General features: G+C 56.2%; 53 protein-coding genes (2 of these 53 cut by a window edge). 17 read left to right on the top strand and 36 right to left on the bottom strand.

The window, feature by feature from the left end:
* The 25 genes from GGR27_RS01445 to GGR27_RS01325 all read right to left on the bottom strand — a co-directional run.
* Window positions 1-1,983: the 5' portion of a hypothetical protein gene (locus tag GGR27_RS01445; RefSeq protein ID WP_168035620.1), read on the bottom strand. It extends 300 nt beyond the left edge of the window; the window shows 1,983 of its 2,283 coding nt (coding positions 1-1,983); the start codon lies at window positions 1,981-1,983; its stop codon lies beyond the left edge, outside the window.
* A gap of 11 nt (window positions 1,984-1,994) precedes the next feature.
* Entirely contained in the window at window positions 1,995-3,047 is a 1,053-nt protein-coding gene (locus tag GGR27_RS01440) for a hypothetical protein (RefSeq protein WP_168035619.1), read from the bottom strand.
* A 3-nt stretch (window positions 3,048-3,050) separates the two neighbouring features.
* Window positions 3,051-3,401 carry a hypothetical protein gene (locus tag GGR27_RS01435; RefSeq protein ID WP_168035618.1) on the bottom strand — a complete coding sequence of 117 codons (351 nt, stop codon included), beginning with the start codon at window positions 3,399-3,401 and terminating at the stop codon, window positions 3,051-3,053.
* 77 nt (window positions 3,402-3,478) lie between these two features.
* A complete protein-coding gene (locus GGR27_RS01430; RefSeq protein ID WP_168035617.1) occupies window positions 3,479-3,877 on the bottom strand; it encodes a hypothetical protein in 399 nt (132 codons plus the stop codon).
* 41 nt (window positions 3,878-3,918) lie between these two features.
* Window positions 3,919-4,557: a PAS domain-containing protein gene (locus tag GGR27_RS01425; protein WP_168035616.1), complete on the bottom strand. Its 639-nt coding sequence runs from the start codon at window positions 4,555-4,557 to the stop codon at window positions 3,919-3,921.
* A gap of 222 nt (window positions 4,558-4,779) precedes the next feature.
* A complete protein-coding gene (locus tag GGR27_RS01420) occupies window positions 4,780-5,007 on the bottom strand; it encodes a hypothetical protein (RefSeq protein ID WP_168035615.1) in 228 nt (75 codons plus the stop codon).
* A gap of 23 nt (window positions 5,008-5,030) precedes the next feature.
* Window positions 5,031-5,528, bottom strand: coding sequence for a TIGR02594 family protein (locus tag GGR27_RS01415; RefSeq protein ID WP_168035614.1), 498 nt, complete (start codon window positions 5,526-5,528; stop codon window positions 5,031-5,033).
* A 1-nt stretch (window position 5,529) separates the two neighbouring features.
* Window positions 5,530-8,664, bottom strand: coding sequence for a collagen-like triple helix repeat-containing protein (locus tag GGR27_RS01410; RefSeq protein WP_168035613.1), 3,135 nt, complete (start codon window positions 8,662-8,664; stop codon window positions 5,530-5,532).
* A complete protein-coding gene (locus tag GGR27_RS01405; RefSeq protein ID WP_168035612.1) occupies window positions 8,648-11,503 on the bottom strand; it encodes a hypothetical protein in 2,856 nt (951 codons plus the stop codon). Before GGR27_RS01405 ends, GGR27_RS01410 begins: the two co-directional genes overlap by 17 nt.
* Window positions 11,503-14,067 carry a tape measure protein gene (locus tag GGR27_RS01400; protein ID WP_168035611.1) on the bottom strand — a complete coding sequence of 855 codons (2,565 nt, stop codon included), beginning with the start codon at window positions 14,065-14,067 and terminating at the stop codon, window positions 11,503-11,505. Before GGR27_RS01400 ends, GGR27_RS01405 begins: the two co-directional genes overlap by 1 nt.
* A 3-nt stretch (window positions 14,068-14,070) precedes the next feature.
* Window positions 14,071-14,376: a hypothetical protein gene (locus GGR27_RS01395; RefSeq protein WP_168035610.1), complete on the bottom strand. Its 306-nt coding sequence runs from the start codon at window positions 14,374-14,376 to the stop codon at window positions 14,071-14,073.
* Between the two features lie 8 nt (window positions 14,377-14,384).
* Entirely contained in the window at window positions 14,385-14,783 is a 399-nt protein-coding gene (locus tag GGR27_RS01390; protein ID WP_168035609.1) for a hypothetical protein, read from the bottom strand.
* Between the two features lie 61 nt (window positions 14,784-14,844).
* Window positions 14,845-15,282, bottom strand: coding sequence for a phage tail tube protein (locus GGR27_RS01385; RefSeq protein WP_168035608.1), 438 nt, complete (start codon window positions 15,280-15,282; stop codon window positions 14,845-14,847).
* Between the two features lie 13 nt (window positions 15,283-15,295).
* The gene (gene gp17, locus GGR27_RS01380) at window positions 15,296-15,682 is read right to left on the bottom strand and encodes a tail completion protein gp17 (protein ID WP_168035607.1); all 387 of its coding nucleotides are present in this window, start codon (window positions 15,680-15,682) and stop codon (window positions 15,296-15,298) included.
* Between the two features lie 2 nt (window positions 15,683-15,684).
* Complete coding sequence (locus GGR27_RS01375; protein WP_168035606.1) at window positions 15,685-16,170, bottom strand: hypothetical protein; 486 nt, start codon at window positions 16,168-16,170, stop codon at window positions 15,685-15,687.
* Complete coding sequence (locus tag GGR27_RS01370) at window positions 16,163-16,513, bottom strand: head-tail adaptor protein (RefSeq protein WP_168035605.1); 351 nt, start codon at window positions 16,511-16,513, stop codon at window positions 16,163-16,165. The genes GGR27_RS01375 and GGR27_RS01370 overlap by 8 nt, the downstream gene beginning before the upstream one ends.
* Window positions 16,501-17,013: a head-tail connector protein gene (locus GGR27_RS01365; RefSeq protein ID WP_168035604.1), complete on the bottom strand. Its 513-nt coding sequence runs from the start codon at window positions 17,011-17,013 to the stop codon at window positions 16,501-16,503. The genes GGR27_RS01370 and GGR27_RS01365 overlap by 13 nt, the downstream gene beginning before the upstream one ends.
* A 6-nt stretch (window positions 17,014-17,019) precedes the next feature.
* Window positions 17,020-17,460 carry a hypothetical protein gene (locus GGR27_RS01360; protein WP_168035603.1) on the bottom strand — a complete coding sequence of 147 codons (441 nt, stop codon included), beginning with the start codon at window positions 17,458-17,460 and terminating at the stop codon, window positions 17,020-17,022.
* Window positions 17,461-17,527: 67 nt separating this feature from the next.
* A complete protein-coding gene (locus GGR27_RS01355; RefSeq protein WP_168035602.1) occupies window positions 17,528-18,883 on the bottom strand; it encodes a phage major capsid protein in 1,356 nt (451 codons plus the stop codon).
* Between the two features lie 13 nt (window positions 18,884-18,896).
* Entirely contained in the window at window positions 18,897-19,499 is a 603-nt protein-coding gene (locus tag GGR27_RS01350) for an HK97 family phage prohead protease (protein ID WP_168035601.1), read from the bottom strand.
* On the bottom strand, window positions 19,492-20,760 hold the full coding sequence (locus tag GGR27_RS01345) for a phage portal protein (RefSeq protein WP_168035600.1): 1,269 nt from the start codon (window positions 20,758-20,760) through the stop codon (window positions 19,492-19,494). Before GGR27_RS01345 ends, GGR27_RS01350 begins: the two co-directional genes overlap by 8 nt.
* Window positions 20,761-20,830: 70 nt before the next feature.
* A complete protein-coding gene (locus GGR27_RS01340; RefSeq protein WP_168035599.1) occupies window positions 20,831-21,097 on the bottom strand; it encodes a hypothetical protein in 267 nt (88 codons plus the stop codon).
* Window positions 21,094-22,776, bottom strand: a complete 1,683-nt coding sequence (locus GGR27_RS01335; protein ID WP_168035598.1) for a terminase large subunit — start codon at window positions 22,774-22,776, stop codon at window positions 21,094-21,096. The genes GGR27_RS01340 and GGR27_RS01335 overlap by 4 nt, the downstream gene beginning before the upstream one ends.
* A complete protein-coding gene (locus GGR27_RS01330) occupies window positions 22,776-23,189 on the bottom strand; it encodes a P27 family phage terminase small subunit (RefSeq protein ID WP_168035597.1) in 414 nt (137 codons plus the stop codon). Before GGR27_RS01330 ends, GGR27_RS01335 begins: the two co-directional genes overlap by 1 nt.
* A gap of 697 nt (window positions 23,190-23,886) precedes the next feature.
* On the bottom strand, window positions 23,887-24,114 hold the full coding sequence (locus GGR27_RS01325; protein WP_168035596.1) for a hypothetical protein: 228 nt from the start codon (window positions 24,112-24,114) through the stop codon (window positions 23,887-23,889).
* A 119-nt stretch (window positions 24,115-24,233) separates the two neighbouring features.
* On the opposite strand from GGR27_RS01325, the gene GGR27_RS01320 reads away from it, so the two are divergent.
* The 5 genes from GGR27_RS01320 (at window position 24,234) to GGR27_RS01300 (ending at window position 30,586) form a co-directional block, all read left to right on the top strand.
* On the top strand, window positions 24,234-25,868 hold the full coding sequence (locus tag GGR27_RS01320) for an acyl-CoA carboxylase subunit beta (RefSeq protein ID WP_168035595.1): 1,635 nt from the start codon (window positions 24,234-24,236) through the stop codon (window positions 25,866-25,868).
* 236 nt (window positions 25,869-26,104) lie between these two features.
* Window positions 26,105-27,139 (top strand): uroporphyrinogen decarboxylase, encoded by a 1,035-nt coding sequence (hemE, locus tag GGR27_RS01315; protein WP_168035594.1) that lies wholly within the window; start codon window positions 26,105-26,107, stop codon window positions 27,137-27,139.
* A gap of 102 nt (window positions 27,140-27,241) precedes the next feature.
* Window positions 27,242-27,859 carry a GDSL-type esterase/lipase family protein gene (locus tag GGR27_RS01310; protein WP_168035593.1) on the top strand — a complete coding sequence of 206 codons (618 nt, stop codon included), beginning with the start codon at window positions 27,242-27,244 and terminating at the stop codon, window positions 27,857-27,859.
* A gap of 275 nt (window positions 27,860-28,134) precedes the next feature.
* Window positions 28,135-29,769, top strand: coding sequence for a CotH kinase family protein (locus tag GGR27_RS01305; RefSeq protein ID WP_168035592.1), 1,635 nt, complete (start codon window positions 28,135-28,137; stop codon window positions 29,767-29,769).
* A gap of 97 nt (window positions 29,770-29,866) precedes the next feature.
* Entirely contained in the window at window positions 29,867-30,586 is a 720-nt protein-coding gene (locus GGR27_RS01300) for a hypothetical protein (RefSeq protein ID WP_168035591.1), read from the top strand.
* On the opposite strand, the gene GGR27_RS01295 is transcribed toward GGR27_RS01300, so the two are convergent.
* Window positions 30,583-31,602, bottom strand: a complete 1,020-nt coding sequence (locus tag GGR27_RS01295; RefSeq protein ID WP_168035590.1) for a threonine aldolase family protein — start codon at window positions 31,600-31,602, stop codon at window positions 30,583-30,585. The two genes, GGR27_RS01300 and GGR27_RS01295, sit on opposite strands and share 4 nt — an antisense overlap.
* A 44-nt stretch (window positions 31,603-31,646) precedes the next feature.
* Window positions 31,647-32,222 carry a peptide-methionine (S)-S-oxide reductase MsrA gene (gene msrA / locus GGR27_RS01290; RefSeq protein WP_168035589.1) on the bottom strand — a complete coding sequence of 192 codons (576 nt, stop codon included), beginning with the start codon at window positions 32,220-32,222 and terminating at the stop codon, window positions 31,647-31,649.
* A 170-nt stretch (window positions 32,223-32,392) separates the two neighbouring features.
* Here msrA and GGR27_RS01285 point away from each other — a divergent pair, with 170 nt between their 5' ends.
* Window positions 32,393-33,571, top strand: a complete 1,179-nt coding sequence (locus GGR27_RS01285; RefSeq protein WP_168035588.1) for a geranylgeranyl reductase family protein — start codon at window positions 32,393-32,395, stop codon at window positions 33,569-33,571.
* Window positions 33,568-33,804 carry a 4Fe-4S binding protein gene (locus tag GGR27_RS01280; protein ID WP_168035587.1) on the top strand — a complete coding sequence of 79 codons (237 nt, stop codon included), beginning with the start codon at window positions 33,568-33,570 and terminating at the stop codon, window positions 33,802-33,804. Before GGR27_RS01285 ends, GGR27_RS01280 begins: the two co-directional genes overlap by 4 nt.
* Window positions 33,805-34,021: 217 nt before the next feature.
* Here the strand turns inward: GGR27_RS01280 and GGR27_RS01275 are convergent, their stop codons facing one another.
* The 5 genes from GGR27_RS01275 to ppk1 all read right to left on the bottom strand — a co-directional run bounded on the left by GGR27_RS01275 (window position 34,022) and on the right by ppk1 (window position 39,301).
* Entirely contained in the window at window positions 34,022-34,627 is a 606-nt protein-coding gene (locus GGR27_RS01275; protein ID WP_168035586.1) for a hypothetical protein, read from the bottom strand.
* Between the two features lie 50 nt (window positions 34,628-34,677).
* Complete coding sequence (locus tag GGR27_RS01270; RefSeq protein WP_168035585.1) at window positions 34,678-36,114, bottom strand: ABC transporter ATP-binding protein; 1,437 nt, start codon at window positions 36,112-36,114, stop codon at window positions 34,678-34,680.
* Between the two features lie 79 nt (window positions 36,115-36,193).
* Window positions 36,194-36,670, bottom strand: a complete 477-nt coding sequence (locus GGR27_RS01265) for a type I restriction enzyme HsdR N-terminal domain-containing protein (protein WP_168035584.1) — start codon at window positions 36,668-36,670, stop codon at window positions 36,194-36,196.
* Complete coding sequence (locus GGR27_RS01260; protein ID WP_454557396.1) at window positions 36,630-37,187, bottom strand: acyl carrier protein phosphodiesterase; 558 nt, start codon at window positions 37,185-37,187, stop codon at window positions 36,630-36,632. The genes GGR27_RS01265 and GGR27_RS01260 overlap by 41 nt, the downstream gene beginning before the upstream one ends.
* 32 nt (window positions 37,188-37,219) lie before the next feature.
* Window positions 37,220-39,301 (bottom strand): polyphosphate kinase 1, encoded by a 2,082-nt coding sequence (gene ppk1, locus GGR27_RS01255; RefSeq protein ID WP_168035582.1) that lies wholly within the window; start codon window positions 39,299-39,301, stop codon window positions 37,220-37,222.
* Between the two features lie 394 nt (window positions 39,302-39,695).
* Between ppk1 and GGR27_RS01250 the strand changes: the two genes are divergently transcribed.
* The 7 genes from GGR27_RS01250 to ilvN all read left to right on the top strand — a co-directional run bounded on the left by GGR27_RS01250 (window position 39,696) and on the right by ilvN (window position 49,877).
* Window positions 39,696-41,099 (top strand): hypothetical protein, encoded by a 1,404-nt coding sequence (locus GGR27_RS01250; RefSeq protein WP_168035581.1) that lies wholly within the window; start codon window positions 39,696-39,698, stop codon window positions 41,097-41,099.
* A gap of 185 nt (window positions 41,100-41,284) precedes the next feature.
* On the top strand, window positions 41,285-43,465 hold the full coding sequence (locus GGR27_RS01245) for a bifunctional alpha,alpha-trehalose-phosphate synthase (UDP-forming)/trehalose-phosphatase (RefSeq protein ID WP_168035580.1): 2,181 nt from the start codon (window positions 41,285-41,287) through the stop codon (window positions 43,463-43,465).
* Window positions 43,466-43,824: 359 nt separating this feature from the next.
* Window positions 43,825-44,160, top strand: coding sequence for a hypothetical protein (locus tag GGR27_RS01240; RefSeq protein WP_168035579.1), 336 nt, complete (start codon window positions 43,825-43,827; stop codon window positions 44,158-44,160).
* Between the two features lie 435 nt (window positions 44,161-44,595).
* Window positions 44,596-45,279, top strand: a complete 684-nt coding sequence (locus tag GGR27_RS01235) for a hypothetical protein (RefSeq protein WP_168035578.1) — start codon at window positions 44,596-44,598, stop codon at window positions 45,277-45,279.
* Between the two features lie 315 nt (window positions 45,280-45,594).
* On the top strand, window positions 45,595-47,277 hold the full coding sequence (gene ilvD / locus GGR27_RS01230) for a dihydroxy-acid dehydratase (protein ID WP_168035577.1): 1,683 nt from the start codon (window positions 45,595-45,597) through the stop codon (window positions 47,275-47,277).
* 40 nt (window positions 47,278-47,317) lie between these two features.
* The gene (gene ilvB, locus GGR27_RS01225) at window positions 47,318-49,066 is read left to right on the top strand and encodes a biosynthetic-type acetolactate synthase large subunit (RefSeq protein WP_168035576.1); all 1,749 of its coding nucleotides are present in this window, start codon (window positions 47,318-47,320) and stop codon (window positions 49,064-49,066) included.
* Window positions 49,067-49,337: 271 nt separating this feature from the next.
* A complete protein-coding gene (gene ilvN, locus GGR27_RS01220) occupies window positions 49,338-49,877 on the top strand; it encodes an acetolactate synthase small subunit (protein ID WP_168035575.1) in 540 nt (179 codons plus the stop codon).
* Between the two features lie 56 nt (window positions 49,878-49,933).
* Here the strand turns inward: ilvN and GGR27_RS01215 are convergent, their stop codons facing one another.
* A complete protein-coding gene (locus GGR27_RS01215; RefSeq protein WP_168035574.1) occupies window positions 49,934-50,587 on the bottom strand; it encodes a metal-dependent transcriptional regulator in 654 nt (217 codons plus the stop codon).
* 133 nt (window positions 50,588-50,720) lie between these two features.
* Here GGR27_RS01215 and GGR27_RS01210 point away from each other — a divergent pair, with 133 nt between their 5' ends.
* Complete coding sequence (locus tag GGR27_RS01210) at window positions 50,721-52,958, top strand: TonB-dependent receptor (RefSeq protein WP_168036365.1); 2,238 nt, start codon at window positions 50,721-50,723, stop codon at window positions 52,956-52,958.
* A gap of 197 nt (window positions 52,959-53,155) precedes the next feature.
* Here the strand turns inward: GGR27_RS01210 and fmt are convergent, their stop codons facing one another.
* The gene (fmt, locus tag GGR27_RS01205; RefSeq protein ID WP_245184357.1) at window positions 53,156-54,091 is read right to left on the bottom strand and encodes a methionyl-tRNA formyltransferase; all 936 of its coding nucleotides are present in this window, start codon (window positions 54,089-54,091) and stop codon (window positions 53,156-53,158) included.
* Window positions 54,092-54,120: 29 nt separating this feature from the next.
* On the opposite strand from fmt, the gene GGR27_RS01200 reads away from it, so the two are divergent.
* Window positions 54,121-54,966, top strand: a complete 846-nt coding sequence (locus tag GGR27_RS01200) for an alpha/beta hydrolase (RefSeq protein ID WP_168035573.1) — start codon at window positions 54,121-54,123, stop codon at window positions 54,964-54,966.
* Window positions 54,967-54,970: 4 nt separating this feature from the next.
* Here GGR27_RS01200 and xseA read toward each other — a convergent pair whose 3' ends face one another.
* Entirely contained in the window at window positions 54,971-56,212 is a 1,242-nt protein-coding gene (gene xseA, locus GGR27_RS01195) for an exodeoxyribonuclease VII large subunit (RefSeq protein ID WP_168035572.1), read from the bottom strand.
* 349 nt (window positions 56,213-56,561) lie between these two features.
* Here xseA and GGR27_RS01190 point away from each other — a divergent pair, with 349 nt between their 5' ends.
* Window positions 56,562-57,185, top strand: coding sequence for a PNPOx family protein (locus GGR27_RS01190; RefSeq protein WP_168035571.1), 624 nt, complete (start codon window positions 56,562-56,564; stop codon window positions 57,183-57,185).
* A gap of 255 nt (window positions 57,186-57,440) precedes the next feature.
* Here the strand turns inward: GGR27_RS01190 and GGR27_RS01185 are convergent, their stop codons facing one another.
* A protein-coding gene (locus tag GGR27_RS01185; RefSeq protein ID WP_168035570.1) for a GNAT family N-acetyltransferase crosses the window boundary here: on the bottom strand, window positions 57,441-57,671 show its 3' end. The gene runs 249 nt beyond the window's last position; 231 of the gene's 480 nt are visible here — the last part of the coding sequence; the start codon falls outside the window, past its right edge; its stop codon occupies window positions 57,441-57,443.

The following is a 57,671-nucleotide window of genomic DNA, read 5'->3' as shown; positions in this document are numbered from 1 at the left end:
GCCCACGAAACGGTCGGCCACGCCATTGAACGCGGCCGGATTATTATTCTGGAACGTGCCCCGCCGCGACGCACTGCTAATCCCGGGCGCACCAACCTCAAAACGCCCCTTTGCCGGCATTTCCTCCTCAAAACTGGATACGTATCCTAACGAGGCTTGAAATACCGGTACCGGATCGCCCTCACGGAAGCTGGCCAGGTGGTAATGGTCGTAGTCGTCTACTGAGCCGGTTGTGGGATTCTCCACCGACCCTTTGTCCGTTCTAAAAGTTACCCATTCCCCAGAAGCTGTTTTGTGACCGGTCGTGTTGCGTACGTTCGACATATCGAACACATCGCGATTGACGGCCGCAAAGGTGATTTCATCGCCATACACCGGCGCGTTGCGCGGTCCAGCGTAACCGGTCACTTCCTTGTAGCGGAGGTACTGCATGGTCACCCCGTTCTCCGTCTCCGTCTTCTTATACCGGATCTGACCGTCGGGGAAAACCCCGGTTGCACTCCATCCCTTGTTAATCTGCACGTCGGTAACGATGGGGCCCAACACGGGGTCCAATTCCATCAGCACGCCATTATCCGCGTCGCTGATCGGGCTACCGATACAGTAGGTCCGACCATTCGGGAAGGTGGCAACCGGGCCTAACCCATCATTGTAATACGCCGCCGGAATCTGGAGACCGTAATTTCTCGTCAATCGCCAAAAACCGGTGTCGTTACTTGGCGTTGGTTCCTTCGTCCAATCAACCTTGTATTCCTTATGATTCGAAAACACACGCGTCGGGTCGGCAAGATCAATTTCCGTTGAGTACGAAGCATTCAGCCAGTACAGCGAATCCACCACGGCACCTGCGGCATCGAACACCAGGTACCGGCGGTTCAACACGTCGCCCACGTGGTACCGCCCTTGCTCGTCGCGGACGACGTAGGTGCCACCGGCCCCCCGACTGCTGTTGTCGTAAAAGCCCATCTTGTTATCGTAGACGGTCGCGTCATCAATGTAGGATTCCGCCCGACCCAATGGTGCCCCTTCCGCCCCGTTCTCGTCGTAGGTAAACACTTGGTGGCCTGCGCGTCTTGCGTCCACGACGGCTAGGTAATCCGGCCCCACGTCGATCGCCATGGGGCGTTCGAACGCGAGGGGGCTATCGACGAAAGCGGAGAGGCTACCGTCCGCGTTGACGGTCGCCGACTTTAGCACGGTGCCAAATATGCCCCAGAGTTCGGTATCGGAGCGCATCGCCAATTTTCCGGGCGCGGGCGCGGTAATTTCGTGTAGTATCTCGCCCGTAATCTTGTGAAGCACGTGGATGCTATTGGCGTCCGCCCGCGCCACGTAAAGGTAGTTACCTTGAACCTGACCTGCTAGGCCGGTGATGTCCGGCACAACACCGTTAATGGTCGCGTCGTAAATATCACACGCCGCATAATTACGATTCAAATACGTCATTCTCTCGCCCTGAAACGGTAGGAAGTTATCGAAGCTGGTGACCTTGTCGACCGGTACGGCCTGGACGTATGACGGGCTATCGTCGAAGTACTTGTAACGCCCACCGGTGTAAAGCGTAACCCCATCTGACCACAGTGCATTCGTGCCTTGCTGTGCGCCAAAAGGAAAAATATTCATCCGATAATTCAGGCGAGACACGGCCGCCATGGCCACCGAACTGTGCGCCTCCGAATCACCAGAACAAAAGTAAGCGTTTCCATTTACGATGGTCGCGTCACGCCAGGGGTTGAGCTGCGTATGCACCCCTTTTCCGAAATAGGCGTGCGACGTATTTCCGATCGTTCCGACCCAATCAAAATATATATTACTAGCCTCTATCCGAACGGTATTGCCTGGGGCTACCCCGTCAGTCGGGAATTGATGTGTACCTGCCGGATAGGGCTCCGCGGCGAGTATTTCGCGCAGTAGCCGGCCGTTCGCGTCGTATTCGCCCGCGCTGACGTTCTTAGCTTCGCTAAGCGTGAAGGTATTGTCCATGGGAGGGGTAATTAATTAGGGAAGATGGCGTCGAGCTCACGCCAGTAGGTGTGCTGCTGGTGCGGGGTGCCGCCCGCGTCGACCACCATGAAAATCACGTCGCTTTCGCTGTCGGAGGTATCGTAGGCGGCCATAGCATCAAGGTCGGCGACCACCACGCGCTGGGGAACGTTAGCCGCCAACACCTTACCGGTGAAAATCGCGTTACCGGTTTCGTCCAGGCTGAGCACCGAAATATCGCCCTTACCGTCCACGCGCACGTTAAAGCTGATGGTGGCGCGGCCCGACGAGAAGTTGGTGAAGTGAATGGTCTTACCGGATCGGTACACGGCCACGCTACCCGATTCGCCAAAGGTCATGTAGTTACCCACACCACCGACGCGCACCCGGTCGGATTCAACGTTCTTCCATCCGGTGAGGCCGTCACTGTTTTCTCCCTTCACCGCTCCCATCGCCTTGTTCGGGTCGCCGAAGTAAACCGGTTCGCCCGCCTTTGCGCCGACGAAGTACAGCGCCTCCGATCCGTTCTGCCCATTGGGATCCGGGCGCACGTTGATTTCCCCGTGCAGTAGGGGGTCGGATGCCGGGAGCCGGATGCGCTTTGCGGTGATGGAACCGTCATCGGGGTCGTAGAAGCTCAGGTCGGCGGGCTCGCCACCCCCGGCACCCGAACTTGCGCCGGGTTGACCTGCTGGAATTATAATGCGCAGGGCGACGTCAGGCCCATCACTGATGTCTTCAACGGTAGCCTGGCTACCCGGGGCACCGGTGATTACTTCGGCGATCGTCACGGCCGGGGAATAGCCGTCGGTTGCGGGTTCAGGGTCAGCACCGTCATTCCCGGCGGGGATGACGAATCGCAACGCGACGTCCGGTCCGCTGTCGGTGTCCTCGACGAGGGCGTCGCTCCCAGGCGCTCCAGTGACGACTTCGGCGATAGTGACTACGGGCGACCGTCCGTCTTCGGCCGTGCCAACGATGGGCGGAGAATCGACCAAATCGGCCGCATCATAAAACCGGATACCGCCTTCAATCTTTGAGTAAGCAATAGTTATATCTGACATGATTTACGTAGTTATATCGGGGTTAAGTTCAATGGTTCCTGTGATGAATGTCTGGGTTATGCCAGTTGCTTTGTGCATGGCTTCCCAGTCGAAAGCGGCCGTTCCTGACCTCCAGTTGTTAGTTGGCGTGATCAGGATAAAGACCCCGGGCCCACGCGAGGGAAGCGGTATAATTCCGTCCCCCAGCGTCAAGTCCGCGTACCGCGAAAAACCCATCCCGGCCGGTTTGAATTGACAGCGGAGGCTGTATTCCGAAAAATCCATCCCTTCCCCGTCGATTAGTATTTCGAAAAGCCCCGAAACGAGGATGTCGCCACGGGTAATGGGGTCGATGGTAATTTGTCCGGGAAGCATAGGTGAAGTCTTTTACTACCAGTACCCGCCCCCGGACGAATCCAGAGGCGGGCGAAAACTGATACTACTTAGGTCATCTAGGCAGCGACGGGCAGCGCGATCTTCTCTCCCCGGCTCAGGCCGATTAGATCAATGGCGAACTTGCGGTTGGTATTGGCGACGTGCAGGACGTACTTCACCAATACTTCGGCTTGCTCCTTATCGTCGGGCAAGAAGTCGGTGGCCAGCACGTGGTCGGTCAGTTCGTCGAACTCCTTTCCCTTCAGGTCGCCAAATTCGGGTAAAGAAGCGGAGACGATGGAAAAGCTGGTGAACACGGCCATGGCGAACCCGGATCCGAAGCCCGTCCATTCGCCGGTGCTGATTTCTCCGTCGCCGTTTTTGTCGATCGTCGCGGCGGAATACACCTGGCCTCCCAGGATGGTGATAAATTGCTTGGCGTTCTCTACGCCGTGCGCTTGAATTTCGGTACTCATGATAAAAGGGTTGTAGGTGCCGGGAACGCGCCCGGCGGCGCTTATTCTTCTAGTTTTTCTTCGCGGTAAGGGTAAGCCGTGCCATCCATCCCACGGTAACGTCCATCGTCGTCGATGAGTCCCACGTAAAAGGATCGCCAAAACACTTTCCACTTCCCCCTACGCCCGCGGTCTTCGATGGAGAACCCACTATCTGATTGTACCGGCTTGCCCCGGGCTTCACGCACTTGGCGAATTATTTCTTCGGCGTGTTCGACTACATCTTCTGGCATTCCCATCTCACGAAACGTCTTGTCGTAAGCATCCCTGGGGTTAACGCCTTGCGTCTGTAGCGCCAGGCGGCTAAAAGCTGGATTAAAAGTTTCCATCTGGTCATCCTCGTCGAGTTCCCACAACGCCAAGGGGTTATTTCGATCAGCGCGGCGGGTCATTCGCAGCGTGGATTCTAGATCGAGCACCTTGCGTTCGAGTTCGATGATGAGGCGGCGCATTTCGCGGTTATCATCCCGCAAATCAAGCAGAATCCCTCCTTGGATGGACCCTTCGTACTGGGCTTCCTTGAAATTTTGTTCGCGGTATATTTTGTAAGTACCATTCAGTATTGGCATCAATGCTATAATGATGGCAACCAACGCGCCCGCCCATGGGCCGTAGCGACCCGCAGTTTCTTTAATGCTCATTTCGGAGAATATTTTGCCACACAAGTGATGTTTCAGGAATTTCTTTTTCTCTCTTATCTTTCCGCTTAGGCTCAGGGCACCACCTTAGCCAGTAGCCACCATCCAAATTGTTAGTGTCTCGCACCCATTTCAGTGGTGCTAACTCCCACACGCACGTATCACGCTGTTCCTGGGCGCGGACGCAGGTGCAGAGGAGGAAGGTAAAGAGCAGGGCTAGGTACTTCATGGCTTAGGGTGGGTTTTGTAGTAGGCGACTTTTTTAGCCTCAATCCCTTCCAGTTCAAGCTCCAGTCGTGACTGACTAATTTTACCATCCGCGTGGCGGCGCTTATGACGAAGCTTCCGGTTGGCCATACGCTGCTCGAAGGAAGGAAGCCAGTCAGCGATCAGGCCCAGGATGGGGACGACCTCACTGAGGTATTGGAATATTTTAGTTGGCGGGATTTTCATGCGTAGGGTGCTTTATTTCGGGTTTATGCGATTGCATCGCTAATTAAATTCCCGTCGTCGTCCGTCCGCCGGAGCCGCCGGCCACCCAGGAAAGGCATTTTATAATCTGATACGGTGATCGCGCTACCTTGATTACCACCAAAAACGGTAATGTGCGTACCGTGGTCGGCGAGAAAGAACCCAACGTGCCCCTTCCATCCGCCCCGGTCGAAAACCACGATGTCGCCCACCCGTAATTCTTCGCGCGGGATTACGACGCCCACCTTCAGCCACCCCCGCGCTAGCCCCGGGTGCTCGGTTGCCAAGGTATTTTCCATACATACGGAAAGTGCCATCGCGTTCACGAAGCACGAACACCAGGCGATGGTGCTGTCGTCTTTCCAATTCGGAAAGCCGCCCTTATTAATTATATCAAGGATTGCCGCGTTACTTTTTGGGCCGCGCACTTCACGGTTACCCGCGTAGGAAAGGGCGTGGGTTAGCAGAGATCTTTGAGCCGGTAAAAGGTGGTAGTGATTCATTTTAATTAATTTTCTTTACGACTACCGTACTTCGGTTTCGAAGGATGGCTCCCGTTTCCGACTTAAATTGAAATTCTACTGATCCTCCGTCCGCAGTAATTTCAAAAATGGTTGGTATTATTTTAAATGTGGGCGCAATCCCACTTTGACCTTCGCGGTAATCCAGCCCGAATGATGTATTAGCCAATTGAACCGCCAGCTCATTAACCATAACTAGGCTGCTGGCATCATCATAATTCGTGGCGTTTATCCTAGCTTGCATCTCGCTAGTATGAAGTATTGTAAACGTGGCCTTGTACAAACCGACAGGCAACCCCGATACGGATAGTCCAGTGGTCCAGTCTGCACTTGATTCGAATAGATCACTCGTAAGCCGGTCAACAAAAGAGGCTCCCCCGCTAGTTGGCGGAGAGGGGGCGTTTTGTACGTATCCCACCGTCCCGTCCGGCTGGTAGACTGCATACGAAGGGCTTGCCGGGCGGTCGGAAAGCAGGTCTACGCCATCATTTACCCCACCGCCATTGCCAACGTACATCTCCCCACTTTCACGCTGAGATAGCGTAGCTCTTTTCCCGTCCGGCGTCCTGATTTCTACTCCATTCGGACGAATAAAAGTAGTGCCCGAAAATGAGCTGACGTCGATTTGGCCCGATACCTTGTTGGCGTCATCCGGGTCTACGTCCATAGTCATTTTAATGGCCGATTCTCCCGCGGGCGATTCGAGCGAAAATATTTTCTCTAGCCCGAAATCCCCGTAGGCCAGCCCCCCACCGGTAGACGTTATTTGTATCGCAGCAGGTAGCACGCCCGAACCGGAATAAATACCGTTACCGTCGGCCGGGGCATCGCTACCATCCTCGCCATCTTGACCCGGAGGGCCTTGATTTCCCGCGCCCGAAGTTTCCCCAACCGACCACTGCCCGGAGCCATCTATGTTTGACGTCCAAGAGGAACCGTCAGTAGTAGGCAGGTCGGACGGCATATCCATGAACCCCTCCCGATTAGGTAGTCGGTAGGTAAGTCCTCCAGTGCTGGAACTAAAGCTCCAGCCCGTGATGCCGATGCTAGGCCTTTTGTAGCCCATGAAAGATGTATTCACTACCATCTCTCCGTACTGATCTATGGCTTGAATTGCGACGCCTTCACCCCCCCCTGCTGAATTTAAGTATTGCGCAAACTCAATTTTGTCATTACCTGACGGTGGTTTCAACCCTTGAGTAATGGCTCTCCATCCGTCGCTAAATGTAGTATTCAGTAAGAACGCTCCCCCGTCCTCTGTGACAAAATCAGTTCCAGTTGGAACTGTGTTAGAACCACCTGAAAAAATACCGTTACCGTCGTTCTTCGCGTCAGTGTATGCGTTGGCGCGTTGCTCGGCCAAGAGGATACTATCTCGTAAATCTTCGTCATCGTACTGCGGCAGGGCATCAGCATAATCCTTAGCGCGTTGCTCAACCAGAATGATACTATCCCTTATGTTCGCGTCATCGTAGCCAGGTAGTGCATCCGCGTACGCGTTCGCGCGTTGCTCGGCGGCGGTAATGTCGTCGGTCAGTTCGTCACGCAGAGGGTCGGTGTTGGCGGCGGGTAGGGACACGTCCGCCGCATTTACCCCGGGTGGAAGATCGCTTACCCAAGAAAGGCCAAAATCAACAACGGAGGCAAGCGGCTTGATGGGGTGCCGAAATTCACTAACGTAAGCCCTGGCGTACTGAGCAAGGTTAGATCGATAATAGATCACCGCCCGGCCGCCCTCGACCGCCATCGCATATTCTTGGCCTCGGTATTCCTCATAGATTCCTACCGCGCTGGTGTTTCTCCATCCAGAAGAGCGGGGCGTACCGGTGATGGTCACGCGGTCGCTACTTCCGAACGATATGTTGTACAGGTTGGTCACATCAATGGTCATGGGTGCGCCGTCTGGTGATCCAATATCAACACGCAACCAATCCGAATCGCTAAGATTTCCCGCGTACGTTAATTTGCTGATCGGCACGGCGAATGGGGCTGCGTTTCGAACCAATCCGGGGGCGGAATCAACCGTCGAGCAAATAAAATTTAGAATTTTGTCCGCACGAGCGATTAGACCTATATTTTTAACAAGGTACCTAGAGAACAGCATCCGTCCGTCCTTTAAATAAACAACAGGGTGGTTGTTTTCGGAGGTGGCAATATATTCCACCTTTGCATTGTCACTACCCTCAGTAATGACAGTAAACTCTCTCCATTCGACTCCGCTGTAATTTCCAGCGATTGTGTATCTCTGAAAATCATTAGTACCACTTCGGAATTGTAATTTTTCAATCTCAAACGAGATGAAATTGCCGGGGTAATTTTCAATCTCAATTCGTAGCCAGGAATCATTAGAAGTTTTCCCAGTATAGTTTTCCGTTTGCGTTGGTAGCTGAAGAGTAGACTTTCCGCCATCGGTACTGATTCCACCATCACCCACCGTGAATGGAATATTTAGTATTTCATCCCATTCCACTGGTCCGCCATTGCCCGTTCCCGGCTCCCCAGCTTCACCCCGGTCCCCTTTGGGACCAGCAACGCCAGGGTCGCCTTTCTGCCCGTCTGCTCCTGCCGGAATGACTACGCGAAGGGATACGTCCGGCCCGCCGTCCAAATCTTCGAATACCGCCGGCGTGCCAGGGGCACCAGTCACTACTTCGGCGATACTGATCTGGGGGGAGTAGCCATCCGCACCGCCACCCTGGTGGTTGCCACCACGGGGTAGCATAATTGTGTACCGGTAGCCATCCGACCCGGCGAACAAGTAGGTGGTATCGGTCTGCTTTGAGATCGAGTAGGTCGTGTTTTCGTCGGTCGTCCGGTAGCCATTATTGGCGACCATGGCGTCCACTTCCGTCTCCGTCAGGGTGCGGCCCGCTACGACCTCAACCCACCGCAAGGCGCTGATAAACTCATACTTCTTGTCTTCATCGGCCACGTGCGTAACCAGCCCCACGTACGTGCGCAAGGTTGCCGTATCGGCGAGCGTAGCGATGGCCTGGCGGTCATCGAGGGGCTTGTCGATGTCGGGCGCAAAGTTGAGCTGTACGCCAATTTGCGCGGTCGCGGGTGCCAGGGAAAGTAAGGCGAGGACCAGCCCCGTAAGTCTAATAGCGAAATTCATACGTCGTATTGTTGATCGTGGTGGTGTTGCGCAGGCGAAACACCTTATAGTTTTGTGTCCAATTGTTCGGCAGGTCGACGGACGTCACCGCCACCGTCGTCACCTCGAATCCGGCGGTCACGTCGAAGCCGTTACCGTCGATGATTTGTAGCGATTTGTTCGCCGCCCAGGTGGTGGGGTAAGCGTAGTAGATGTGACCCGACCCAGTAAGTTTTTGCGACAAGTCGCCCTGATTTACGATAGCCTTGGTGAGGGCCGTGTAGACGGAGGTGCCCGCGGTCAGAATAGCATCAGTCACGCCCACAAAGACTGGGTACACCCCGCGTATACTTTGCGAATTCGAGCTAACCGTTTCGGTCGGTTCGTCACCTTCCGAGTAATCCAGCCGCGCGCGGAAACTGTAATCCGCCGCCCCGTTAGCACCGCCGCCCTGGCCTGGCTCAAACTGAAAAGCGTAGGTAGGGCTAGCATTATTTTGCCAGCTAAACACCTCCGAACCGTTAGCCTCCAGCCGCCCGGCACCAAGCGTAGCCGCGCCGGGGTTGTTGGTGGAAACGTTGATGCTGAGGGTGTTTACCGTCCCCCATTCGTAGAGCGTAGTCGAGGGAGATTTTGTGAGGCGCACGGTGGGCGGCGTGAAGTAGAACCACGCAAAGCCGGTAACGATGTCGCCAACCTTTGGCATGCGTAGGATCGGCTTAGTGGAGTCCCAACCGTCACTACCGCCGCCACCCCCCGACTGCTGCAAGTACCTCAGCGTAACGGCGTCCGCCGGGTCAACGGGGTCACCCAGCCGGGACAAGGGAGCCCCACTAGCGTCCCAGGCATTAATCGCCGGGTTGAAGGGAAGCCCGGAGCTAGACGAAGATTGCCCGCCACCCCCGTCATTACCCCCAGCGTCACCCCCGCCTTTAGGCGGTGCGAAATCCTTAGATTCAGGTGGTGCCGACTTCGGCCCCTCCCCGTTCGTTTTGTGGGGAGGCAGGACGATTTCGCTGGTATTGCCCGGGTTCGGGTTCCAGGCGAACGATACTTCTACCCACGACCCACGCACGGCACCGGTCAACAGGTTGTGGGACAGGTCCACCGGCACGTACTTGCGGATGTTGCGCACGTCGCGGGGGTCACCCTGCACGGTCAGCACCAGTTGGTTAGCCGAATACTTACCGGTGAAGATCGTGCCGGTGATCTCTTCGTTGGTCTGGCTGCGCAGGCCCATGATCATCTTGGCGAGCACCGCTCCGTGGGAAAAGGATTCGCCCCCGTCCGTCGTCCAGTAGGCGCGCCACCCGCTCGTTTTCTTGGTCAGGCGGCCCTGTAAGATTTTTAGGGTGCCGAAGGTGTTTTCACCAGGTCCGTCACCGAAGTTTACCTCGAAATCTTCCTCGCCGGAGTTCAGGTCGTAGGCCTGGTTGCTCTCCGCGTACACGATAGCGTTGGTTTCCCGATCAGCGTTACCCGCCGGAATGTCCGCGATACGTAGGTCCGTGAAGGAAACGTTGGTGCTCACGTTGCTTTGCTGCCCCGCCTGGTAAGTCGACCCCGAGCCAAAGGAAACCACCAGCGTCCCGCCGTCTGGCACCGGGGGCGTGTAGAAGTTGATGCGTCCGCTGGCCTGAATGGTCAGACTGGGCGGGGGGTTCGATACTACTGATTGGTACGACCCAGTTTCCTGCCGCCACTCTGCCGCCCCCAGACTTACCCCGCCCGCATTAGGCGTAGCGTCGCGGTGCAAGTACCAATTGAATTGGCCCTCAACCTCGACGATGACGGTAGTATTGACAATCCGGTCCAACGCCGCCGTACTCAGTCCGCGAACATTATTTTTCATGTTCACGCGGGCGCGGATGTGCAGCGTGCCCCCGCCGCCAAAACCCTCGATCCTGGCTACGTTACGATCCACGTTCAATTCTTCCTGCGCAATGTCGGCCAGCGTAAAGTGCGTGTAAGTCACCTCCGCACGTCGAACGGGGGATTGCGAACGCACCTGCGCCCCCGCCGATACCGTTGCGTCATCGGTGTCCAGTATCTTACTGATAGCAAGTAAGCCGCCCTGATTCGACACCCCCAGGTAAGTACCGTCGATCGCGTAATGGTGGTAGAGCGTCCGCACGTTGGTCGCGTAACCCGAGTTCTCCGTAACCCACCACCGCCCATTCGCCTGCACCACCCGGGCACCGGTCACGCGCAGGAACTGCACCAGCGCATCGTAAGCGCTGGAGTTCTCTACCCTCCCCCGATCGTCGACGCTGCGCAGCGCCTTACTGTTTAGCTTCAGTTCACCGCTCAGGTTGAATTGGTCGCTGGGCGTCACCCCGTCCGGCACGAGTAAGCTATTGAAGCTCATGAACACGTCGTCCGGCCCGTAGTAGCCGGCCGGTAGCGGAATGTCGGTGAGGCAGCGCAGCAGGTGGTCCTTTAGCGGTTCCACGCCACCACCCAGGTAGTCCACCCCCTTAAGCCGTCCGATACCGTCGGTGGCCGCGATGGTGATTTCATACTTTTCCTCCCAAAGCGGGCGGGTCGACTGCCCGGGCAGCACGTAGCCCATCCACCACAGTTCCCCTTCGCGGAGCACGCGCAGGATGTAGGTGCCTTCGGGGTTCGACTGAGTCCTCAGTAGTTGCTCTTCGCGGTAGTTGCCCTTGTCCACCATCCACGACACCGTCAACTTGGAAGCGAAGATGTTGGAGGTGAGCGACTTCTTATCGAGCTTGTAGTCCAGGCGTACGGACGTGATCGGTGTTTTGATGAACGTGTCACCCGGCCCGCCCCGATCGAGAAACACGTCGTAGCCCACGTCGTCGTGGAAGAACCCGCCTTTGATTAGCGCGCCCATTACCCGTAAGATTGTGCGTAGCCGGGTTCGGCCTGGCGGATGACTGCAATAAGGTCTTCGCCACGCTGGACGAATTCACCGAAGACGCGCACGGCACTAGCCCCGCCGCCCATGTTGATCATTTGTTCCAACCGATCGAGCGGGACGACGGCCTCGGGGCCGGCCTCACCGATCAGGGCGAGCTGGGGGCCGGTGGTTACCCCACCCTTCGCCAGGGCGGGAATACCGATGGCGTTGATGGCGGAATTGAACAGCGCGGACGCACCGGCACCGGCGGCGGCGGCAATACCCACATTGAAGGGGAAGGGTACCTTGGTTAGCGCCTTACTCACCTGCGTGACGACGGCTAGTTTGATCTCGGCGGCGATCGCGTCGCGCACGGCGGAAACCACCGCGGCGCTGAACGCCTTAACCGCGCTCTGCCCTTTGTTCATGGCCTGCGTCACGCTATCGAACGCCGTGCCGGAAGCTTCTTTAAGCATTTGCATGGTGGCGGCAACCTGTGCCAGTGATTCGGCTAATTCCGTGTTCTTGGAAATGAACCCGTCCAACCTTTCGGTGAGTCCGATAACGATCTCGTCGGTGGGTAGGAACCCTTCCTCGTAAAGCGTTTGCAGGGCTGCTTTGGTCAGTTCGATGTTCTCCGCCATGCCGTTGAAGCCCTCGCCGAAGAACCTTACTTTTTCTTCCGACTCCGCCAGCCCGGCGTTCAGGTTGTCGGTGATCTCGGTGCGCAGCTCGGCCATGACCTGCTTGGTGCGCTCGTAGGGGTCCGTATCGATCACCGGAACGATGGCCAGGCCGGAAAGCGCCCGCGTCAGTAGTTCGGACTCCAACCGCGCGGAGTTAGCCAGCGTGAAGTATTCTCCCAGCGATTCGCGCGCTTCTTTGGGGATTTCGTACTGCTTGGCGTCGAGTGACTGCGCGGCGGGTAGGACGTTCCGCGATGGGTCGCCGCCCGACGAACCACCACTGGCGCCCCCGCCGCCACCCAGTATGTCCGCAGGAGAACTAATCGTCGAGCCCGGCGCATCGAGCGATTGATTGAATGTTTTACGAGCGGCTTCAGCAGCGTCCTTAGCTGGTTTCAGAAAGTTGGCCGGGTTAAATAAACTTTGTCCTAATTTTTCACCCGCCTTTCCAAAATCGCCATTCAAGACATCCGTCATTGCCCCTACCACTAGCGTGACGTGCTCGACCAAGCTAGTAAACAAAGACACGATGAAAGACACACCGCTCGCGAGACTCGCCATAACACCATCGAATACGCTACCAGCCTTTGAGAATATTTTGGATAAATCGGGAAATACTTTAGTGATTAGCTTACCCAAATTGTCACCAAGGCGCACGAACATCTCACCAAGCTTGGCTACTTGTCCCCGGAAGAACGCACTGCGGTCATAAGCAACTTTGAAACCGACAGCAATGGCACCAATTGCGAGCACTGCCAACCCAATCGGACTAGTTAAAGCCACGAATGCGTATTTCAAGCCTAGCATAGCTTTGTCCAAAGCACCGCCAACAGAAACAGCCTTATAGATTAAATCGCCCTTGAAAAACAAAGCCAAACTAAGCTTAGAGTATTTACCGAATGCCAACATACTACCCGCTACAGACGCAAGTGGCCCGCCCAAAAGCTTGAACCCCGTAACTAACAGTGGTAAGGACTTGGCTGCCGCACCCAAGCCAAACGACAGCGGCCCGACAGCAGCGGCCGCACCGGCCGCATAGATAATGAATTTCTGTGTGCCTGGATTTAATCCGGTAAAACCCATACTAACCTTAGTAATCACATCCGCCAACTTCCCCAAATTGACCTCCAAGTTCAACGCCTTAGCAATCGCCTCACCGAGCGGACGGATGCCCACCTGCACCGCGTTACCAAAGCTCTCGAACGACTTGGCCAGGCCACCCTGCACCCCTTGGAAATTCTTGTTGGATTCGATGGCCGTGGTAAGGCGGCTGGTAAAGTCCGTCATCGAAATACCCGTCGCCCGAATCCCCTCAGCGGTGGACGCGCCAAACTCCTGCTTGATGAGCGCACCGAGAGCCGGCATCCGGTCCAAGATGGTATTCAAGTCTTCCTGCTCGATCTTCCCCTTACCGATAATCTGCGTGAACTGCCTTAAGACCCCACCGACGTCGTCGATGGAAGAACCCGACACCGTAGCCGCAATACCAAGCTGCTTGATCGTCCGCTCGGCTTCCGCCGCCGCCAGGCCCGCCCCCACCAACCGCTGCTCACCGAGGGCGGCGGTTTTCAGGTCCAAGGTCGTGCGCGTATCGAGCACGATTCGGTTGAGGCGTTGGAAGGCTTCCTGCCCGCCTTTCGCCGATCCGGCGAGCGCGCCCAGGCCCTTTTCCAGCCGGTCGAAATCCGCAAACGTCTTGACGGCCGTAACGCCCAGCGCCACCAACGGCAGACTGACGCGGGCGGTCAGGCTACTACCGATGGATTCGGCTTTGAAGCCGAACCGCTTGAGCTTGCCCAACCCCTTGTCGAGGCCGGCGGCCAACCCCTTCAGGTTGACACCCAATCGAATATTTAGGTCGGCGGCTGCCATGGTTTACGGTTGAGGTTGGTTGCGGTTAGCGTATTCTAGCGCCGCCTGTGCGTCTAGTTTGGCGGCTACTTTGAGGCGTTGTTGGCGTTGTTCTTCGGTTTCGGGTGGCGGTTTCGCGGCTGCTTTGTCAACGGAGAGGGACAGCACGTCCGTCACGTCCAACTTTTTGTAGTGGGGCCGCATCGCCGCCCACATGATGTAGCGCGTTTGCTGCCAGCGATCCTGATCGTACGTCCGCCTGGCTTCGTAGGCCTCGATGAACTCCCAGGGGGTCAGGGCGTAGAAATCGGTGAGGGACAGGCTCAGCACCCCGAGCGCTACGCCTTGGTAGTCGATTTTTTGGCGGGTGCCTTCGCCTTGGCTTTTTTTTCCTTGCTCTCTTCCGGTGCTTTCCCGGCATCCGGCACGAGCGCCATCACCACGTCCGTGAACAGCCCCATGTATTCGTTGATGGCCCGTTCGACGTCCTCAATCTTCGGCGTGGGTCGCTCGTCCTTTTCCCAGCTCAGGCCCGCGCCGATCACGTTACGGATGAAGGGCTCGACGGCATCGGCCGGGAATTCGTTCTTGCTCAGCATCTGCATCATCGTGTCGAATTCCGAAAGATTCTTCAGACCGAACAGCGGAAGGGAGCGGCGAATAGCACCGAAGTCCAGGCGGACGGGGTATTGCTCGCCGTTGAATTTGATGGTGCCCTGTAGTGTAGTAAAACTCATAATCGTATCAGTTGAAAATTGGTATAGCCCCGCCCCGACGTGGTCGGGGCGGGGCGGTTGGTTACACGGTCACTACGCCGAAGACGGGCGCGCCGATGCCGGTACAGGATCCGGAGATGGTGCCGTTTTCCTCGACCGCGGCGGTCATGGAAAAGTCGGACATGATGACCTGGCCGGAGACGATGCTGTCGCCTTCCTGGTCGGTCGTGGCTTTCCAGTCGAAAGCGTCGTCCTGATCGAAGAGCGCGAAGATTTGCTGCATAGCATTGACGTTGCCGGTGCCCAGGTCTCCTTTCTCGCTCATGAAGCCCTCGAAAGAGAGCGTGTAGCTTTTCTTGCCGGATTCGCCGGAGCTGTAGCCGCCGGTGTTGTCCTTGTGGACGGTTTCGCGGATTTCCTTGGAGTAGGCCACCGTACAACTGTTGGCGCGGCCGATGACTAAACCGTTGAGGTAAAGCCGGAAATTGGTACCGTTGATGACGCCTTGCGTTTGTGGCATGATGTTTAGGGTTTTAGGTGCTTACGCGGGCGGTGCAGTCGACCACGTACTGAAATAGGTTCGATGGGGTGAGAAAAGGGGCGTCGGTGTTGTCACCGACCTTGGTTCTGATCCGTCCGCCCGGTGGCCCCACTACTTTCCAGTTGAGGGCAGACCGGACGGCCTTTTTCATGGATCGGATGTCGTTATAATTGTCGGCGTACAGATCGATCTGGAAACCCCAGCCGTCGGGGATGGGGCCGTCCTTGGTGGCGATCTCGTTTATCTCCAGTTCCTGCATGACCATGAAGGGCGGGCGCAAATTCTGATCGGCCACGACGGGGTAGATGCGGTCGCCCACCAATTCCGTGATGGTCTGGTCGGTAGCGAGCACGTCGTAGATGAGTGATTGAGCGTCCATGGTTAGCGGGTCGAAATTCCGTTTTGGCGGGCGCGGCGTTTAATAGATTTGCGCGTCCCTTTTTCTACGATGGAAATAATTTCCAGCTTCGAGCTGGCCAGGGCGGGGTCCATCACCACTGCCTTGAATTGCTTTGCGCCGCCGAACAGCATGTGGGCGTAATACCCGTCCGTCGGCTGCCCTACCCCACCGTACTCCGCGACCTTCTTTTTGGCGAAGCGCGGCCCCACGATGGCATCCACCAACCGGCGGATGGGGATGCGGCCGATACTCCGTCGAAGGTTACCGGGGTTGTAGACGATTCGGTCAGCACCCGAGCCGCGTTGGTGCTTGCGCGTGCCCTTCGGCACCCGCGACCGCGCCGCTTTGATGAGTGGCTTTGCGGCCCTGATCATCACCGCCCGGCGGTCTTTTCGCGAGTAGGTTTCGAAGGTCTTTTGCACCTTGTTCGTCCATATTTTCGCTTCCGCGTTCATGGACCTACTCATGCGTTTGCTCGCCGATGGCCAGGCATTCCAGTTTCAATAATTCAAGCCGGTCGCCCGTTGGCGAAACCGATAAGATGTCGTAGACGCGGCGATCAAAAACCACCCGGTCGGTCGTGGATAGCTCCCGGTTTTCGCGGCGGATCGTCAGCAGCAGCGTGGCGCGGGTGTAGACCCGGTCGCCTTTCTGTTTCTCGTCGCTACCGACGCTCCGGAACTCGGGGGCGGCGTAAACGCCGGTTTCCAAGTCGTTCCAGGTCTTTGTCGACCCACCTACCTGCCCGCGCGCGGTGGTCGGGCGTTGGATGGTGATGCGCGAGCGCATTTGCCCGATTAAGTCAGCCATCTGCGTTGCGTATTGAGGAGGTTATGGGCGGCGGTCGGCAGGTTGCGCACCATGTTGACCCGGTTCTCGTACATGTCGGCGATCAGCAGTTTCATGGCCGCTTTAATGGCGGGGCTCACTTCCTTGTAGGAAGCGGCCCCGGCCTCGTAGGTCACGATGGGCGCGGTCGCGGGTGCCAGGTTCAGGACGATGACCGTGCAGCTTAGCCGGTCGTCGGCGGTGTATTCCGTCGGGTCGAGCGTTCTGGTGCCCACTTTCACGCTGGTTACGGAGGTAATCCGGTCAGCGTGGAGAGTCAATTGCCTTTCCCCGGCCTCGAAGCGTTCGACGAGGGTTTGGTGGAGAAAGATTCGGTTCGTGTAGTGCTCGCAGTACGCCCGCGCCGCCATGATGAGCCCCTCGATGAGGGCATCTTCGGCGTCGTACCCCACCCGTAGCCAGTCCTTAGCCTCGTCGAGGCTGACCGGTTCTTGGTTGGGGGGGGAGGTGACTACGTGCATGGTCGGTTACTTAGCTTTGGCTTTCGCCGTCGCGGTAGTCTTTTTTGTGGTGGTCTTTTTGACCGGCTTTGCTGCTTTAGCGGCTTCCTCGGCACCTGCGGCCGCGCCCTCCACCAATTCCTCGGTGGTAGGCACCTCCTTAGTACGGTCAGGGACGGACGTAGCAATGACGGGCGGGACGGGGGCGGTGTTATTGGCCACCTTCGGCGCGGCGTCGGGTATATTGTCGATGGTTTCCACCACCTTCATCACTGCTTTTTCGGCCACTGCGACCTTGGCGTTGATGGCTTTTTCGGCCTTCTTACCGGTTAAGTCGGCGTTGTCGACGCCCAACCCTGATTTGATCAGTAGTTTGCCCTTTTCTTCGGACACTTCGACCACCGTATCGACGGCGGCGGAAATGTTGAAGGGCGGGCCGACGGCAGGGGCAATAAGTAGAACTTTCATGGTACGGGGTTGAGCTGGTTAGAACTTACCCGCGCCAGGAAAGCGCGGGTAAGTTGTTGGGTGTGGTTTAAGCCGCGGTGGCTTCGGTGTTGATGTCGATGACCGCGGAGAACGACTGGGGGCGGCGGACAACTACGTCTTTGTAGCTGTTGCTCACGATCCGGACCATTCCTTCGAGCGCCTTAGTAAAAGGATCAAGGATGACATCGCGGCCACCCCAGCCGCCGATGATGACTTCGCTAAAGTCACCGAAGATCATGGAGCTGAGCGTTTCGCCGGAGGTACCCTTCTCGCCCTTATTGGGAACCTGCGTGGAGAACTTGATGGGGTAGCCCATCAGGGTTCCGCCCTTAGCGCTTTCGAGCAGGTATCGGTCGGAACCCTGTGCGATAGTCGTAACCATCAGTTCCGCCATGACCTCGGGGTTGGTCAGGAAGGCGAGGTTATCCAGGCTCACGTCGGCAACGCCCATTGCCCGCAGCATGGCCACGATTTTCGGGCGGGTGATGACGGCACCATTAGCACCGAGTTGGACTAGATTGATGCCAGCGGTGTTTAGGATTCCCCGAGGAATACTTCCCACTCCGCTGCCAGTGAGGGCGGCTTTGTCGAGGGCGAGTTCGTCGGCCTTCAGCAAATCGCGACGCAGGAAGGCTTCGTAGTCGGCCGGGGTGTTGCTCTGAATCAGCAATTGTTTGCTGGCTTCGGTGTAGGCCGTCAGGCGCTTCGGGCTCATTTCGATCTTACCGAAGGTGGGCGTGGTCTCGTCAGCGGTTTCGATCTCACCTTTCCACTTGGAAATCATATGGCCGGTCACGCGGACCATTTCCAGGTTGGCGGTAAGCCCTTCGATGACTCGGGCCCCTAACTCGACGATACGCGGCTTGGGCCGGTTGCTGTCAATAAGGTCGGCACTTAGGTCGGTGGCCACAGTTACCCCGGCGCTGGCCTGATTACCGACGATGCTGGCACGCTTGGAAGCGGCCATGAAGGATGCGGGAACGGCAATACCTTCAATCTTACCACCAAATCCAGCGGCCTCACTGATCGCGGCGTCCCGCATCTCCTTTTCCAGGCCGTCGAGCTTTTCTTTGCGCAGCTCCATACCGAGACCACGAGTAAAGCTGAATTCACGCACGATTTTCTCCATTTCGCGTTCCTCGCTTTTGCTGGCTTCATTGCCACCAGCGATAGCGACGGGCTTGGTCTCCTTGGAGGCGTCGGCGGCGTCACGGGCTTCGACGAATTCGAGGCTGGTGGCGCGCTCGTCCAAATCCTCGATTTCCGCCTGCAGTGCTTTCGCCTGCTTGGATTCTTCGTCGGTGAAGGTGGACCGGCCTTCGTTGGCCAGCTTCACGTGAATGGCGCTGAGCTTTTGGCTACGGGTCTGGATTTCTTTGCGAAGTTCTTGACTTTTAGTCATGGCAAAAGGGTGTTTAGGTGGCCGCTTTCAGCAGCGTGTTTACGTAGGTGATGGACTGGCGGACCTCATCGGAGAATCCGGCAGGTGGAGTAGGTTTTTCTTCGCCCTTCGTGGGTTTGCTGCGCAGGGCGACGTCGGTGTTTGAGTTGGCCGGGTAGGTGACCGGGGAGACGTCGTAGACGATCTCGAATTCTTCTATGGTGCGCAAATCCATCTCCTCGGACTCTTCAGTCCACGTCTGTTTTTTGACGACGAAAGCGTAGGATGATTGCGAGATGTTACCGAGCCGGATATTTTCAAACAGGTCGTTACCGATGTTGGTATTTGGCATATCGAAGCCATACTTCAGACCTTTATCGTCGATGGTAAGGGTGAGCGTCTTGTTGATCGATCGCGCCAGAATGTTATCCGCGTTGTGGTTGAACAGGCACCGGACGTCGCTCAGGTCGGCGTTGTCGAAAGCGGTGCGGGCGATCACTTCGGTGTACCAACCCATATCGGTGGGGACGCCGAACAAGGCGGCGTAACCTTCCACGCGCCGGCTAGATTCGGCGGTGCGGAACTCGATTTCCAGCGACCGGACTTCCTGGTCGACGTTGTGCTTTTGTTTAGGCATCGGCAGGTTGCTTTTTGGTGGAATCTGACTTCACGTTACTGGCTAGGGACATACCGAATTTCTCACCACCTTCGTAGGGGTTCATGTTTTCCAGGGCGCGGATTTCGTTGGGGTTGATGGCGCGTGTCTGGAAGAGTTTGAGGTACAAGTCGGCGCGGGCGTTAGTGTCGCCACGGAGGAGACCATCGAGGTTGATCCGGACGAACATTTTGCCCTGATCCTTCCGGCTAAACAGCTTCGTGTTGAACTCCTTTTCAAGAATCTTGACGTAGACGCGAAGCGTGAATTGGACCAACACCCGGTTAAGTTCTTCCACGTTGGAAAACGTGGCGGCTTCCAGGTTACCGAGCATGATGGGGTGGACGCCGGTGATATTGGAGATATCGCCGATTGTCTGGAGGCGACTTTCGTTGAGGCGGCTTTCGTCCATGGTGCCACCGAGCCGTACGAACTTGAATCCGAATGGAAGCATGCCGACTTTACCGGCCTTGTCGCGGCCGGTGTTGTTTTTAGTCCAGGCACTCATCGCCTGCGCGGCTTGCTCTTTATTCATGGGTTGGTCCGGCACCAGTAGGCCGGAAACCTGCCCGCCGTTGTCGTAGACAACCCACGCCATTTTGATTTCCGCCAGGGCACGCTTCAAAGTATCCTGAAAGACGACGATAGGATCCTGACCAAAAATGCCATCCTTGCTTTTAAGCTTGAAGTGTAGCAGAGATTCGGCGGGAATGGGTTTGCGACCGTAAAAACGGTAGAAGTATTTACCGCGGACCTCGACAATGTCGGGGTGGCCGTCGGTGATGATCTCCAGTTCGTAAGGCTCTCCGGATCGGTAGTGGGGCAGCACGTAGCAATTCCCGTGCAGCATCAAATTACGGATGATGGCCGTGCGGAAGTCGAACGTGTTGTAAAGTGGGTGCGGCCGGCTAGACAGCAAGTGGTGGAGGGGGTTGTCGACGGCTTCATCCGTTTTCCCTTCCTTGCCGCGCTCGAAAACACCGATCGGCATGCTCGCAATCTGCGTGGCGACGATGTCGATAGCTCGATCGTAGGCGGGAATGGCCTGCGCGGTCTTTGCGGTCAAGACGGTATCGCCAATTCCCCACGACTGGAGGAACATTTCCCAGCTACTAGCGGGGGCCTTGCCCTCGATGGTGCGCTGATCCGAGCGGTAAGACGTGCTTTTACCGAACCAACCCTTCGCCCGCTGGAGTAATCCAGGGCGTCCCGAGCTGCGTATGGAGGAGAATTGAGCGGTCACTGGCACAAAAGACCAGTAAACCGGCCGGAAAACAGCGGGGCAGGCGTCCCTTATGTGCTTCCGGGAAGGTTTAGCGGACGTTTGAGCGCTTAATCCGCATAATTCGCTCTACGTAGCGCGTACGGCTCTTGCGGAAGTTGTCGTACTCCGAAAACCGATTTTGCCCGCACAACTCGATGAGCTTTGCCTCGATCATGTGGAAAGACTCCGCTGGGGAGTTATTACCGCATAGTTCGTAGTACTCCCGGTAATATTGATCCCCGGTAAGAAGGGTAATTGAGTAGGCTACGAGTTCTTTGACCGCGGCGCGTTGTTGTTTGTTGAGTGTTTTTGTCATTGCCAATTTATTCCGAAGTCTGGTGATTCTACTAGTTTGTAATTGAGGTATTCCCCGAATGCCATGGCCAGAGCGACGGCACCGTCGATCTTTTCGCGGCTCTTTCCCTTGTCGAATTTCACGTTGCCGTTTCCATCCGTGTAGGTGACGATGTTGCCGAACATCCACCGGAGGACGGGGTCGTTACGGTGGTCGAGTTCTCCTTTGAGGATCGCTTTGAGCATGTAGTGGATGGGCTCGCTGAATTTGCTGGCGCGTTGGGCAAATTCGCTCATCAGTATGCCCGATTCGTGCGCTTGGGTGGCGAGGTGGGCGGCGTTCCAGGGGTCGTAGGACATGCCCCGGAGGTTAAAATATTTACTGTCCGCGATGATTCCGGCTAGGATATGGTCGTAATCGGCTACGTTTCCGGGGGTGGTGGTGATCCACCCTTCCTCCGCCCAGTCCAAGTAAGGGACTAGGTCTTTGCGGCTCCGTTCCTGCGCGTTTTCTTCCGGTACGTAGTGGCGCATGAGCACCCGAAACCGATCGAAACCGGCCTGCGGGGGGAAGAGGTAAGCGGCGCAGGTGATGTCCCGGGTCTTCGCTAGATCCAAACCGCCGAAACACAGCAAGCCTTCGACGTCTTCGGGCTTCCAATCGCTGGCGCCGGACATGTAGTCTTTGTCCTTCACCCAGCGACTGGCTACCGATGTCCAAATGTTGAGGTTCTTCGTTTTGAAAGAGATTTCTTTGAGAGCACCTTCGGTTTGGGCTTTGCGGAATTCTGTTTGCAGGCCGGACATGGTGGGGGTGCGTCCTAGCCCGGGGTTTGCTTTTTCCCACAGGCTTTCGTCTTCCCAATCGTCGTCGTCGTCGAGGCAGAAAATGAGGGGTAGGATGTCGTCGTTTTCTACTGTGCCCTCCAGTATGTGGTCGCAACTCTTTTCGAATCGCCACAGGGGTCCGTTGATATTGAAGCCGCGCGTGGTGGTAATGAGTAACATGGGTTGCTCGCGCGATACCATTCCCGATTCCATGTTGTCGGGGATGGCGCTGTCCTTTGCTTCGTGGTACTCATCTACGATACAGAGGTGAGGGTTTACCCCATCCATGGTTTTCGCGTCGGCGGCCATGGGTTTGAACCAACTATCCGATTCGGTATTGATGATCGACCGGCGGACGGTACTATCGTAGACCTTCAGCGTTTGGTTAACCCATTCGCTTTCGCGGGCGGCGTAGGTCATCATCTTTTTGGCGGCGATCCAACTGAATTCGGCTTGGTCGTATTTATTGGCGGCGCTGTAACATTCCGCCCCTTCCTCATCATCGAAGAAAGTGAAGATGTTAGCGATGGCTGCGGCGAACTCGGTTTTACCATTTTTCTTCGAGACACACAAAATGGATTTTCGAAAGACGCGCAGGTCGTTCTTAACTTTCTTAAGAGCGAAAATCATGACGAGGAAGAATTCCTGCCAGTCCATCATCTCGAATATCTCGCCAGCGTAGGTACCCTTAGTGTGGCGGAACAAACCGACGATCTCGATCACCCGCTCCGCTTCGTCGAAGTCGAAATAGTATTCTTCTTTGTTGGCGAGTCGGACGCAACGCTCCACGCACAAGCGTTCCCGGCGGCCAGCTTTACGCTCACCGTCCAACACCTTCGTCATATACCGGGCCCAACCCGGCACGTCTGGCATCAACCGACTTTTCTAAGTCTTGCGAACTTGTCCATGGGCTTACCAAGGCTAGTAGCTTTCTCCCTACCCTTCTCTCGGAAGTGCCGATCGATACCGAGCATTTTGGCGTACTGGATTAGCCGGTCACTGGCGTCCTTGCGCATAATGACCTGAGGACGGCGGCGCTCCGATCCGTTTTTGTCGATCGTGGTGTAGCCCCTGTCATATAGAAATTCGTCGAAGCGCTTTACCTCAGACGCGGCTTTTGAGTAGGCAGCGATTGCCTCGGTGTCCACCTTGTTCAGGTCGCCGGCCTCCTTCAAATATTTCACGGTCTGGCGGAAGACCTTGGTGGCGTCGCTGTCCTCTTTCAGGTAGCTGGGGAGCGTGGGGGTGGAGGCGCGTTTTGCTTTTGGTTTTCGGGGGGTGGGCATCCGTTCACTTTTTTTGATAAAATTTGCCCTTGTAAAAGGGAGGGGCTGGGGCGGGTATCGTGGGGCGAGTGCCGTCAGGCTCGACCCCTCCCCCCGGTAGGGTCGAAGGCGAGGGGCGGAGGGCGCAAGTCTTGGAGTACTTGATCTCGATCGTAGGGAGCACACTTACCACTCTCCAGTACCCTACACTCGGGACGGTAGCCGATAGCTTCGCGCGCAGACTTACGACCGTGCACTTCCTTGGTGAGTGACATGAGGTTAGCATCGGCGAAGTGATCGCCACCCATGGCTATGCTTACGATGTGATCGGTATGGTCAGCGGGTACGTCCTCACCAAGCACCTTCAATGAGTACTCACAGAAAGGGTAACGCGCTCGGTAGTTAGCACTCACAGTCTTCCACCTGTTAGTCTTGTGTACGGCGCGGCCACTGGCAGTACCTGACTGCTTGGGGCGCTGGTACCTGTATCGCTTGGGGCGTGGGAGGTGTGGCATTAGGCGGCAGGGATTAGGTGCTCTACTGATTGGTAGAAGGCGGTGAAGGTTCTTAGGTGGGTGGTGGTTCTATCTTGGCTGTGTTCCGGGTACCACCATGAGGGTTAGTCGAGGCCCCGTCACTTCGTTGTGGCGGGGCTTTCTTCGTTTCATGGATGTGTTTCTATTCCTGCCAACCTGATCATCAATCGTTAGACACGACTTTAACCGATCAGCTCCGTGAGGTGCACGACGATGTTGATTGCCATCACCGCCGCCAGCGCTAAGCCGAGCAACCGCATCCAGGTCTTGTTTTCTTCCCGGAATTCGGTAGTGCGTGCCTTCGCCTCCGCATTACTAAATTTAATGGCACCCCGCGCAAATAGGTACAGGTAAACGCCGGCGGCAAACAGGACGATTTCGAGAATCAGGCCGATAGTGGAAGCACTCATAAGAAAACCCGTTTAGTAAATAAGCTAATTGCATAGTTAACCCGTAAGGAGCCTTTTAGCTCGCCACTAATGTCGTACTTTTCGGCCACAGCCCAATACCAACCAAAACCTAACCGACCATGACAAAAGAACAACAAGCCGCCGCGGAAAATGAAGACCACATGCTCCTGATGGTCTCCCGCCTAAAACACCGCCTGGAAAAAATCCACCTCGGTGGCGGCAAACGAGGCATCGTCAAACAACACGAAAAGGGGAAGATGACCGCCCGCGAACGCGTCGACGCCCTCATCGATGAGGAGACAGAATTCCTGGAATTCGGCGCTTTCGCCGGCTTCGACATGTACGAAGAGTACGGCGGCTGCCCGGCGGGTGGCGTCGTGACGGGCTACGGCCGCGTCCAGGGACGGTTGTGCGTAATCGTAGCTAACGACGCCACCGTCAAGGCCGGCGCGTGGTTCCCCATTACCGGCAGAAAAAACTTGCGCGCGCAAGAAATTGCGATGGAAAACCGCGTGCCGATCATTTATCTAGTGGACAGCGCCGGCGTCTTCCTCCCCCTTCAGGACCAAATCTTCCCGGACAAGGAACACTTCGGGCGCATTTTCCGTAACAACGCCCACATGAGCGCCATGGGCGTCCCCCAGATCGCGGCCGTAATGGGCAGTTGCGTCGCCGGCGGCGCTTACCTACCGATCATGTCGGACGAAAGCCTGATCGTGGAAGGAACCGGCAGCATCTTTCTGGCCGGACCTTACCTCGTCCGTGCGGCCATCGGCGAAAAGGTCGACGCCGAAGACCTCGGCGGCGCCAACATGCACTCGTCCCTGAGCGGCGTGATCGATTACAAATGCGTCGACGACACCGACTGCCTGCTCAAGATCCGTGACCTAGTCGGCCGCATGCCGGACGAGCCGGTGACGGCATTTAACCGGACCGCGGCGGAACCCGCCCCGGGTGGCGACAACGGAATCCTGCAGGTGCTGCCAGAAGACCGGGCCAAGCCTTACAAGGGGCGCGACCTCATCAACCGCATCGCGGACGGGGGGCAATTCACGGAGTTCAAGGAAGAGTACGGACAGACGCTACTGTGCGGCTACGCACGAATCGAAGGTTGGAGTGTTGGCATTATTGCCAATAACCGAGAAGTCGTCAAAAGTGGTAAAGGAGAGATGCAATTCGGCGGCGTAATCTACTCTGATTCAGCGGATAAAGCCGCTCGGTTTATCATGATTTGCAACCAGAAAAAGATCCCGCTGGTGTTTCTCCACGACGTGTCCGGCTTCATGGTTGGGAGCCGTTCCGAGCAAGGCGGCATCATTAAGGACGGGGCAAAAATGGTAAACGCGATGGCCAATAGCGTGGTCCCTAAGTTCAGCATCGTCTGCGGAAATAGTTACGGGGCCGGCAACTACGCCATGTGTGGCCGCGCCTACGACCCGCGCCTGATGCTTTCCTGGCCCACCGCGCGCCTGGCCGTCATGGGTGGTTCACAGGCGGCAAAAGTCTTGTTGCAAATTCAGGTAAGTAGTCAGAAGAAAAAGGGAGAAGTCGTTTCTCAGGCCGACGAAGATGAATTGCTCAAGAAAATTACCGAGCGCTACACCGACCAGGCTAGCCCCTACTACGCGGCGGCCCGGCTCTGGGTGGACGAGATCATCGATCCGCGCGCCACGCGCAGTTGGATTTCGGCCGGCATCGAAGCGGCTTCTTACGCACCGGTCGGCGAGTTTAAGATGGGTGTGCTGCAGACCTAGCCTCAGTAATGGGAAAGGTATAATTTTAAGCATGCTTTAGACTAACCGTGCCTTAGCAACTACCCACCGACGGCTCAGCCCGGTGGGTAGTTTCGTTTATGCGCGGTCGCGGGATGCCAAGAATTGGGGCAAAAGGAGCCAGATTAATTACCTACCTCCCGGCGTCGGATTGTAACAATTAGATCAATAAAGTATAACCGTTACGGACGGGCAAGTTCCCGTGCTACCTTCGCGGTGTGAATAAATACGACAACGACCTTTTCCTACGTGCCGCCCGTGGCGAATTGACCGAGCGCCCACCCGTCTGGCTAATGCGACAAGCCGGGCGCATCCTGCCGCAGTACCGCGCGCTGCGTGCCCAGCTCAGTGGCTTCATCGAACTGGTGACCACCCCCGATCTGGCCGCGGAAGTAACCGTCCAACCCGTCGACGAACTCGGCGTGGACGCGGCGATCATTTTCAGCGATATTTTGGTGATCCCCGAGGCACTGGGCCTTCCCTACAACATGATCGAGAAGGTCGGCCCCCGGTTTCCCGAGGTCATCAAGTCCATGGCCGACTTCAAAAAATTGCGGCCGGCCGACGCGGCACCGGAGCACCTGGGGTACGTGTACGACGCACTCGACGCGACCAAAAAATTGCTGAACAACCGTGTTCCGCTGATCGGTTTCGCCGGTGCCCCCTGGACGATCTTCGCCTACATGGTCGAAGGCGGCGGCTCGAAGACTTTCAGCAAAGCGCGGGCGATGCTCTACCGGGAGCCGGAATTAAGTCACCTGCTGATGGAGCGGATCGCGCTGGCAACGGCGGCTTACCTGAAGGGGAAAATTAGCCACGGTGCTGATTTAATTCAGTTATTCGATAGCTGGGCCGGTGTGCTCCCCCCCGCTCACTACGAGGCGTTTGCGTTGCGGTACCTCAAGCTGATTATTGATGAACTGGGCGACGCCGTCCCCATCACCGTGTTTGCCAAAGATGCTCGCCACGCCATTCCGTCGATCGGAAAGTTAGCCTGCAATGTCGTGCAACTCGACTGGATCGCGGACCCCGTTTTGGCGCGGTCGCAGGTGCAAGGAAAAGTACTGCAGGGCAATCTTGACCCGGTCCAACTCTACGCTCCCCTCCCGGAAGTAGAACGGGCGACCCTCGCCATGCTCGACAAGTTCGGCCCCCACCACATCGCTAACCTCGGCCACGGCGTCTATCCGGATACGCCCCTCGATGGCGTGAAAACTTTTGTCAACACGGTGAAGAATTACCGCTACGGTTGAGGTAAAATCAGACGGTTTTCATCTTTGGCAATTCAAACCAAGGCCACACGGCGTTGCGCGAGCAACACGCATTTTGCCGCCTAAATCAGTAGCCCCGAACCCATGCCCATCAATTACCTAGCACTCGGTGACAGTTACACGATTGGTACGGACGTCGCAACTACTGAATGCTGGCCACGACAACTGCTGAACCGGCTGACGAACGGGGGCATTCTGCCCACCGCGCCGGAGGATACCTCCCTTACCATCGTTGCGGAAAAGGGATGGACGACGGGTGATCTGCTGGCGGGTATTAAAGAAAGTGATCTACTCCCCGCCTACGACTTGGTCTCCGTACAAATTGGTGTGAACAACCAGTATGACGGACTGACTTTAGCCGACTTTAAAGTAGAATTTGCGGACATCCTGGGCAAAGCCCTGCAGCTTGCGGGTGGGGATGCAAGCAAGGTATTCGTTGTGTCGATTCCAGATTACGCGTTTACCCCGACGGGCGGGGGGCAACCATCCATTAGTGAGGCCGTGGGTGTCTTTAATGCTGCCGCCGCAGCCATTGCCACGCGAGCTGGAATTATTTTTTGTGACATCATCGTCATTTCCAGAGGTGGAATTCGTGAGCCAGCCCTGGTAGCTAGCGACGGTCTGCACCCCAGCGGACTTCAGTACCGCAGGTGGGTCGAGGAAGTACTGCTAAATCTTGTGTCAACACTGCTTAAAGGGTGATGGGTCTGTCAATACCGGAAGTGAATGGTAACCGACGCATATTGTATTGAGACGTTAATTCAGGCAGAAACGAAGGCGCGTAGCGGACGTATCGACCACTAAGAACGTTAGCTTATTCGAACGGAGATCCTACCGTCCAGGAAAAGATTGATGGCCGGACGTACGGATCTGACGGTCAACGTGGCCAGCGGTTCCACTGTCAGTTCCCGTTACGGTCGATTGAGACCGGTCCACCTAACGCCTAAATCGTGAAAATAAATCCACCTCATTTCGGCTTGCTATTATTGCTACTGCTCACCAGCGCGGTATGGGGTCAGGTGTACGTACCGGTAGCGGGCGAATACGGGGTAGACGACGAGCGCAAACTTATTCTCCTACGGGGCTCGGCCTCTGACTTACGCGGGGTAACGGAATTGAAACTGAACGACCAGCGCTTCATCATGCACGAGCCGGTGGACGCTAAGTCACCCAAGCACTCGTACAACGTGGCGCGCGGTGAAATAATTTACGCGCTACAGTTTACCGAATTGCCACTCTTTACCCTGACTACTAATGAGGCAATCGGTGACGAACCTAAAGTGGGCGTCCAGGTAACGTACAGCGATAACGACCAGACTTTCCGGGCGAGCGGCGGCGTCGAGTACCGCGGCGGTTTCAGCCTGGAGTTATCGAAAAAGTCGCTCGACCTGGAATTTAACGACGACGTGCAGTTCGGCGAGCTCCGGAATGATGACGACTGGATTCTCGATGCCCTGTACAATGAGCCCCTGCGCGTGAACGCCTTCGTAGGGCACAAACTTTGGCTCGAACAGCACCGCCTCGCTTACGCCAACCAGGAACCCCGCGCCCAGCCCGGGCCCGGCGTTGAACTGGTCGAAGTTTTCCTAAATAACACTTACGCAGGCCTGTACTTGCTGAGCGAACAGATTGATCGTAAACAACTGAGGCTGAAAAAAACGCGCGACGGCGTCATCCGCGGTGAACTTTACAAGGGGGAAGACGACCAACTGGGCACCGACTTCGGTGATAACCCTCCCCTACCCGATTACGCCAGCGAAAACTGGTCGGGCTACGAACTTAAACACCCCAAGGCTGACGAAATTATCGACTGGGGGAATCTCTACGCGTTCCACCAGTTCGTAACCGAGACGAGCGATGCGGAATTTACCGCCGGAATCGCGGAGCGTTTCGACCTGGACAACGCCGCGGATTTCTTACTCTTCATCAATTTACTCGGGATGGCGGATAACGCCAGCCGCAACCTCTTCACGGCTCGCTACGACCGGGACTCACCCTACTTTCACCTCCCGTGGGATCTCGACGGCAGCTTCGGCAACTCGCCCCGGGGCGACAGAATCGCCGCGACGGACTTCTGGTACGGCAACGCACTGTACCGGCGGCTCACCCAGTTGAACGCCGGTGGGTTCAACGACCTGCTCTGCGCTCGCTATGGTGAGCTGCGCAACTCAGGCGTGTACTCGGTAAAAAACATCGCCGGTAAGCTGACCACGGCAGTGGATCTGTTGATCCGCAGCGGTACCGCCGGGCGGGAAAAAATGGCCTGGCCAAAAACGGCAAGCGTCAACGTGGAAACCCTGGCCTACACCGAAGACTGGTTGGTAAAACGACTTGACTTTATGGACAATTTTGTGTGTGCGCTAGCGGCTAAAATCGACGGTAGTTCTACGAACAGTACACTGCAGGTCTTTCCTAACCCTTCCAACGGCATAATCGCCATCGAGCAGCAGGCCGGTGATATCTCTCCCGTATTTCAGGTATACGACCTCAAGGGTCAGCGCCTGTACAGTGGCCTGGCCGGGCTGCGTTCCACCATCGATTTATCGCACCTTCCGCCGGGGACATACTACGTAAAGATGGGAGAAAACGCCACCACCGTATTCATTCGGTGACCCGGGCGTGTTACGTTACTTTACTTTCGACTGGGGTCGACGGTACCGTGATCCGCAGTCCTTTCCGGATTGCCAAGCTAAGCCTACCTTAGCTGACATGACTACCCAGGAAAAAGCCGACATCCACGAACTTCTCTCCGCGTTCCGCATTGGGCCCGCCATCGAACGGCTTGCGCCCCACGTCACTTTGCTCCCGCGTCCGCGCCAAGAAAATTTGAGTCTGCAACTCGCCAAATTGCGGGGAAGGAACGAACACTTTAATAACGTCAGAAAAGCCGACCACACCCCCACGGACCGTCGTCGGGAAAACGACGATTTAGTGAAGGCTTTACAGCTGATCCTCAGCCAGTTCGAAATCAACGACAAGCCAAGGTCTTTAGCCGACATTATCGGTCGTGACCTGGACGATGATTTCCTCGAACGCGAAAAAGAGAAACAAGCCAGCCCGGACGCGACAACCAGCGACAAGGGGTTCCACGAAAAGGTTATTTACGTGGGTTCACCTAGTGTAAAGCAAGCGACCGTCACCGTAGGTAAATCCTACGGTGCGACGTACCACAAATGCACGCAGACACTGCGCCGATTCAACGTAGCCATCGAGCGTGGCGACCGCGACGGGGGGCAAATCGTGGGCGTAACCACGGGTAATTCTCAGGCGCGATTTGGAGAAAAGGTACTCGTGTGGGTCACCCCGAAACCCCTGGGAAAAACCGAAATCACCGTGGTCGTTGACAGTAACTTACGGGATACCGTGCTCGATATGGGCCGGCACCAACAGCTTCTCGACAAGCTTACCCACGCGATTCAGTACGACTAAGCGAGTTCTTCCAGAACCCTGATGGTGTAATCGATTTGCTCGTCCGAGACGTCGAGGTGGGTGGTCAGGCGAATCGTCTGGGGGCCGAACGGAATGCCGTGAATGCCTTTATCGGACAATTTATCAAGAAATACTTCCGCCGTCTGGGTACCCGCGAGGTGAAAAATACACAAGTTTGATTCTACCGGTTCGACCGCTGCGACGTAGGGCAACCGGGCCACCGTTTCGCCGAGCCGACGCGCCCGCGCGTTGTCGTCCTTCAGCCGATCGACGTGGTGCTCGAGCGCGTAGAGACCAGCGGCGGCCAGATACCCGGCCTGCCGCATCCCACCACCGATCGCCTTCCGGTAGCGACGTGCTTTTTGCAGTAAATCCTTTGGCCCCATCAGCAAGCTGCCAACGGGAGCGCCCAAACCTTTGCTGAGGCACAAACTCACGGTGTCGAACGCCGCCCCCCAGTCCGTTGCCCCGTCACCGGTTTCGACCAGCGCGTTGAACAGGCGTGCGCCGTCGAGGTGTACGGAGAGGCCAGCGGCGCGCGCCTCGGTAATGATTGCCTGCGCCTCGTGCAGTCGGTAGATGGAACCACCGCCCTTGTTGCAGGTATTCTCCAACACTACCAGTTTAGACACCGGGAGCCAATCCTGCCGCCCCTTCACGGCGGCACTTACCTGCCCCGGCTGAATCTTCCCCCGGTTGCCGCGTACCAGATTGACGCTGACGCCCGAAAGCAGGGCGTAGACGCCGGCCTCGTACTGGTAGATGTGGCTCTTTTCCTCACAGATCACCTCGTCGAGCGGCTGGGTATGGCACTTAATGGCCAGCTGGTTGGTCATCGTACCGGAGGGGCAGAAAAGCGCCGCCTCCATTCCGAAACGTTCGGCGGCCGTGGCTTCGAGGCGGTTGACGGTTGGGTCCTGTCGGAAAACGTCGTCGCCCACCTCGGCGGCAAACATGGCTTGCAGCATGCCGGCGGTTGGTTTAGTGACGGTGTCGGAGGTTAAATTAACGGTCATAAGTAAGCTAGGTGACGGGTCGGGAAGCGGAGTTTGTTCGGAGATTATTTACGAAGGTGAGTAAATTCTTTGCGGAACTTCCCCACCTTCGGTGCGATCACAAAGCTACAGTACGGGTTGCGTTCGCCGACCTTGCGGTAGTAGTTCTGGTGCCCCGCCTCGGCGGCGTAGAAGGTGGTGTGCGGTGCGAGCTCGGTGATCGCCCGCGCCCCGTACAGACCAGGGACGGTGTTCTCCATTACGTCCAGTGCCAACCTGCGTTGCTCGTCGGTGGTGTAAAATACGGCGCTACGGTACTGCGGGCCCCGGTCGTTTCCCTGCCGACCCGGGGTGGTGGGGTCGTGCGTGGCAAAAAAAACTTCGAGCACTTCCCGGGTGGTGATCACGCGCGGGTCGAACTCAACGAGGACCACCTCGGCGTGGTCGGTGGCTCCGGTACAGACATCTGCGTAGTTAGCGTCCAGCTTCGTACCACCCGCGTAGCCATTGACGATTCGCTTGACGCCCCGCAGCTCGGCAAAAACGGCTTCCACGCACCAGAAGCAGCCGCCACCGAGAATAATACTTTCGTGGTCTTTCGTCGTGTCGACGCGTTCGAGTACTTCTCCAAAATGGGCCATGGCTGGTGTTTCTGTTTGAAAGCTGCCCGCGAATAATTAGTTCGCAACTTTTAGCCGTGAACCCGCTTGGATTGTCTGACGTTGGGCGCGGGCGCGGGTGCCGCGTTTATTGGTTCGGTAGCGACGTTCCGATCCGCACTTTTACGGGGTTAATATTGTTAAGCAAGCCAATGACCAAATTTGAATACGACCTATTGATTGTCGGCTCCGGACCGGCGGGGGCTACCGTGGCCCGCTACGCGGCGAACGCTGGTCTCTCCGTTTTGATCGTCGACAAAAAACAGGAACTCGGCTCCCCCATCCAGTGCTCCGGCGCCGTCAGCCGGCACGCGTTGGAAGAAGTGGAACTTCCGCTCGATGAGGAATACATCCTCGAACCAATTTACGGCTTCGCGATCTACAACCAAGTGGGGGAAAGCACTAAGATCGACTACCGGAAAATCAAGGGTGACGAATACGGAAGCGGGCCGGGTAAAAAGCCCCTGGGTTACGTCGTCGACCGCCGGCGCTTCGACCGCTACTGCATGACGCAGGCCGAGCGGGCGGGTGCCGAGACCTGGCTGAAGACGGAGGCGAGCGGCTACGCTACCCTGCCCGACGGACGCTGCGCCGTTAGCGTTAAACGCTACAATGAAGACATCGAGATTACCTGCAAAGTATTGGTTGGCGCGGACGGGCTAATGAGCCAGGTCGGTAAGTGGGCGGGTCTCCAGACGCACATTCGCATCACCGAACTGGCCGGCTGCCTCCAGTTCATCGTTGACAACGTCGAAACGGAAGGCTTACTGGAAATCATCACCGGCCACGAATGGGCCCCGGGTGGTTACGCCTGGGTGTTTCCGAAGGGCCACGGATACGCCGAGATCGGGCTCGGGGTAATCCCCACCATGACCAAGCAGCCCGCGCAGTGGCACCTCGATAAGTTCATTAAGCAGAGCTTTTTTAAGGAGCGTTTCGCCAATTGCCGCATTCTCGAAGTACAGGGCGGCGGCGTCCCCCTCGCCGCGCCGCTGCGCACGCAGTACGCAGATAACCTCGTCCTCGTGGGCGATGCCGCACGTCACGTCAACCCCATCACCGGCGGCGGTATCCACACCGCCCTCAACGGGGGTAAAATTGCCGCCAACTTTTTAATCGAGCACTTCCAAAACCCAGCGGCAACCTTTACCGCCAAGGACCTGAAGGGCTACCAGGACGCGTGGCTGGCGGAACTCGGTGACAAGATGTGGAGCCTGTACCACAAAAAGACGGCCGTCTTCCACCACGAAGACATTCCCACCCGGGATGCCTACCTCTACGAAACCATGTCGGATTACTTCGACCCCCACTCCGAATACAAGAAAATATGAGCAAGAAAAAACCCGTCATTTTCGACATCGGCTGGAATGCTTGTATCAACTGTGGCGCCTGCGTCGCGATCTGCCCCCAAGAAGCCGGTTTCATTAGTCCCTTTGACACCATTGCCGTCGACCGACCCTGTGACATTGCGTGCTTGCTCTGCGAGGATATTTGCCCCGTACGAACCATTACCCACCGCGAGGCCGTGATGGTGCCGACCGCAGCTGCCTTACTGGCCCTCTAGCGCTTACGGGTTGTACTAACGACGCGTCTTTTGCAAATCTGCGTGGCGTCCGTACGACCGGTGAATGGATCGATGCGTAAGTACTGACTCCACCCAGCTAAACCGCTAACTAAGTTATCCCGCAAAGGTCATCGTAGTCAATACGGCCGATACTGAAGTCCGTTGCTGATGTCTCACCTTGGGTTAAACGCTGATTTGCGTAGCGGGCTGTTTGCCCCTAATTTTTCCATACTTCGAACCACCGCTTGCCGGAACGATCACGATCATTTCGCCGTCGTTTCTTATCCCGTGCGCGCTGATTCTGTTTACGGTCCCGGCGGTTAGCTCTCTCTTTCTTCTTATCCCAGATGGCATTTCGTTTTGCGATGACGTACCGCACGCTGACGGCAGTTTGCGCGTCCAGGATTTTGTCGCCACCGCGCACGTTGATCGCCGGTTTAAAGTCATAGCTAATGTTGAATCCGCCGAACGTCGCTTCCGCCCCGACGACACCGTCGATGCCCAGGGGGGATTTAGCCGGTTGCCCGTCGCTATCCAGCTCACTGGTCCAGCCGGTGTGCATCCCCGCCCCGTAAAAGAGATTTAGCCGCCGTGAGAGCAAGGGCTGATGCTGTTTCCCCAAAAACGTAATGGAGCCCTGATCCTTAACTAAGCTAGACTGCACGATTCCCTCCAGGACGAAGTTTTTGTGAGCGCGGGGCAACCGAAACTGCACGGTTGCACCAATATCCGTACCAATGCGTAAACCCAGTGAGGCATCATAAGATTGCGCGCCGAGGGGAAGACTACCGAAGAGTACTAAATAACAGAGAAGTCTGATCATGCTACCGCAAACGGATGGCCACCGCACTTTGTGTTGCGGTGGTTCCTAATTTAGTTAGGTGAATCGACCTCGACCTCGACGAGCTTACCCGCACGAATTATCACGACACGACCCGCGTACGCACGGACTAGCCTAATATCGTGGGAAATGAAAAGTAGCCCCACCGCCCGTTGCCGTAGTAGCTCCGAAAATAAAGACAGTATCTCCCGCTGCACCGCTGCGTCGAGCGCGGATACGGATTCGTCCGCGATCAAAAGTGACGGGTGGGCGGCCAACGCACGGGCGATGACGAGGCGCTGTTGTTGCCCACCGCTCAGTTCATCCGGTTTACGGTCCAGCACCTCCGGGGTCAATTTAACCCGAGCGAGCAGATCGGTGGGCGTCGGCGTACCGTCGAACCAGGCGTTCTGGTTGGCGGAAAGGACTTCTTTCAGTATCCGCGCAACCGTGTGCCGGGGGTTTAAGCTCGCCAGTGCATTTTGTGGGATTAACTGGACCCCGCCACGGGCTACGGTAATACTGCCAGTTACGTCGCCCTGAGCGTCAACGATATTACTAGCAAGTGTCGATTTCCCGCAACCGCTCGGCCCCGTGAGCGCAACCCACTCACCGGCCCGAATTTCAAGATTGACGTCGGAAAGTATTTGCGTGACCGCTGGCTTACGGAACGGAATCCAGCTACTGGTGTGGTAGGCATAATTCAAGTCAGTAATGGTCAGCACGGGGGCGTCGGGGCCCGGTACGACCTGCTGCCGGCGAGCCGTCCGAGATTCTTCGCCCAGCACTTCCGCGACCGGTCCGTCCGCGACGATCCGACCCGCCTGCAGTTGAATGACGCGGTGGGTTCGGGTGCGTAAGATGCTTTCGTCGTGGGTGATCAGCAACAAGGCGATTTTACGCTCGGTGACTAGTTCGTCGAGCAGATCCAACAGAGCGGTCTCCGTAAGGGAATCTAACGCCGTAGTTGGCTCGTCGGCAATGAGCAGGCGGGGGTTTTTGGCCAGCGCGATGGCAATAATGATCCTTTGTAATTGCCCGCCACTAAGCTGGTGCGGGTAGGAAGCTAGAATTCGGCCCTGGTCACCGATCAGGTGGACCATGTCCAGCAATTCAGGCGGGGTAAATAACTGGGCGACTTCCCCAAGGGCGCGGGCGATGGTGTGCGTAGGGTTGAGTGCCGTGGCGGGGTCCTGCCAAACCATCCCGATCTCCGTTCCCCGGATGCTGCGTAATACTTCTTCTGAGGTGGTGAGGAGATCAACCGTAACGTCGTCGCCCAACGTGAGTTTGAGCTTGCCGCTTACGAACTCCGCCGCCGGCGGCAGTAACGAAACAATCGCTTTGCCAATCATCGATTTGCCCGAGCCGCTGGGCCCCCACAGCCCCACTTTTTCTCCCGCATCAATCGTAAAACTGACTTCATTGACGACCGGGCGGGCGGGGTCGAACCCAATAATTAATTCGTCTACGGTCAGTACGGGGGGCATGCCCCAAAACTAGGCTTTCTTAAGGTATTTCTCTGCACCCGCGACTGCGCAATATGCGTCAAATAGCGGTTTGATTTGATCACAGCCATTCGGGGACGCGGGCGAGAAAGCGATAGTCGTTTGCGTCGTAATCTACTTCGGCCACCAGGTTCTCCCGACCGTTGGAGATCATTAAGAAAGGCACCCTGAGGGCTCCGTTGTAATTACTGGCCTGGCGAAAAGTAGCGGTGCTCAGTTTTACCGTCGGAGCCTTGCACTCAACGAGCAGAAACGGGCGCATGTCCTGATCGAAGACCAAGATGTCCGTCCGACGGTCCGTGTCGTTCACCTTTACGCCCCGCTCGACGGTAATGCGGTTGCGGTTGTAGCGCATGTCGGCGATCAAAAAGTGCAGCAGTAACTGGCGGACAAATTCCTCGGGTTGGAGGACGAGCCACTTCTTGCGAATGGCACAGAAAACCATGCGATTTACGCCGTCTTGTTTGACGTTTAACTGCGCGGAAAATCGGGGCAACTTAAGGTCGATAAAGATCGGCTGGTGGGGTTCGGTAGGCATCGGCGAGGGTTTGCAACTCGGGGAACAGGACAAGGAAGGTCCGGTTGAATTCCGGCCCAAAATCGCGCAATAAGCTTTCGACACCAGCGAGCCGCTCCGGTTGGCTGAGGCGCTTTTTAAGGCGTTCGAAAACGGCGTTCATACCCGGCACGCTCGTGTACATCCGCAGCCACTTACCCTCCACCATTGCCCGCGCATTTTGCGACGCACATGGTGGCATCAGGGGGCGCTGACGCAGGATGCGTGCGTAGGTAGTAGCGCAAAATTCAGGGTAAGAGATCGGACAGAATTGCGACCAGTTGCGGTAAAGACAGTAGTCGAATCCAATATCGGTAAGCACGGAAGAATAACGCCCGTGTCGTTTGGCAATCAGTGCGTTAAGTGACCTCACCTCCGGGTGTTTATCGGTCGCCCGGTCGATGGCCCGGTGAAAGTCAACGCCCCGCTGGATTGCCAGCGGTAAATTTTTCACGGCGCTCCCCTTGACCATGTCGCCCAAAAAGTTACCGATCTGCAAATCATCATCGAAGGCAGAGAGCGTCAGGTGGGCTAGGTAGTTGATGAGCGGGCTTCGAATTTACGTTTGAAAAACTCGTAGATATCAGACTGGGCGCGAAAAACAGATCCTCCCTCCGGCACCTCGCGGTACTGGTTAAGACGCTCCTCGGATATGATGCGCGACTTCTGGTTGTCGCTCCACTGGAGGTCCATAATACGCCGCAGTTCCAACCGAATGAGCGGGTCCTGAATCGGGGTAACGACTTCGACGCGGCGGTGCAGGTTACGGTCCATCCAGTCGGCGGAACCCATGAAGATCTTTTCGTGCTCGTCGCCCCCGAAGATAAAAATGCGGGCGTGCTCCAGGAACCGGTCGATGATGGAGATGATTTCGATGTTTTCCTCCGGCCCCGGAACCAGGCGGCAGATGCCACGGACGATCATCCGAACTTGCACCCCGGCGGCGGCGGCCTCCCGAATCTTGGCGATGATGCCCTCCTCTTCCAGACTGTTCATCTTGAGGAAAAGGTAACCGTGCTGTCCGTTCTTGGCGCGTGAGATCTCGTGGTCGATGAGTGATTCGAAGGTCGAATGCATGTTGAAAGGCGCGACGAGCAAGTGCTTACAGTTAGGCAAAATCAACTTGCCCCGCAGCAATTGGAAGACCCGTAAAACGTCCTCGCCGATCTGTGGCCGGCAAGTGAGCAGCGCGTGGTCGGTGTACAGCTTCGCGGTTTTCTCGTTGAAGTTACCGGTGCCGATGTACGTATAGTGAATCGAATCGCCGTTCGGTTCCTCGGCAAGAATGTGCAGCAGCTTCGTGTGTACCTTGACGGCGGGGAAACTGTAGCGCACGAAAGCACCGGCCGCTTCGAGCGCCTTTCCCCAGTAGAGGTTACTGGCCTCGTCGAAGCGGGCTTTTGCCTCCACGAAAGCTTCCACCTTTTTGCCCTGCTCGAGTGCGTACAGGAGGTTATTCACGACGGCGGACTTGCCGGCCACGCGGTAAAGCGTAATGCGAATGGCCGTCACTTTCGGGTCGTCCGCTGCCTCCTTGATCAGATCGGGGACGTAGTGGTACTTCTGGTACGGGAAGCTGAGCAACACGTCCTTGGCGTTCATCACTTCCATGATGCTGCCCGTGTTTTCCAGTTGCGCGGCGGGCAGCGGTGGCATTTCGGGGTAGACCAAATCGTCGCGGCCTTCCGGGCGGGGGAAGCCGAAAAAATCATTAAAGTTGTGGTAGCGCGCCCCGGGGATCATGTCGTACTTCGATAGATTGAGCGCGGTCTTCAGTCGCTTGCGCATCCATTTGGGCATGGAGGCGTCGTAAAGGAACCGGGTCGGCAGGCCGTCGTCGCGGTGCTTGAGGCGGCTTTCGATTTTGCGGTGCAGCTCACCGTCGAACTCGTTATCGATGTAGAGCTCGGCATCGCGGCTCAGCTTAAAAGTGTAGCCAAATTCTACGGGCTGGCCGATCCAGCGCTCCAGGTTGGCGCGAATGATGCTGTCGAGAAAAATGACGTGAAAAACTTCGTCGGCCTCGTCGGAGTTGGGGAGCACGATCAGGCGGGGGCACTGCTCGGTGGGGATGGCCAGCAGGGGGATGTCGCCGGTTTCGTGGGTGGCCTCGTCCTCGAAGGCGACCGCGATGGCGAGTTGGCCGTCCTTCAAAAACGGTAGATCCGCCGGCCCTTCGCCAACCGGTAGCCAGTGTAGTTCCAGGTGTGGTTGCACGTTCTTGTCGAAATAGTCGGTCGCAAAGGCGGCCTGCTCTTTCGACATCTCGTAGCTGTGGATCAGCTCGATTTTCTCGGCGCGGAGCTCCGGTAAAATCTCCTTAGTGAAAATGCGGCCGAACTCTTTTTGCTGGGTCCTGACCATCGCGCGGATGGTCTTCAGTTCTTTTTTGGGCTTGAAGTCGAACAGCTCGCGCCGTTGCTCCTTGGGTAGTTTCTTGAACTGCCGGAGTGAAGCCACCCGGACGCGAAAAAATTCGTCAAGATTGGAGGAGTAGATGGCCAGGAACTTGATCCGCTCGTAGAGCGGTACGCTCTCGTCGGAGGCTTCCTGGAGGACGCGTTCGTTAAATTGAAGCCAGGAGATGTCGCGTTTGATGAGTTCGTTGGGCAAGGGAATAGGAGAGTTTAGCGTGATCTACTTCGCGACCTACCGTAGGTTCGGAATTGGGCGGTAAGATAGCATTAGTGGCAGGTTAAATTTTTGGGCTTGCGCAAATCACCCACTAAAATGCGGTTTTGCTTTACCATTGAGTTCAGCGGTGGGCACCCCGCTAGCTACCGGGGGCGGTGCGAAGTAATTGCGTGAGGAAAAGCGTCTTCCGTTCACCGCGCTCACCAATTTCCCGGCACCCGCGACCGCGCAACATCATTTGCCCCGCCCCGCATACCGGCCGTGTCAACCTAAAGCCTTATCTTCGCCCCAGCGTTCACGGGAGCGCAAGAACCTGGTAATGCCGAAAGACGCATTACCAGGTTTTCTTTTACGACCACCAGATACTTTACCCATGTACCCACTAAACGAAGCTTACCAGCAACACCTGGAAGCGATTGCCGTAGCCATCCAGGCCAGCCCCAACCTCGCCACTTACCTGGAGGAGGAAGAAGATGCCTACTACGAAGCGCTGAAGGCCGAGTTCGAACCCCAAATCGAGCAGGCCCACCAGCAGTTAATCGATTACAGCCCGCTGGAAATTGAGGCGTTCGAAAAAACACTACTCGACGAACGGTTCGAAGGACTATTCCTACCGCGCATCCTCGGCTACTCGGTGCTACGCGGCGAGATTACCGACCTTTTCTATTACGCCCGGCAGAACGATCACTACGGTGCCATCCTGGAGTCAATCGCGCAGAACAGCAATTTCGACCAGATCAAGAGCCGGATCGGGCAGTCAGTCCAAGTCGGTTTCGCCCTCAGCTCGGATATTTTCGTGACGAACCTCGTTGACGGAATCAGCAGCAAGCGGGTGCGTCAGTTCCTCCAGGCGCAGCGCGCCAGCGACGCGCGGACGCTCGACGGCCGCCGCCGTATTTTCCTCCGCTACGCACGACAGTTCAAGGGGCGCAACTACCACTACGCCGCCTTCCCGCTCGAAGGGCCGGAACTGACGACCTACATCAAGGCCACGAACGATTTTCTCCAGTTCCGCGTCAGCGGTGAGCTCGATAACGCCGCCATCGCCCCCACCCTGCACGCGATGATCACCGAGGACGACTTTAAGGGTCGCAAAGAAATCCTGCGCCCGATCGTTTTCTACGGTACTTTTTTCGAGCAGACGCCGGACGACCGCGGTGAACTGATGACGGTCCTTAACCGCGAACGCAACGCGAACCCGGCGCAGACGAGCAGCGAGATTTTGTCCACCATCCTCGAACTCAAAAAAGAACGGGACTTCCCCTTCGGTAAGGAGCAGGAACTCAACCTGGGAAGCGTCATCAGCCGCAACATCGACGACGAACTGACGGCGTACTTCAACCTGACGGACAAAATCCACAACGATGGTTACGTGAACCCGGACGTGCAGGCCGCCATCGCCGAAGAACTGGCCAAGCACTCCGGCCTGAGCACTTTCGCCGCGAACGTCCGCGAGTCAATTTTGCAATACTTCAAGCAACTTGCCGAAGGGTTCGGTACCGAGGAGGCTTCCTACCAGCAGTGGTTCGAGGTGACCGGTAAGCAGTTCCCGAGCTACATCAAAATCTTTGGCAGCGAATCCTTTAACCAGGACTTGCGTGCGCTGGCCAAGCGGTACACCAAGCGCCTGACGAAGGTGTATACCAACAAGCGCGGCAAGGACTACCGCGACATCAAGAAAATCACGATGACGACCTGGCAGGATTACGGTTTCATGTCGGAGAAAGAACTGAAGGAATTCTTCAAGACCCCGCGGAAGAAGAAGGTGGAGGCTTAAGTGAGGCCCGTACGAACGTAAAAACGTAGGTTTTTTTTTGCCTGCCCGACGGAACGGCCGTTACTCCCGGGAGTAACGGCCGTTTTTTATTTCGTTTTCCGAACAAAAATGGCCTTCTTACGCCTTCGAATGGCTACAGGCCATTTAACGGAACCGTTCGTTTCGTCCACACCCAGCCAGCATCTATGTCCCGACTCGTTATAATATCCAACCGGCTGCCGGTCACCATCAATCGGTCCGCCGGCGAACTGCACTACCACCCGAGCGCGGGCGGCCTGGCCACGGGGCTGAACTCCCTCGACGAGAGCTACAACAAGCTCTGGATCGGCTGGCCAGGCGTTGACATTACGGATGAGTGGGAGAAAGAGAGCGTCCGCCGCGACCTGGCGGGGCAAAAGCTAGCGCCGGTCTTTCTCACCCCACGCGAAATCGAACTGTACTACGAAGGCTTCAGCAACAAGACTATTTGGCCTCACTTCCACTACTTCACGGAGTACACGACGTACAACGACGACATGTGGGATGCCTACCAGGAGGTCAACTTCAAGTTCTTTCAGGAGACCGAGAAGCACCTGCGGGACGGCGACATGGTCTGGGTACACGATTACCAGCTCATGTTGTTGCCGCAGATGATTCGGGATAAGTTCCCGAACATCAGCATCGGTTTTTTCCTGCACATCCCCTTCCCGAGCTACGAGGTATTCCGAATTCTACCGTGGCGTAAGCAAATACTCGACGGTATCCTGGGTAGCGACCAAATTGGTTTTCACACCTTCGGTTACATGCGTCACTTCCTGTCGGCCGCCTACCGAATTTCCGGCTACGAGCACGTCTTCGGGCGGCTGCACATCGACGAGCGGGAAATCAACGTGGACGTCTTCCCGATGGGGATTAATTACGAGAAGTACGCCCACCCGGACGTGAACGCCGAGGACGACAAGGGCAGCGGGGAGATCCGCAGGTTACACGCCAGTCGGAAAATCGTCCTGAGCGTCGACCGCCTGGATTACACCAAGGGAATCCCACAACGCGTGAGCGCCTTCGGTCGCTTCATCCGCAACAACCCGCAGTACAGCGGAAAAGTCAACCTGATCATGATCGTGGTGCCGAGCCGGGCGAACGTCGATCAGTACCAAAGCCTGAAGGCGGAGGTCGACGTCCTCGTCAGCCAGATCAACTCTCAGTACGGCACCTTCGATTGGATGCCGATCCACTACTACTACTACCGCTCGCTGAATTTCGCCTCGCTGACTACCCTTTACCGGGAGGCGGACATTGCGCTCATCACGCCCCTGCGCGACGGTATGAACTTGGTGGCCAAAGAATACGTGGCCGCCAAGGAAGACACGAAGGACGGCGTACTCATCCTGAGTGAAATGGCCGGCGCGGTCTACGAACTCAACGATGGTGCACTGACCGTCAACCCCCAGAGCCACCAGGAAATCGAGGAAGCACTGCTGGAGGCCCTCGAGATGTCGGCCGAAGAGAAAGCCGAGCGCATGGAAAACATGCAGGAAAAGCTCAAGCGCTACGACGTCAAACACTGGGCGGCGACCTTCATCAAAGAACAAAGCAAACTCAAAGAAAGAAATAAGATGGGTAGTACCACGCACCTCAGCGGCGACGCGCTGACCTCCGTTACGGACCGCTACGTGCGGGCCGACAAGCGACTCTTGTTCATCGACTACGACGGCACGCTCATGGGCTTCAACGAAGACCCGCAGGCCGTCAGCCCCGACGATGAAGTCATCAGCATTCTTTCCGGCCTAGCCGCCGACCCGAAGAACAACGTCGTCATCAACAGCGGACGCGACAAGAAGACACTCGAGAAATGGCTGGGCCACCTCGACGTGGAGATGGCCGCCGAGCACGGCGTCTGGATGAAGGAGGACGGCGAGTGGCACCTCAACCCCAACGTCGTCGATGGCTGGATGCCCAAGGTCCGCGAACTGTTGGAAAACCTCGTGGCGCGCACGCCGGGGTCCTTCATTGAGGAAAAAGATTACAGCCTAGCCTGGCATTACCGGAGCATTGATCGGGACCTGGGGCAGAAGCGCGTCCGGGAATTCCGTGATATGCTGAGCTACCTGATCCAGAACCAGGATCTCCAAGTACTGGAAGGTAACAAGGTCGTGGAAATCAAAAACGCCGGCGTCAATAAGGGCAAAGCGACGAGTCATTTCGTGCAAAAAGACAAGTACGGTTTCATTCTCGGCATCGGCGACGACGCCACGGACGAAGACATTTTCAAGGCATTACCGAAAGATGGCGTCAGCATCAAGGTCGGACTGGACCGGACGGGAGCTAAATACAGCGTTTCCGGCGTGCAGGAGGTACGTAAGTTATTTACGAGCCTGATTAAATAGATTGCCTGGCCGTGGTTAGGGCAAACGCACCAAACTGCGTAAGCTGCGTTTTTGATTGGCGATTTGCTGCGCAGTACTTCGTGCACTTGGTTAGCTGCGCTGTACTTCGTGCTCTCGATATTTGATTCTTAATTTAGCTACCGCATTTGGCAGCCCACTGCGTTCGTTTTACATGATTGTCACTTATTTGAGGGTAGTAATTGTTTTGATTCGTTTGCCCTATGGGCGTGGTCGTCCCGACTGAGTGCGGGACTTGCTTTGGCTTCGCGGGTGCGGAGTAAGTTAGGGAAGAAGCAGTATTTTTAGGTTGACAAAACTTTTGATTTTGCACCAGATTCGAATACCCTATTACCCTACCGATGAAAAATTCCACCAAGCGTTCCTTTTGGTTCCTGATGTTTTTGACTTGTACGGCCCTACCCCTTTCGGCTCAGTTCGGGGTGACGGCGTTCTACAACTTCAACAATATCCGCGCCAATTCTAGCGAAGTGCGCGATAACTACAGTTATCCAATAGAGGATGGAGTTGAGCTACAGGCACACTATTGGTTCCGCCTACCTAAGAAAAGAATTGAATTTCAGCCAACCGTGTTTTATGCTGGGACTACGATTGGCCTTGAGGGGTTTTTCTCTGACCAGTTCTACAATATCCGGGATTACGGTTTTCAGTTCGAGGTAAACATCTACCCCCTTTGATCTGAGGGGGAATGGTGACCGGCCGACGTTCGGTAAGCAAGGGCTCAAGCTGAGAAAAGGGTTCTTCGTTCAGCTCTTCCCCGGGGTTATCCGGCGGAGTGTATCCGGTAATGTCTCAGACCTTCAAACGTACGAAAATACGTTTTTCTACGGTGGTGGCATCGGCCTGGATTTCGGTGTCTCTAAATCACTCACCCTTACGCCAGTCGCTACCTTTCGCCGTGGCGCAAGTCCTTTTGAGTTTGATGAGTTGACGGACGTTACCCAATTGATTAGCGACGGCGACCGAGGCACCACACTGACAACTTTGCAACCGGGGCTTCAGGCTACCATTCACCTGGACGGTAAGCGATAGCGGCGGACTTCAGGCGAATCTTAACGTTCTCCGTAGCCGCAATCCCGGATGGCCAAAATCGTTTGCTTAAAAAAACCCCTATGAACCGCACACTTTTACTTTCCCTGTTTGCAGCATTTCTGTCGCTTCCACTTACCGCTCAGTTCGGGGTAACGACAACTTATAACATCAACAACATTAATGGTGAGGCGCTGGTCGACGGGTTACCCTATGATGTATTTCCGATTGACAATGGGTACGAAATTCAGGCGCACTACTGGTTCCGATTGCCGAATAAGCGGATTGAGTTCCAGCCTACGGTGTTTTACGCCGGGGCGAGTATTGATGCATTCAACGCTGGACCGGCCGTCACCTTCCAGGATTTCGGTTTTCAATTTGAAGTTAACGTGTATCCCTTTGATTTTGGTGGCGATTGTGGCTGTCCAACGTTCGGTAAACAGGGCCCCAAGTTGGAAAAAGGCTTCTTCGTGCAATTATTTCCGGGGATAGCGCGGAGAAGTGTGCGGTCTAATGGTGGCATTGCCGCTGATTTAGCGGAAACGGCTTTCGTTTACGGTGGTGGCATCGGCCTCGACATCGGTGTTTCGAACCTGCTAACCTTGACGCCAATCGCTACGGTACGCCGGGGGCGTTCCCCTTACGCCAGTTTGAAGTCTACGGACGGAACTGGCAACCCCGTCACGTTAGGGAATGACAATGACCAACTAATGAGCTACCAGCTAGGAATCCAGGCTACCTTTCGTTTTGATAAAAAACGGTACTAACGGCACTTTTGCCGTCGTAATTCGTGGCGAAGCAAGGTCACGACGCGGTACCGGACTTTCCTACATTGCGGGTATAATCAATTACCCGAAGATGAATACGTTTGCTATTTTATTACTGACCCTCCCGTTAATCGTGGTGATTCCGATCACCGACGTCAGGAAGGCCGCATAGCATAATTCGCAACGCAAAAGCCGCTTTCCTTTACCGGAAAGCGGCTTTTGTTTTACGTACAAGCTCCAATCCTCTGCCCCCACCAAATTCACCTTGCACCGGTCCCGACTAAGTCGGGACGCCCCACTTTCTACCCAATTACAATGGCCCACGAATTAAATAAATACTCCAAGAACGTCACCTCCAACCCGGAGCAGCCCGCCGCCCGCGCGATGCTGTACGCAACGGGCATGGATGACGCCGACATGGAAAAAGCCCAGATCGGCGTCGTGAGCACCGGCTGGGAAGGCAACCCCTGCAACATGCACCTCAACGATCTGGCCGCGGAGGTAAAGCAAGGTATCAACGAGCAGCGCGATCTCATTGGCCTGATTTACCACACGATCGGCGTGAGTGACGGCATCTCGATGGGAACGGCCGGGATGCGCTACAGCCTACCCTCCCGCGACGTGATCGCCGACTCCATCGAGACCGTCGCCGGCGCGCAGTGGTACGATGGCCTGGTGACCGTGGTGGGTTGCGACAAGAATATGCCCGGGGCGATGATCGCGCTGAGTCGCCTGGACCGCCCGGCCATCCTCCACTTCGGCGGCACAATCAGTCCGGGATGCTACGAGGACGATAAACTCGACATCGTGTCGGCCTTCGAAGTACTCGGTAAGTACCGGACGGGTGAGGTTACGGAGGAGCGCTATAAAGGCGTGATTCGCCACGCCTGCCCCGGGGCGGGGGCCTGCGGTGGCATGTACACCGCCAACACGATGGCCACGGCGATCGAAGCGATGGGCATGGCCCTGCCCTACAACAGCTCCATCCCCGCCAACCACCCGGACAAACGCGCCGACACGCGGCGCACCGGGGAGTTCATGCTCAACTTGCTACAAAAGGACATCAAACCAAGTGATATCCTCACGCGGAAAGCCTTTGAGAACGCAATGGTCACGCTGATTGCGCTGGGTGGTAGCACCAACGCCGTCCTGCACCTACTCGCCATGAGCCACGCGGCGGGGTTGGACATCACGATCGATGACTTTCAAAAGGTGTCGGAACGCACTCCGTTCATCGCCGACTTAAAACCGAGTGGCCAGTACGTGATGGAAGATCTTTATTACGTCGGCGGCGTGCCGGCGGTCATGAAAGAACTGCTCAAAAAGGGATACCTCCACGGCGACTGTCTAACGGTGACGGGCAAAACGCTGGCGGAAAACCTGCTAGAAGCAACCGACCTGAAAGCAGGTCAGGAGATCATCAAGCCGTTCGACCAACCAATTAAGAAAACGGGTCACCTGCGAATTCTTTACGGCAATCTGGCGACAGAGGGTTCCGTGGCGAAGATTACCGGCAAAGAAGGACTGCACTTTATGGGCACGGCGAAAGTATTTGACTCCGAATTGGAAGCTAACCAGGCGATCGGCCGACGAGAAATTGCGGAAGGTGACGTCGTAGTTATTCGCTACTGCGGTCCGCAAGGAGGCCCCGGCATGCCTGAAATGCTGAAGCCGACTTCCGAAATTATGGGACAGGGCTTGGGTAAAAAAGTCGCGCTCATCACCGATGGTCGATTTAGTGGCGGGACCCACGGTTTCGTAGTGGGCCACATCAGCCCCGAAGCGATGGTGGGTGGCAACATCGCGCTGCTGAAAGACGGTGACGTAATTCGAATTGACGCGGAGGCAAACGTGATCGAAGTAGAAATTACCAACGAAGAACTCGCTATCAGGCGGGCGAACTGGGTAGCACCGGAGCCCCGGGCTAAGTTCGGCGTACTGAAAAAGTACGCAAAGTCAGTCTCCAGCGCCTCGTTAGGCTGCGTTACGGACTTGTAAAAAACCCTGGCTAATTTATTGAACTTGGAATTATCGCATTATGACTAAGAACATCGAAGCAACATCAAACGGTCAAGTAGCCGAAACGGAACACATGAATGGCGCCCACGCGCTTCTACAGTGTCTAGTTAACGAAGGCGTAGATACTATTTTCGGTTACCCCGGCGGTGCGATTATGCCCGTGTACGATGCACTCATCGACTTTGAGGACCGGCTGACGCACATCCTGGCCCGCCACGAACAGGGTGCCATCCACGCTGCGGAAGGTTACGCCCGCATTAAGCGACAGACCGGTGTCTGCATGGCAACCTCCGGGCCCGGCGCGACGAATTTACTAACTGGGCTTTGTGATGCATTGCTGGATTCCTTACCCCTAGTAGCCATCACCGGCCAGGTGCCTAGCTCCTTGCTGGGAAGCGATGCTTTTCAGGAAGTCGACGTGATCAATTGCACCATCCCGGCAACCAAATGGAATTACCAGATCACCGACCCGAAAGACATCGGGTGGGTATTTAAAAAGGCTTTCTTCATTGCCAACAGTGGCCGGCCCGGCCCCGTGTTGATTGACATTACGAAGGATGCTCAGTTGGCCATGGTTGACTTCGTTTATCCCGACCACCTTTCGATCCGCAGTTACGTACCACACAACAAAATTCAGAAAAGCCAGATCGAGGCGGCCGCCGAGCTCATCAACAACGCCGAACGCCCAATGATTCTGGCCGGGCACGGCATCCACATTGCGCACGCGCAGTCCGTATTTCGGAAATTCGTGGATAAAACGGGCATTCCCGTCGGCGCAACTTGCCACGGCCTGTCGGCCATTCCGAACGATCATCCTCTCTTCACCGGTATGCTGGGCATGCACGGCAACTACGGTGCCAACTTCCTGCAGAATGACGCCGACGTTATCGTGGCCATCGGTATGCGCTTCGACGACCGGGTGACCGGCAAATTAAGTACTTACCTCCCGACCAGCAAGGTGGTTCACATTGAAGTCGATCCGGCGGAAATTCACAAGAACGTGCGGGCGCACGCGCCGATCCTCGGTGATGCCCGGGAGGCGTTGGAAGAACTGATCAAAGCCGTCGACGAAAGAACGCATCCGGATTGGGTAGCTCGCTTTAAGGAGTGTGACCGAATCGAGCACGAGCGCGTCATTAGCGAAGCGATCACGCCCACGGCGGACGGCGAAATTCGGATGGGCCAGGTCATCCGGGAAGTTAGTAATCAGACGGACGGTAAAGCGATCGTCTGCACCGACGTCGGCCAGCACCAAATGATGGCAGCTCGCTATTACGAATATAAGGGACACGACCAGTGGGTCAGTTCCGGTGGTGCGGGGACGATGGGTTACGGCCTACCCGCCGCTTTCGGCGCCAAGTACGCAGACCCGAGCCGGCAAACAATCTCCTTTATTGGAGACGGCGGATTTCAGATGACCCTGCAGGAACTCGGCCTGTGCGCGCAGTGGAACGTCGGCGTCAAGATCGTTTTACTTGACAACAACTACCTCGGCATGGTCCGCCAGTGGCAGCAACTGTTCCACAAGAAACGCTACAGCTCGGTAGAGCTCCAAAACCCAGATTTCATTACCATCGCAAAAGGCTTCGGCGTCCCCGGCCGCACGATCCGCAACCCAGCCGAGGTGAAGGAAGCCATCGCTGAGATGCTGGGGCACGACGGCCCTTATTTGCTGCACGTACATACCGTTAAGGAGGATAACGTTTTTCCGATGGTGCCGAGTGGTAAGGGGGTTAGTGATGTTTGTTTGGGGGTGGAGGATTTGTAGAGGGCGGGCATAATGTTTCATTGACATCTGAGTTATCAAAGTACTATAGCCCTCTCCCCCCCCGGCCCCTCTTCAGAAGAGGAGGGGGGAGACATCCTGAGCGTCATGACGTAGCGCTACCATTTTGAGATCTTTACTTAGCCGCGAGTAATTCAATAATGGCTTAATCACCCGTAGCCTCTTATTTCTTCTACTTCCTCTGGTGCACGCAGTATGGCGTAGCTGACCCTCCGGTGGTAAACTCAATGCACGCAAAATTTTCAAGAAAAACATGCAAACCAAAACCTTTACCATAACCGTCTTCACGGAAGATCACGCCGGCCTGCTCTCGCGCGTAGTCGGTATTTTCAACCGTCGCAACATCAATATCTCCAGCCTCACGACCAGCCAAAGCTCCGACCCGACGATCCACCGTTTTACAATTGTGGTGGACGTAACCGAGGGCGTGGTACAGAAACTGCGCGCGCAACTAGACAAGCAGGTGGATGTGCTCAAAGCGTTTTATTATACCGACGAGGAGGTCGTACACCAGGAAATAGCGCTCTACAAGGTGCCTACTTCGGCCTTCAATAATGGAGACCGGGTGGAGCGGATCGTTCGTAAACACAATGCGCGGGTATTACTCATCGAATCGGAATACGTAGTGATCGAAAAGACGGGGCACGAAGCGGAGACCACTGCTTTGCTGGACGAGTTGCGAGATTTCGGTATTTTCGAGTTCGTCCGCTCCGGTCGGGTGGCCGTCGTTAAGCCCATGGAACGGCTGAACAATTACCTGGCGACCATTCAGGAGTCCGCAGGGAATGTATAATGAAATTCAGCGGGCATCGGTCGGCATATACGACTTACAGTGGTAGCGACTACTTTCTACTCCACGAGTAGCTTATCGGCAACGACTTTAGAAAGGACGACATCCTTTTTGTCGTCATAATTCACCGTGAGGGAGCCGTCATAAATTTCCCGGCGAAGAATGGTCAGGGCGGTTTTGAGTGCAATGCCTCGCTCGTTCAAATAGAGAAGGAAATCGTTGGAGGAATGAGCGAGACCAACAATGCGGACCTTTTCACCAGGCTGCCGGTCGCTTAACTTTTGGTGTTTGCGCAGGTCGGTAATGGTTCCTTCCGGCGACGGGATGGGGGAACCGTGCGGGTCGACAGTGGGGTAACCCAAAAGTTTGTCCATGCGGGCAAAGAATGCCGGGCTTTTTACGTGTTCGACTTGCTCGGCGATCACGTGCACCTCTTCCCAGCCAAAACCCATCTTTTCCACGAGAAACATCTCCGTTAAGCGGTGTTTGCGGATAACGAGCGCGGCGGCCTTGCGCCCCGAGGCAGTTAGTTTGAGTGGTTGGTACTTTACGTATGCTACCAGATCCAAAGCAGCTAATTTTCGGACCATGCTACTGACCGAAGGTGTACTGACCCCGAGTGATCGGCCGAGTTCGGACGCACTGACGCTTCCCTCCGCGTCGGAAAGACTAAACATGGCCTTTAGATAATTCTCTACGGTAGGTGATGGCATGGGGGAAAGATACGGCGCGGTTACTTCTTTTCAACGTGGAAGAATCCACACAGCTAAAGCACGGTAGGTTATTTTAAATTTAAAGTTAGACTAGTCTAACTTTATAAGTTAAGCGACCTATCTTTGCGGTATGATGAGATACTTACTTTTGCTCCTTGCCCTTTTTCTCGGCACCGGCGTCAGCGCCCAAACTACAGTTTCCGGAACCGTTATGGATATAGATGGCATGGGTGTGCCATACGCCACGATACTTACCGGACAGACAAGCTCTGGAACCGTCGCTGAGTTGGACGGTACATTCTCGCTTACCGTGGCGGGTGATAAACAGCTTAAAGTATCCGCCGTAGGGTATGTAACGACTGACTTCGATGTTTCTTCCACCCCTACTGGTCCCGTCGCTATCACGCTTCAACCTTCAGCAGCTACATTACAAGATATCGTCGTCACCGGGACTCTGCGCCCAGCCAGCAGAAGCGCTAGCCCGGTACCCGTCGAGGTTTTCACGGCTGAGTACTTCAAGGCCAACCCCACGCCCAGCATTTTTGAAAGCCTGCAGACCGTAAATGGTGTGCGGCCGCAATTGAATTGCAGCGTTTGTAACACCGGAGATATTCACATTAATGGACTTGAAGGACCGTACACGATGGTGCTGATCGACGGTATGCCGATCGTCAGCGGCCTGTCGACAGTGTACGGACTGACCGGAATCCCCCAGAGCCTGATCGAACGCGTTGAGATCGTCAAAGGACCCGCGTCGACCCTTTACGGTTCCGAAGCGGTCGGTGGTCTGATCAACATCATTACTAAATCTCCCGACAACGCGCCAAAATTTAGTGCCGACATCCTCACCAGCGCCTGGGGGGAAGTGAATACGGACTTAGGCTTCAAAGCAAACGTCGGTAATGCTTCTACCTTACTCGGCGTCAGCTATTTCAACTACCAAAACCCCATCGATAAGAACGGAGATGGATTTACCGATCTGACACTACAGGATAGAATCTCTGTATTCAACAAATGGTCATTTGCGCGCGCTAGCGGCAAGGCATTCAACGTGGCCGCCCGGTACCTGTACGAGGATCGTTGGGGCGGAGAGATGGACTGGACCCGTGCTGACCGGGGCGGTAACAACGTGTACGGCGAATCTATTTATACGAACCGTTGGGAAACCTTCGGAACCTACGAACTGCCGGTGCCACAAAATATCACTTTCCAATTCAGTGCCAACGGCCACTACCAAAATTCGGTGTACGGCGAAACGGTGTACGACGCCACGCAGTACGTCGGCTTCGGCCAACTGACTTACCGGGAAGAATTCGGCGGTCACAATTTACTGGTAGGTGCTAGCTACCGACACACGCGCTACGACGACAACACCCCGGCCACGCCGACACTCTCAAAGATTTCTCTGCCCGGCGTGTTTGTGCAAGACGAACTAAGGATTAACGAACAGCACACCCTCCTCGGTGGTATCCGGTACGACCACGACAACCGCCACGGCAATATTTTCACGCCCCGGCTGAATTACAAGTGGTCTTCTAAAAACCTGCAAAATACCGTGCGCCTCAGCGTCGGTAACGGCTACCGCGTGGCTAACGTGTTCACCGAGGACCACGCCGCGCTCACCGGTGCCCGCGACGTTGTATTCGCGGACGAACTGCTCCCGGAACGAAGTTGGAACGCCAACGTGAACTACGTGAAAAAGCACTTTGCTCGCAACGGCGCGGTGTGGACTTTCGATGCCTCCACCTGGTACACCCACTTCAGTAATCGAATTTTACCCGATTACGAAACGAACTCCAATCAGATCATCTACGCCAACCTTAATGGCCGAGCCGTGTCGCAGGGCGTGAGCCTGTCCACCGACGTAAGTTTTCGCGGTGGCGCAACCGTCAATGTCGGCGTCAACGCGCAGGACGTATTCACCGTCGAGGAAGGCGTACGGGAGCGGCAACTGCTGACCGAAACCTACTCCGGCGTGTGGCGCATCGGGGTGCCCTGGCTCCGCCGTCAGGTGCGCTTTGACTACACGGGCAACGTGTACGGCCCACTGGATTTACCCCTCCTGGGCCCCCTCGATGACCGCGATACGGATTCCGGCTGGTTCTCGACCCAGAACATCCAGATCACCAAAACTTTTGCGAACGGGATGGAAGTGTACGGCGGCGTCAAGAACCTGCTTAACTACACCCCGCCGGCCAACAGCATCGCCCGCTCTTTCGATCCCTTCGACGAGCGGGTGGAGTTCGGTCCGGACGGTAGCGCGCTGTCTACCCCGGGCAACCCCAACGGACTGACGTTCGACCCATCGTACGTTTACGCGTCCAATCAGGGGCGGCGGCTGTTCTTGGGGTGGCGCTGGGCGCTTCAGTAGGTGGTAGGGGTTAGGCGGTAGGCGGTAGGCGGTAGGCGGTAGGCGGTAATATCTTAAAATATGGTTTTACCATATTATTATTCATGACCCTACCGCCTACCGCCTACCGCCTACCGCCTAAATATGGCGCGGTCGCGGGTGCCAGGGTGGTTCGTAAACTATAGTTGGCTCGACTACCATAGCAGACCTGCCACCGGTTACCCGAATGTAGCACCCGGCGGTAAGGAAGTACCCCGCAGAAAAGCCTCCGTCGTCATCCGCCGTTTGCCGGCTAGCTGGAGTTCCTTCACGTGAACGTACCCACCGTCAGCGGCGACCTTTAGGAACGTTTTGTCGTCGGTGAGTATCGTACCCGGCTCGTCGTGGTGAGTTACTACCTCCAGGGAAGAGCGAATAACTTTTACCTGCGCATTTTGCAGCATCGTCCAGGCGGCGGGGTACGGGCTGAGGCCACGGATAAAGTTATGTACCGCCGGTGCGGCGGCGGAAAAGTCGATTTGACAGTTCTCCCGAAAGAGCTTGGGGGCCGGGCAGGCCTGGGTGGCGTCTTGCGCCTGGAGCGTATAATCTCCCGCCTCCAGCAGCTTTACCGTATCCAGTACCAGTTCGGCACCCTCCAGCATCATTCGATCGTGTAGGTCCCCGGCGGTGTCGTCCGGCCCGATGGCAATGCGGTGCTGCAAAAGAATATCGCCCGTATCGATCTCGTGCTGGATCTTAAAGGTGGTACACCCCGATTCCGTTTCGCCCTTAATGACCGCCCAGTTAATCGGAGCCGCGCCCCGGTACTTCGGCAGAAGCGAACCGTGGAGATTGAAGGTGCCCAATTTCGGCATACCCCAGACGGACTCCGGAAGCATGCGGAAAGCAACAACAATCTGTAAATCTGCGCGCAGCGCGCGCAGCTCAATCTGAAAGTCGGCAGCCTTCAAGTTTTTGGGTTGAAGCACGGGAATACCGTACTTGACGGCACACTTCTTAACGGCCGATTCCAGCAGCGTTTTGTTGCCCCGCCCGCCGTACTTATCGGTGGACGTGACCACACCGACGACGGGATAGTCGGCGGCGATCAATATTTCGAGGGCGGGGACGGCAAACTCGGGCGTGCCCATAAAAACGATGCGTGGCTTCATGTCGCGAAGTTGCTTATTTTTGGCATAACATGGCACAAGAAACTAAGGAATTCGCGTGGATCGACGAGCGGGGCACCAAGATTTACGCCGTCGAGTGGTCAGCCAACTCGCCCCGGGCGGTGATGGGTATCGTGCACGGGCTCGGTGAACACTGCCGGCGCTACGACCACCTCGCTAAATATTTTGCGGAAAGAGGCATGGCGTGCCTGGGCTACGACCGCACGGGCCACGGCAGAAGCGGGGGAAAGCGAGGGTTCGCGGCGGACTACAAGCAGTACGTAGACGAAGTAGCCACGCTGGTCGTCGAGTGTGGCCGGCGGTACCCCGGCAAACCCATCTTTTTGTACGGCCACAGCATGGGTGGGCAAATTCTTCTTCGTTACCTCATCCGCAGAAACCCAAAAATCGCCGGCGCCATCGTGTCCGCTCCGCACGTTCAATTACCCTTTCGCCCCAATCCGGTACAGCTTACCCTGGGCAAGCTGATGCGTCGGTTGAAACCAGACTTCACGCAACCAAATGGGCTGGACACCAGACTCTTGAGCCGTGATCCCTACGTTGTGGAACGCTACCTGGCGGATCCGCACGTGCACAGTGCACTGAGTGCGCAAACGGGTATTGATATGCTAGAAAATGCCGACCAGTTAAATGGGTACACCGGACTCGTCAGGGTCCCTACCCTACTGATGCACGGAGACGCCGACGGGATCACTTCGGCGGATGCCTCCAAAGCTTTCGCCGGTCGCAACGGCGAGTGGGTCACCTACAAAAACTGGCCCGGCTACTTTCACGAACTCCACAATGAACCCGACTGGAAGGAGGTGGCCAGCTACGTAGCCAACTGGGTGGACGGTAAGCTTCCCGCGGGGCGGTAATCCACTATTTGGCCTGCCGCAGGGTAATCTCGCCGCCCTTTAACCTTATTTGCACGTTACCGGACCTCAACTGATCGGGCGCCGTCAATAATTGGCCGTCCTGACTAACGAGTGCGTAGCCGCGCGCCAGGGTGGTTTCTGGTCGCAGGGCCGTCAATAATTTTTCGTAGCCGGTAATTCGTTCCGCCGCTTCCCGTAAGTGTCGCGCGGGCAAAGACTTTACCTCCCGCGCCGTGCGGTCGAGTCGGTTAACTTCGTAGTTGATTGCCGCGGTAGCGGCCGAAGTGATCGCGGCTGGAATCCGATCGACGTAACGCTGACTTTGGTACAGGTGAGCGGCGGCGTGGCGTTGAAGATCACGGCTGAGCGTAAGTAGCTTTGCTTCCGAATGCGCTACGCGCTCAATTAAAAAGACGGCGACGGCAGTCGGTGTTTTTAAACTCGTATGGGCTACGCGATCCAGCACGGCGTCGTCCGTCTCGTGACCGATGCCGCTGATGATGGGTAGCGTGTAGTCGGCAACGGTACGGGCCAGTGCTTCGTTGTCGAAAGCCGCTAAATCCGTCCGTCCGCCCCCACCCCTTACGATCACCACCGCATCGTAAGTTTCTCCCCACTTGAGGATCTGTTTGAGGCGAGCGATGACCTCCGGCCCGGTCTGGGCTCCCTGCATGGCGGCCGGAAAAAGCCGCAAGCTAAATTCATAGCCGTAAGGGTTTTGACCCAGTTGGTCTCGGAAATCGGCTAGTCCGGCGGCCGTGTCACTAGAAATAACGGCGAGCTTCAGGGGGGTGGTGGATAAGGTGCGCCCGCTATTCTTTTTGAGCAGCCCTTCTGCCGCAAGCGCCGCGAGGGTTTCTTGCCGGCGTTGCTCCAGTGCACCGAGCGTGTGACTCGGGTCGATGTCCTCAACTACTAAACGCAAACCGTACCGCTGGTGGAAGGAGGTAGTCACCTTGAGCCGGACCGACATACCATCCTGAAACAAGCTCCGAATCATTTTCACCCCGTAGGTTCTTCGCAGTTTGGCCAAAGAGCGTTGCCACACGACGCCATCGAGCTGACCGATGATGCCCTCACCGTCCGGCTCCTTCTGGACCAGCGTCAGCCAGGTGTTGCCGCGTGATTCGTTGGCTTGGCCAATCTCGGCGGCAATCCACACCGCACTGGGAAGATTGAGCGCAAATACCCGGCGGATAAAGTCCGTAAGGTCATTGAGTTGGTACGTTTGGGTTATTTCGGCCATGGGACCACAAAGGTGGATAAAAAAATGAGGACTCGACCGGTGGTCGAGTCCTCGTAGAAAAACACCTAAAACCCATAATTCTTACGCGGGGACTTTCGTTCGGTGACGCGAAATTCTTGCGGATTTACTAGCCCGGGGGGAATGAGATTGTTTGACGTGCACTTATTGATCTGGTCACATTAAACTCATTTTCAGGTTTTTAGCCTGTCGAAAGTAAGAGGTATGCGTCAAATTTGCACAAAACAGATTCAGAGTATCCGTCCTGAAGCGTGAGATACTAGTGCAGCAGCGCAGGAATTTGGCTCCACAGTTCCGTCATCCTTTTGAGCACATTTTCGTTCAGCAGCTCATGGACCAAACAAACAATCCGGATTTATGGCAAAGCGCGTGGAAATTACTCGCCAGGGCGACCGTCGACAAAAAGCATGGATTCGCGACCGGCACGCTGAGCACGGTAGCGAAAGAAACCGGGGCCGATAGCTTAAATAGCTACGTCCCGAAGTCACGTACGGTGGTTTTACGTAAAGTGGATTTGACGGCGGGTACTTTACTTGCCTACACCGACGCCCGTTCCGCAAAGATCAACCACCTTGAGGCCGTTAGCTCACTCGCGACCTGGTGTTTGTGGGATAAGAGAAGTTCGATTCAATTCACCGGGACGGGGACGGTCGGTGTGCAGCACGGTGAAACCGCAATGGCCCGGTACCGCGAGCTACCCAAACACGCCCGGAAGGCCTACGCAACACTATCCGCGCCCGGAAGCCCGGCTGACCGCCCTACCGATGGCCTGCCGGCAAACTGGGATGATCGTGAGAAAGCGGACACTGATTACGCCGCACGGAACTTTACGATCCTGGAGACCACCTTATTTACGGTAGACATCCTACAATTATCCCGGGAAGGACACCGACGTTTACGAGCCACGCGCGAGATAGGAGGTAAAGACTGGTTTTTTACCTGGGTCACGCCTTAGCGACCATTTGCGCAACGCTGCGCACGATACTAGCTGTTTGATCGGGAAGAGACAAAATTGCTCGGTGGTGTTCCGTGCAAATTCTTTAAAGACGTGAGATTTACCGGTCCAGATTGACGGTCGTAAACTCGTTCACGACAGTCGGACACTCTTACGTGTACGGTCAACATCCAAACCGTCAATAACTCCGCACCCGCGACCGCGCCCTATTTTTAATAATTACCGCAGCAAGCACTGATACTACCTAACTTCAATTTATAGGACTATTTTCCAAGTATCAAGCTTTAAGGCTGTGTCCTCACTGACTAGCGCGAATTGATTGCACGCCAGTAGTTTTCCGGACGCTACGTTATTGTGACCTACGTGGGCGTACAACTCAACTTGCCGGGTCACTAGTTTCAAATATTTTAGTAACTCCGCCACGGCCAACGTCGCCATACCCTTACGACGGTAATCGGGGGCAACCCAGTAACCAAGGAGAAAGCT

Origin of the sequence: Neolewinella antarctica, assembly GCF_011927835.1 — a bacterium.
GTDB lineage: Bacteria > Bacteroidota > Bacteroidia > Chitinophagales > Saprospiraceae > Neolewinella > Neolewinella antarctica.
Note: the sequence above shows the minus strand (reverse complement) of the source record. Positions and strands in the feature narration are given on the sequence as shown.

What these genes read in the sequence shown, in the direction of transcription:
- GGR27_RS01420 (WP_168035615.1), bottom strand. Translation starts at nt 5,007, where the DNA reads ATGAAAATCCCGCCAACTAAAATATTCCAATACCTCAGTGAGGTCGTC.
- GGR27_RS01280 (WP_168035587.1), top strand. Translation starts at nt 33,568, where the DNA reads ATGAGCAAGAAAAAACCCGTCATTTTCGACATCGGCTGGAATGCTTGT.
- GGR27_RS01235 (WP_168035578.1), top strand. Translation starts at nt 44,596, where the DNA reads ATGAACCGCACACTTTTACTTTCCCTGTTTGCAGCATTTCTGTCGCTT.
- GGR27_RS01370 (WP_168035605.1), bottom strand. Translation starts at nt 16,513, where the DNA reads ATGGCTGACTTAATCGGGCAAATGCGCTCGCGCATCACCATCCAACGC.
- GGR27_RS01340 (WP_168035599.1), bottom strand. Translation starts at nt 21,097, where the DNA reads ATGACAAAAACACTCAACAAACAACAACGCGCCGCGGTCAAAGAACTC.
- GGR27_RS01265 (WP_168035584.1), bottom strand. Translation starts at nt 36,670, where the DNA reads ATGCCTACCGAACCCCACCAGCCGATCTTTATCGACCTTAAGTTGCCC.
- GGR27_RS01270 (WP_168035585.1), bottom strand. Translation starts at nt 36,114, where the DNA reads ATGCCCCCCGTACTGACCGTAGACGAATTAATTATTGGGTTCGACCCC.
- GGR27_RS01425 (WP_168035616.1), bottom strand. Translation starts at nt 4,557, where the DNA reads ATGAGCATTAAAGAAACTGCGGGTCGCTACGGCCCATGGGCGGGCGCG.
- ilvN (WP_168035575.1), top strand. Translation starts at nt 49,338, where the DNA reads ATGCAAACCAAAACCTTTACCATAACCGTCTTCACGGAAGATCACGCC.
- msrA (WP_168035589.1), bottom strand. Translation starts at nt 32,222, where the DNA reads ATGGCCCATTTTGGAGAAGTACTCGAACGCGTCGACACGACGAAAGAC.
- GGR27_RS01310 (WP_168035593.1), top strand. Translation starts at nt 27,242, where the DNA reads ATGCCCATCAATTACCTAGCACTCGGTGACAGTTACACGATTGGTACG.
- GGR27_RS01330 (WP_168035597.1), bottom strand. Translation starts at nt 23,189, where the DNA reads ATGCCCACCCCCCGAAAACCAAAAGCAAAACGCGCCTCCACCCCCACG.
- GGR27_RS01200 (WP_168035573.1), top strand. Translation starts at nt 54,121, where the DNA reads ATGGCACAAGAAACTAAGGAATTCGCGTGGATCGACGAGCGGGGCACC.
- ilvD (WP_168035577.1), top strand. Translation starts at nt 45,595, where the DNA reads ATGGCCCACGAATTAAATAAATACTCCAAGAACGTCACCTCCAACCCG.
- GGR27_RS01385 (WP_168035608.1), bottom strand. Translation starts at nt 15,282, where the DNA reads ATGCCACAAACGCAAGGCGTCATCAACGGTACCAATTTCCGGCTTTAC.
- gp17 (WP_168035607.1), bottom strand. Translation starts at nt 15,682, where the DNA reads ATGGACGCTCAATCACTCATCTACGACGTGCTCGCTACCGACCAGACC.
- GGR27_RS01440 (WP_168035619.1), bottom strand. Translation starts at nt 3,047, where the DNA reads ATGTCAGATATAACTATTGCTTACTCAAAGATTGAAGGCGGTATCCGG.
- GGR27_RS01415 (WP_168035614.1), bottom strand. Translation starts at nt 5,528, where the DNA reads ATGAATCACTACCACCTTTTACCGGCTCAAAGATCTCTGCTAACCCAC.
- GGR27_RS01335 (WP_168035598.1), bottom strand. Translation starts at nt 22,776, where the DNA reads ATGCCAGACGTGCCGGGTTGGGCCCGGTATATGACGAAGGTGTTGGAC.
- GGR27_RS01190 (WP_168035571.1), top strand. Translation starts at nt 56,562, where the DNA reads ATGGACCAAACAAACAATCCGGATTTATGGCAAAGCGCGTGGAAATTA.
- GGR27_RS01430 (WP_168035617.1), bottom strand. Translation starts at nt 3,877, where the DNA reads ATGAGTACCGAAATTCAAGCGCACGGCGTAGAGAACGCCAAGCAATTT.
- GGR27_RS01300 (WP_168035591.1), top strand. Translation starts at nt 29,867, where the DNA reads ATGACTACCCAGGAAAAAGCCGACATCCACGAACTTCTCTCCGCGTTC.
- GGR27_RS01405 (WP_168035612.1), bottom strand. Translation starts at nt 11,503, where the DNA reads ATGGGCGCGCTAATCAAAGGCGGGTTCTTCCACGACGACGTGGGCTAC.
- xseA (WP_168035572.1), bottom strand. Translation starts at nt 56,212, where the DNA reads ATGGCCGAAATAACCCAAACGTACCAACTCAATGACCTTACGGACTTT.
- GGR27_RS01360 (WP_168035603.1), bottom strand. Translation starts at nt 17,460, where the DNA reads ATGAAAGTTCTACTTATTGCCCCTGCCGTCGGCCCGCCCTTCAACATT.
- GGR27_RS01365 (WP_168035604.1), bottom strand. Translation starts at nt 17,013, where the DNA reads ATGCACGTAGTCACCTCCCCCCCCAACCAAGAACCGGTCAGCCTCGAC.
- GGR27_RS01285 (WP_168035588.1), top strand. Translation starts at nt 32,393, where the DNA reads ATGACCAAATTTGAATACGACCTATTGATTGTCGGCTCCGGACCGGCG.
- GGR27_RS01390 (WP_168035609.1), bottom strand. Translation starts at nt 14,783, where the DNA reads ATGAGTTTTACTACACTACAGGGCACCATCAAATTCAACGGCGAGCAA.
- GGR27_RS01375 (WP_168035606.1), bottom strand. Translation starts at nt 16,170, where the DNA reads ATGAGTAGGTCCATGAACGCGGAAGCGAAAATATGGACGAACAAGGTG.
- GGR27_RS01240 (WP_168035579.1), top strand. Translation starts at nt 43,825, where the DNA reads ATGAAAAATTCCACCAAGCGTTCCTTTTGGTTCCTGATGTTTTTGACT.
- GGR27_RS01210 (WP_168036365.1), top strand. Translation starts at nt 50,721, where the DNA reads ATGAGATACTTACTTTTGCTCCTTGCCCTTTTTCTCGGCACCGGCGTC.
- GGR27_RS01350 (WP_168035601.1), bottom strand. Translation starts at nt 19,499, where the DNA reads ATGCCTAAACAAAAGCACAACGTCGACCAGGAAGTCCGGTCGCTGGAA.
- GGR27_RS01410 (WP_168035613.1), bottom strand. Translation starts at nt 8,664, where the DNA reads ATGAATTTCGCTATTAGACTTACGGGGCTGGTCCTCGCCTTACTTTCC.
- GGR27_RS01435 (WP_168035618.1), bottom strand. Translation starts at nt 3,401, where the DNA reads ATGCTTCCCGGACAAATTACCATCGACCCCATTACCCGTGGCGACATC.
- GGR27_RS01275 (WP_168035586.1), bottom strand. Translation starts at nt 34,627, where the DNA reads ATGATCAGACTTCTCTGTTATTTAGTACTCTTCGGTAGTCTTCCCCTC.
- GGR27_RS01320 (WP_168035595.1), top strand. Translation starts at nt 24,234, where the DNA reads ATGACAAAAGAACAACAAGCCGCCGCGGAAAATGAAGACCACATGCTC.
- GGR27_RS01400 (WP_168035611.1), bottom strand. Translation starts at nt 14,067, where the DNA reads ATGGCAGCCGCCGACCTAAATATTCGATTGGGTGTCAACCTGAAGGGG.
- GGR27_RS01250 (WP_168035581.1), top strand. Translation starts at nt 39,696, where the DNA reads ATGTACCCACTAAACGAAGCTTACCAGCAACACCTGGAAGCGATTGCC.
- GGR27_RS01295 (WP_168035590.1), bottom strand. Translation starts at nt 31,602, where the DNA reads ATGACCGTTAATTTAACCTCCGACACCGTCACTAAACCAACCGCCGGC.
- GGR27_RS01355 (WP_168035602.1), bottom strand. Translation starts at nt 18,883, where the DNA reads ATGACTAAAAGTCAAGAACTTCGCAAAGAAATCCAGACCCGTAGCCAA.
- GGR27_RS01245 (WP_168035580.1), top strand. Translation starts at nt 41,285, where the DNA reads ATGTCCCGACTCGTTATAATATCCAACCGGCTGCCGGTCACCATCAAT.
- ilvB (WP_168035576.1), top strand. Translation starts at nt 47,318, where the DNA reads ATGACTAAGAACATCGAAGCAACATCAAACGGTCAAGTAGCCGAAACG.
- GGR27_RS01215 (WP_168035574.1), bottom strand. Translation starts at nt 50,587, where the DNA reads ATGCCATCACCTACCGTAGAGAATTATCTAAAGGCCATGTTTAGTCTT.
- fmt (WP_245184357.1), bottom strand. Translation starts at nt 54,091, where the DNA reads ATGAAGCCACGCATCGTTTTTATGGGCACGCCCGAGTTTGCCGTCCCC.
- GGR27_RS01325 (WP_168035596.1), bottom strand. Translation starts at nt 24,114, where the DNA reads ATGAGTGCTTCCACTATCGGCCTGATTCTCGAAATCGTCCTGTTTGCC.